This window comes from Arthrobacter sp. zg-Y20 (assembly GCF_030142075.1).
Taxonomy (GTDB): domain Bacteria; phylum Actinomycetota; class Actinomycetes; order Actinomycetales; family Micrococcaceae; genus Arthrobacter_B.
The window spans coordinates 3,462,008-3,519,678 of the sequence record NZ_CP126241.1 but is presented as its reverse complement, the minus strand read 5'-3'; the positions used below and the strand labels follow the sequence as shown (position 1 = coordinate 3,519,678).

Genomic DNA, 57,671 nt, shown 5'->3' with positions numbered 1-57,671 from the left:
CAACATCCGTGGGGGGTCAAGCGTGAATCGGTGCCGGAGCGGGCGGCCGTATTCGTGTACGTTTCAACGTGGCAGGTTGAGAGCACCGGTGTGCGGGCTGGTTCTCCCGGGTTGTTACTTGAGCAATGTGAGGCCTGCCTATTGTTCTGGTGAGTCCAGGCTGCCGGTACGCCACGGAGGGGGGCAGGGGTGTGCAGCCCTGGTGGCAGCGTATCGGCTTGTCTCCTGAGCCATGCCGACAGGGGCTATCGCGACGGGAGTCGATGCTGGGCTGTTCTTTTGTTTCACGTGAAACGTACCGCCGGGCAAGCGTGCTCGGGTTACCCACTCACCGTGATTGTGTCCTAGGCTGCCCCCGAGGCTGGTCGCGGTTACAGTGGATACCCCGGGCTGCCCGGGCGTAGTTCTTCTCCCAGTTGCTGATTACTCGACGCAGCACTGCCTCCCAACGAATGCCGACTTTGCGGGTCCAAAACTTTCAGATGCCGCCCTCAGCGCCGGGACGGATATCTCACCGTTGGTGGCCCGATCAGGTGCACAGGGCCCGCACTCATCCCGGGCGGTATGCCCATCGGGAGCTCTGCCGCTGCCAGCATGGACGGACGCGATTCATAACGCCGGCCGGTGATGTATGGGCCAGAGATATTGCGCCCCCACGCCCCGGCCGCGAGGCAGCAGCCTCAGCCATGCCTGAATCCGACAGACTAGATACCCTGCCGGCGGGCGTGGCCGCGATGCCCAAGACGTTTATCCTACGGTTCTCGCTATTGGTTGACCTGGCATTGTCAGTTCTGGTGAGTATCCAGCCCACTACAGCGCCGGCTACAGCTGTAGCTTTCGAGACGTGACGTTTCACGTGAAACGGCTATCCGAGAGGTGTCGGGGCTGATCCGAAGCATCCCGCGAGCTCGGGTACACCGTCAACAGCCTCGCGTGTTTCACGTGAAACGGTTCCAGTGATACAGGTGAGGGACCAACGATTTCGCACCGACTGGCACGCCGGCTTCTGTCTGCGTGTGGCAGTGACTGCCTGGTGGCGTAGTGGCGGCACCCATGCAACACCGCAGTGGCGCCAACCCTCAACGCGGATGGCATGCTGGGGAGCCAGCACGGCATGAACATGTATCAGGAGCAACTACCTAATAGCCGTATCCGAGGTAGACGCGGACTTCATCGCTGTAGTGGTTGCTCCAGTGCAGATCCTGCTGAATGTCAGGATGTTCCTGGCACCGCAGCGCTCCTCAGCCAGGTCCATGGCATTGATTATTTCAGTGGCCGCTGCCGCCGAATCTACCGGGATAACCATTTCCCGCCAGCACCCGCCGGATCCACACTCCAGCTCTATGCCCTCCACAGCGGTGCCCGGCGGAACATCAGGAAACGCCGAGTCCGGTGGAGTGTCCCCATCGTCGATCTAGTTCACTCCCGCAAACAATGCCTACACAAACAACAGGAGCACCGCCGCGAGTGTGAACAAACGAGCGTTGGCCCTATTCAACCAGGTCCACCCCCGTACCGTTGCGCGCTCCAGCGGAATCGTGTAAAGACTTCGTCGCGTCTATGAAGGGCTGGAGGGGCGGCGTGAACAGCATGGCCCCGGCCAGCCCGCCGGTACGCAGCGTGGCGCCCAAATGCACCGGGGGAACCAGCCCGTGTGCGGTGACGGCGGCGCTGTCCAGCCCCCACGGAATGCCCCTGCCAAGGGAAGGGATCCGAAGGATCGGATGCTCAGTCACCGTCACCGAATACAGAGAGGCAGTCAAGCGCTTCATGGCTTCGACGCTGCCTACCGATACCCGCGTCAGCGAGGGGGCTGCGGCAGCGGCCGCGCCACCCATCCCCAGTGTTTCCATGAGCAGGCTGTCTCCGCCGCCGTAACCGAGGTCCTCGGGAGTCCACGGAGCTTGCAGTACGCCGCGGAACGGCGCGAGGGGAGGCAATGCCGCACGGAACCAGACGCCGGGTGCCCCCGATACTCTCACGCCGAACTCCCTCTCGTTCATCGCCATGGCGGTGACTACAGTGCTGCCTGGCACCCCCTCGGCTGCTGTAGAGATGGCTTTAGCGGCGGCCATGGCGATATGCAGGAAGTGGAACGCTGCGGTTTCCAGATAGGACAGCAGTTCCTCCGGTTGCCGGCCGCCGGCAACCACACGGTCGCGCACCGCGTGGTGGAAGATACGTCCGGCGGACTGCTGCCGCCCGTGCAGATCATCACCGTCGGCCAGGGCACGGGCCATGATGGGAAGCAACGGAATGGGACTATCACGGACCGCTGCACCGAGGGCCGGGGCTACTTTGTCCCTGATCCAGGCCAGGTTGGCATACACCGCGTCCCCGGTGGAACCGAAGGTCAGGGCATGAGCACCAGGGCCCTCATTCATCCGGCACGTGGTGGTGGTACCGGAAGCCGCGTCGCGCACCACAAGGACCGGCATGGAGGCCGTGCAAACGCCGGTGAGGGACCCTACGGAGCCGTGCTCATGGCAAGACCCAAGCCGGATAGCGCCGGACCGCAGCCGGGTGTCGGCCTCTTCGGGTGTCGCGGCGAGTCCTTCAAAGAGCGCCGCCCCGATAATGGCCAGTCGCTGAATCCCGGTATACCGGACCCATGGCAGTAAGGGACCGGCAACCAGTATCGTGCTGGGCTGCATGCCCGGCACGGCCTCGAGGGCCGGCAGTACATCAACGAGGAACGGCTCAGCGCGGGTCATAGCGGCAACGGCACGTTCATTAGGAGAAAGAGTGGCCTTCGCCGTCGCCCCTAGCACTTGGACCCCATGGGTTTCCGGGCTACAAAAACGAGTTCCTTGCCGGGCCTGTCCGGTGCATCCCGAATGCCCTCCACCTCGAAACCGTGGGCCTGCAGACTGAGCCGAACCTCGTCGGCACTCCGGAACCGGAGCGTGGAATCGGAGGTCAGGCGCTGCCCGTCACTGCCGAAGACGTAGGTCCAGCGAAAGCTGACCAGAGATGGGGAGACATCCGTTATCTCGACCCAGCTCTCAATTTCTCCAACCCCGTCAATGGCAGTGATCCGCCGGGTTGAGTCCTCGGTCCATGTTTCCCAGGCACGATGGTCGGGGTCCCTGGTTTCGAAGACAAATCGGCCGCCGGGCATCAGGGCCTGGTGCACGTGATCAAGCAACGTTCCCCAGTGCAGTTCGTCAGTAACCGCCTGGACGGCATTCCCGGTCATCAGCACCATGTCGGCGAATGCCGCCGGAAGCGCAGAGGCGTCACCGTGAATCCAGCGAATCCTTTCGGCGCCGGGTTTACCGCGGGCCACCGTCAAGGACCCGCCCGCCGGGTCCACGGCGGTCACAGCCAGCCCGAGTCCGGCCAGCTCCAGCGCCAGCACACCGGTCCCGCAGCCTAAGTCCACGACCGTCCGTGCGTCGAATTCGCGCACCATGAAGAGGTAGGGGACCAGATCGCTGCGGTCTGGATCCAAGGCGTCGTAGATCGCGGCCAGGCGCGGATTTTCGTAGAGCTGGTCCGGCATGCAGTTCCCCCAACATAGACCCCCATCCGGTCCGGCAGGCCGGCGGCTTACCCAGAACTATAGGCGACGGCGGAATCGGGGTAGGTTGGGCCGATGCGGGATAAGGACATTATCAAGGCGGCCTACGACGTCGTTGCGGGCACATACGCCCAAGTGGTCCAGGTTCCGGGAGGGGCGGGCGGTCCCGAGCGGGATACGGACCTGGCGCTGATCCGGAAATTCACGGCGTTACTGCCCGCGGGCGCGGAGGTCTTGGACGCGGGCTGCGGGACGGGCCGGATGATCACCTACCTGGACACACTGGCACAGGGGAATGAGCAGCCGTTGGTGATCCAGGGATGCGACTTATCGGAGGGGATGGCGGCCATTGCACGGAACGTGCACCCGAACCGCCGAATCCTGGCCGCGGATCTCGCAGCGCTGCCTTATGCGCCGCGGTCCTTTCACGGGTTGCTGGCGTGGTACTCGATAATCCACGCACCCCCGGAGGAGCTGGCAGGTATCTTCGGTGAATTCCGGCGTGTCCTGCGGCCCGGCGGCGTGCTGCTCCTGGGATTCCAGGCAGGTTCGGGACGGCGGAGGATTACCAATGCGTACGGACACAGTGTTGAGATGACCGCATGCCTTCACGCTGTTCCGGAGGTCCTCGCGGCGCTCCAGCGCGTCGGCTTCCAGGAAGTGGCCAGCCTGGACCGCAGTCCGGAGGGTGCAGAAGGAAACCGGCAGGGCTTTGTCCTGGCGGAGCTGGAATCCAGCCCCTGGCCCGGCGGTTCCGCAGCCAGCGCCGGATGATTCCGCGTACTCAACTCAACGGTGTTGGGAAGGCAGGAGCACGGCGCAAAAACGCCCCTAACCGCAACACGGCAGGGGCGTTTCCCGGGGAAACCCGGAGGCGGAAGACAGGGCGCCTATAGACCGGACACGCGCCGGGCTGGCTCTTCCATCGGGTTGAACCTCAGTACGTCGTCCAGAGCGAGGGTGCCCGTGGGCTGATCCTCTTCTTCCATCAAGTACAGCCGCTGGATGCCGATCACGATGGAGTCCGCCACGGTCTGCCGGAAGACCGGATCCGCGAGCCGCTCGGCGTCGTGTGCGTTACTCAGGTAGCCCAGATCCAACCCGACGGACGGTACTCCCGGCAGCTTAAGCGTGTCCCAGGTCCGGGCATGGACTCCCAGATTGTCCATATCCGTGCGGGCACCGAGTTCCTTCATCAGCAGCACGGCAGCCCGATGCCCGATGGGGGAGCGGGCTTCGCCGGTACCGGGCAGGCCCCAGTAGTAGGCGGCAATGCCGGACGCAGCCTGCTGGTCCAGCCAGTCGCAGTGAATGTCCAGGTTCAGGCTCGGACTGGTGGACCGCGATCCGGCACCGGCATCGGCGGCCTGGGGAACCAGCCGGGCACCGAACTCGCGCAGGATCCGTTCCACCCGGCCGGCAATGTCGGTGGTGATGAGCACTTCAGTCAGCGGATCACCTGTGAGGCGTTCCTTCACGTGCGGTGACACTTTCCGGGAACGGCCTATGTTAACGGAAATCAGGCGTCCGCGCAGCGCGGCAGTGGAGCGGTCCAAACGCTCGTAATCCCGCAGCGCAAACGCCTGGCTCGGGGAAATGGCACGGTTCACCCGCGACATGGCGGTCATGGTGTCCCCGTCGCAGACGCCGCTGCCGGGCAACCCGAGGTTCTGCTGCAGTTCGGCCACAGCGTAGCGGGTGCGTACACCGAAACTGCCGTCAATATGTCCGTAGTAGAACCCGAGGTGGGAGAGGTGGCGCTGCAGTTCGGCGACGTCGTCGCCGCGCAGCTGCGCGTCCTCAACATAGCTCAGGGTGCGGTCCCCGAACCGGAACTGTGCCTCCTGCAGGGCCCGCTGGGTGTCGGGGCCGGCTACGCCGTCGACGATCAGGCCGCGGCTCTGCTGAAACGCGCGCACGGCAGCGTCAACGTGGTCGTCGAAGATGGAAGGGTCGTTTACGGAGTCCGGTGCCAGATAGGACAGGCTGACGCCGGCCCGCAGCAACGCTTCACGAAGCGTTACCACGCGCCGGCCGGCATCCAGCCTCCGCAGGCTCTCGCCGTGCACAGTCATGGATATTTACTTCAGGAAGGCCGCAAATTCCTGTTCCAGGACCTGCTTCGGCTTGGCGCCGATCGACGTCGCGGCAACCTCACCGCCCTGGAATACGTAGACGGCGGGAATGGAGGTGATGCCGTACTGTGCGGCAATGGCCGGGTTCTCGTCCACGTTCACCTTCACAACGTCCACCTTGTCGCTGTACTGCGCCGCGATGTCGTCCAGGATCGGGGAAAGCATCCGGCACGGACCGCACCACTCGGCCCAGAAGTCCACGATGACGGGCTTCTCGGACGTCAGGACATCGGTGCCGAAGGAAGCATCGGTTACTGCTTTTGCACTGCTCATTTTTGTATCTCCTTGGGGGATCGAATCTAGAGGGCGGCGTGTTCGGAGACGGCCTCCGACGGCGGGGTGGGAACCTCGGCCGCGGTGGGAACCGAGGGCCCGAGATCGGCAAGGAAGTGTTCGACGTCGACGGCGGCCACACAACCGGAACCCGAGGCGGTGATGGCCTGGCGGTAGGTGGGATCGATGACGTCGCCGGCGGCGAAGACACCCGGCAGGGAGGTCTTGGAAGTGCGTCCCAGGACGGCGATGGTGCCCTCTTCGGTGAGTTCCAGCTGCCCGCGGACCAGGTCCGTGCGGGGGTCATTGCCGATGGCGACGAAGACACCGGTGACCGGCAGCTCCGATTCGGACCCGTCCTTGGTGTTGCGCAGGGTCAGGCCGGTGACCTTGTCAGCGCCGTGGATGGCCGCGACCTCGGAGTCCCAGGCGAAGCGGATCTTCTCGTGGTTCAGGGCCCGTTCCTGCATGATCTTGGAGGCACGCAGCGAGTCGCGGCGGTGGACCAGGGTCACGGAGGCAGCGAACTTGGTGAGGAACAGCGCTTCTTCCAGGGCAGAGTCGCCGCCGCCGATCACGGCGATGTCCTGTCCCTTGAAGAAGAAACCGTCGCAGGTGGCGCACCAGCTGACACCGCGGCCGGAGAGGCGCTTTTCATCTTTCAGGCCGAGCTCGCGGTAGGCGGAGCCGGTGGAGATGATGACGGCGCGGGCAAGGAAGGTTTCACCGGTGCCGATTGTCACGCGCTTGATGTCGCCGGAAAGCTCCACCTCGGTCACGTCTTCGAACAGGATCTCCGCGCCGAAGCGGTCGGCCTGCTTCTCGAAGTTCGCCATCAGGTCCGGGCCCATGATGCCCTCGGGGAAGCCCGGGAAGTTCTCCACCTCGGTGGTGTTCATGAGTTCACCGCCGGCAGTAACCGAGCCGGCGATGACCAACGGCGACAGATTGGCGCGCGCCGTGTAGATGGCGGCGGTGTAGCCGGAGGGGCCGGAGCCGACGATGATGACATCCCGGACGTCGCCGGCAGCGGCGCCGTCGGTGGCAACGGGGTTTTCGGTGCTCACGGGGCGGTGAACCTCTTCCTTGTAGAACTTGATTTGCGGAACGGAGCAGGAGTCCGGTCCGAGTGGATCACCCGGCACAACCAATGCCGGGTCCAGCTTATTCCGACGGCCGTGCCGGGGACACGCCCGCTCCGCGATGCGGCGGCCCGGGCGCCCGGTTCGGAACCGGCACGGCGGAAACGGGTTAGGACACGCCGATTTCGGCGATCCTCAGGCCCCAGGGATATGCAGCCTGGACCCCGCTGAGCCGGGGCAGCTGCGTGAAGTTGACGATGACGTAGCGGGCGGTGGCCGGCGCGCCGTCCGTCTGGGGGACGGGGATGCTGGTGGTGGGCCCGGTGAAGCCGCTCTGGGCCACCGGCACCGCACCGTCCAGGTCCGGGGTGTCACTTAGCATCACCGAGAAGGAGCCGCCGGTGCCGTTGAGCTGGGTGATCTTGACCTCGCTGACAGCCGATTCGGCGCCCAGATCCACTACCAGTGCCAGGCTCGGGGCCAGTCCGCCGAAGGTGTCGCTGGCGTACACATAGCTGGACCAGTAGGACGAGGGGTTGCCGTCAATGATCTGCGGCAGGGCGGCGTCGTTGGCAGAATCCAGCTGCGGGTTGCCCGGTACAAACCGGGTGATGCCGGAGACTTCCGGTGCCGGGGCAGCGGGTGCGGCACTGGCCTGGGGAGCAGCAGGGGCTTCGGTGGTCACCTCGGGGGCTGGCCCGGCTTCGGTGTCGGACCCGAAGAGGTCGCCCATCTTGCCCAGCTGGCTCACGGCGAGCACGACGGCGAGCACCAGCACCAGGCTGAGCACTGCACCGATCAGGACGCGTCCGGGCTTCCGGTTCGGTTTTTCGTCAGTGTCGTAGTCCTCGTCCGTGTCGTCACCGCCGTCGTCATAGCCGGCGGCATGGTACGGATCGTCGTCGTAGTGGCCGGAGGCCAGCATTGACTTGGGAAAGTTGGACGCGGGCCTTGCCGGACGCTCGGGGACGGGGACAGCCTGCGGCTCTTCCTCTGCCCATTTGGTGACCTTCGGGCTGCGCGCGGCCCCGCCGCGCGGGCGGGCGGCGGGCGGCGGGGGAACATTGGCGCCGCCGGTGGCCGCTTCCGCAGGGGCATCGGATGCCGACCCGAATTCCAGGTCCCGGGCCGCCGCGGCGGACTCGGCACCGGCAACGGTGCCGGCAACCGCGCCGGAGCGCCCGAACTTGGGCAGCTTGGGCTTGTGCGCCCCGGAGAGCAGGGGACGGCGGGGAGCGCGGTCCTCTTCTTCTACGTACCGGTCCTCTTCCACCTTCTCCGGCTCCCGGGAACGGGGCATACCGAAGATTTCCGATCCCAGCGTGTCGGTGAAGAACGGCTCAACGTACGGAGCGTCACGCTCGATCACCAGGTCCAGCAGGTCCACGGCATTGGCGGTGTTGGTCACGAGGTAGGTGCGGCCGTCACTGACGCCCAGGTCGAGGACCTGCACACTGCCGTGGCGTTCACCGGTGGCGATTTCACGGGCGCTGGCCGAAACCTGGCTTGCGTTCACGGGCGCAGCTACGAGGATGCTGACCGAACGGTTCAGCACCTGGTCCACACCGTCCAGCACCAGATCCTGTTCCGCTGAGGCGAGCACCTGGGCGGTCACCTTGTAGCGGCCGCCCAGTACTGACCCGACGTCTACCGACTGTGGCACGTGTTCCTCCAATGAAAACGGCAATAAGACTGCGTCAGCCGGGCTGACAGTTGCGTATTCGGATGTTCATTCACGGACAAGGTACGCGGCAGCCCACCGCTGCCCTGAACTGCCTGCTTTGTTCCCATGCTACCTGCGCCGGTGCGCAAAGCCGGAGTCGGGACTTTAGGGAGTCCTGCGGAGTTTGGCAAGGACGGGTTTCAGGAACGCATCGAGCTCGGCAACTTTCAGTACCCGCAGCAGCAGGAAGTAGGTCCCGGCCATCAGCAGGCCGCAGACCACCAGGACCGCGGTGGCCGAGGGCAGCGACTGCCAGGCGAAGCCGTCCACCGCATAACCGCCCAGCAGGCCGAGGGCGACCGAACCGACGCCGGCGGCACCCATGGCAGCCAGCACCAAGCGGATATGCACGTCCACCACCTGTCCGGCGCCGTAGTTCCCCAAACTCCGCTTGAGGTAGATGTGGCTGACGATGACGGCGGCGACATTGCCCAGCGAATAGGCGATAGCCAGGCCGAAGATGATCTGGTCCGCCGGCAGCGCGGCGGCCGCCAACGCCAGCATCAACCCGAAAGCAGAGAGGATGATCTGCATTACCAGCGGGGTTTTGGCGTCTTCGTTGGCGTAGAAGGCGCGGTTCATCAGGAACGTGGCGCTAAGGAACGGCGCGGACGCGGCAAGCAGCACCAGGACTTGGGCCTGCAGGGCGGCGGATACATTCGAACCGCCGCTGAACCAGACACTGATGGGTCCGGCGAGGACAATCAGCACGGCGGAGCAGAACACCGTGGCCACTCCGATGGCCCGCAGCCCCTGTGACAGGGTGGCCCGCACGGCGTCGTAGTCCTTCTCGGTGAACGCGCGGGACATGCTGTTGAACAGGACGGTGGCCAGCGAAAGGGTGATGACCGAATGCGGGATGATGTACAGCATCGCCGCCGTTTCGAGGTTCGCGTAGCCCGCTATTTCCTGTCCCATGGCCCGGAATTCCGGCCGCGCGTCGGTGGCTATGGTTGCCACCTTTGTGTAGGCCAGGTACGTCCCGTTGCCGATCAGCATGGTCAGGATGGTCCACTTGGCCACCCTGCCGGTCTGCCGGAGTCCGACGCCGCGCAGCCCGAAGGAGGGACGAAGGCCAAGGCCCAGGCGGCGCAGCGGGAAAACGAGGACAGCGGCCTGGAGGGCGACGCCCAGCGTGGTGCTGCCGGCCAGGATCATGGTGGCCTGGCTGGTCCACGTATCCGGGGAGAACTCAGTGGTTCCTTCCCGGCCGACCACCGTGATGAACAGCAGCAGGCCGGCAATAGCCACAATGTTGTTCACTACGGGAGCCCACATGTAGGCGCCGAATCTCCCGTTGGCATTGAGGGTCTGCCCGATCACGGCGTAGGCGCCGTAGAAGAAAATCTGCGGGAAAAGCCAGTAGGCGAACGTGATGGCCAGCGGCAGCTGGTCCGCGTTCATGGAGGTGACCATGGGCAGGATCAGCGGCGCGGCGAGGGTGGCGAGTGCGGCAAGGCAGGCCAGCACCAGCAGGCTGAGGGTAAGGATCCGGGATACATACTCCGAGCCGCGGTCCGGCTGCTTGCTGGCCTTAATGATTTGCGGGACCAGGACGGCGTTGAAGATCCCGCCGGCCACCAGCAGATAGATGAAGTTCGGCAGCACGTTGGCCGAAACGAAGATGTCGGAGACCAGCGCGGTGTTGCCGATGGCGACTGCCAGCAGCGCTGTCCGGATGAGTCCAAGGATGCGGGAAACCAGCGTGCCCGCTGCCATCACGGCGCTGGAGCGCGCGGTACTGGGGGCTATAGTCTTTTCGGCCATCGTGACCCTATGTTCTCACTTCCGGTCCCGAATGACTCAACCGGAGCGGCGCAGCACCGCCGTCCGCACCGGTCAGAGGTAGCGGGGAAGGATCTCGCGGGCGAGGTCGGCGATCCGCCGCTCATTGGGGAAGGACAGCCTGCGGCCCAGTTCGGCCAGCGGAACCCAGGCTACGTCCACGGCCTCATGGTCCGGATCATTTTCAATGGTCAGGTTTCCGCCGCAGGCCTGCAGCAGGAAGTGGTGCACCGTTTTGTGGACGCGGTGTCCACTGACCGTGAACCAGTAGTCGATGCTGCCCAGCGCGGTCAGGATCCGGCCGTCAATGCCGGTTTCTTCGGCAATCTCCCGGATGGCCGCCGTCGGGCTGTCCTCGTCGTTCTCGGGGTGGCCCTTGGGCAGGCACCACTCCAGGCGTCCGCCGCGGTTGAGCCGGGCAATGATGGCCACTGGCAGTTGCTCCGCGGAGGTATCCACCACAATTCCGCCGGCCGAAACCTCTTCGACGGTGGGAAGGGGGGCATGTACCGTATGCGCACCGGCGACGCCCATTGACGCTGTCAACGGGGTCCGTTTCGGGGCGCTCGGTACGGGATGGGCCATACTCCCACTGTAACGATCTTTCCCGGGGGATGATGACTGTTCTGCGGGCCGCCGGAGCGTAAGCGGGAACCCTCGGCGTGTCCGCCCTGCCGCAGCGCCCCATTGTCGGTCTTCACCGTTTTATCTGGCAGGCTTAAAGGACTATGGTGCACCTTTTTGATAGTTCTGCCTTGAAGTCCCCGCTGCCCGACGTGATCCCGGCGCTCGGTGCACGTTTTGAGGACGCCGGGTTTGAGCTTTCCCTGGTCGGCGGTCCCGTGCGTGACCTGTTCCTGGGCCGGGTGTCCCCGGACCTGGACTTCACCACCAACGCCCGTCCGGACGAGATCATCAAGGTGATCAAGGGCTGGGCGGATACTTTCTGGGAGATCGGCCGCGAATTCGGCACCATCGGCATGCGCAAGGACGGTTTCCAGGTGGAGGTCACCACCTACCGTGCCGACGCGTATGACCCGTCCTCCCGCAAACCTGAGGTTGCCTTCGGCGACAAGCTCGAGGATGACCTGTTCCGCCGGGACTTCACTATGAACGCCATGGCGCTGCGGCTGCCCTCCATGGAACTGGTGGATCCCTTCGGCGGTGCCCGGGACCTGCACGCCGGCATTGTGCGCACCCCCGGGGCGCCGTCGACGTCGTTCTCCGACGATCCGCTGCGGATGATGCGCGCCGCCCGTTTCGCCTCGCAGCTGCAGGTGGACGTGGCCCCGGAAGTGTTCGAGGCGATGCGGGACATGGCGGGCCGGATCGGGATCATCTCCGCGGAACGGGTGCGGGATGAACTGACGAAGCTGATCAACGGGAAGGCGCCCTGGACCGGGGTGGACCTGCTGGTGGAAAGCGGGCTGGCCGAGCACGTGCTGCCCGAGGTTGCCGCACTGAAACTCGAAATTGACGAACACCACCGGCACAAGGACGTCTACCAGCACTCCCTGACCGTCCTCCGCCAGGCCTGCGAACTTGAAACCGACAGCGAGGGTCCGGTGCCGGGTCCCGATTTTGTGTTGCGCTTCGCGGCGCTGATGCACGACGTCGGCAAGCCCTCCACCCGCCGGTTCGATCCCTCCGGCGCGGTAAGTTTCCTGCATCACGATGCCGTGGGCGCCAAGCTCACTGCCAAGCGGATGAAGGAGCTTCGGTTCGACAATGACACTGTGAAGGCTGTGTCCCGCCTGGTGGAACTGCACATGCGCTTCTACGGCTACGGCGATGCCGGTTGGACCGATTCCGCCGTCCGCCGCTACGTCACCGACGCCGGCCCGCTGCTGCAGCGGCTGCACCGGCTCACCCGCTCCGACGTCACCACCCGGAACCGGCGGAAGGCAGAGCGCCTGGCCTTCGCCTACGACGACTTGGAACAGCGCATTGCCGCCCTCGCCGAGCAGGAAGAGCTCGCGTCCATCCGTCCGGATCTGGACGGCGAAGCCATCATGGCCCTGCTCAACGTGCGGCCGGGGCCGGTGGTGGGGCGCGCCTACCGGTTCCTGCTGGAAGAACGCATGGAAAACGGTCCCCGGAGTGAAGCGGAGGCCGCCGCCCTGCTCCGGGAGTGGTGGGCAGCACAGCCCGAAAGTGCGATTGAGTCCGCGGACGCGGCACCTGATACAACGGAAAAGGAAACCCTGCGGGCGCAGGATGAATCAGGTACAAACGCGAAGGACAAATAGATGAGCAACGGGGATAATTTTGGACCGGCAGTACCGGACCTGACCCCGGCCGGGACCCGGCTGCCCCGGCTCTGGCTGCTGCGGCACGGCGAGACCGAATGGAGCCGCGAGGGAAACTACACGGGCCTGACGGACATCCCGCTGACCGCCGACGGAGAAGCCCAGGCCCGGGCTGCCCGCGACAAGATAGGTGCGGTGACCTTCGACCGGGTGCTCACCTCGCCGTTGGCCCGTGCGCGACGGACCGCAGAACTGGTGGGCTACCCCGACGCCGAAGTGGTCCCGCACGCACATGAATGGGACTACGGCGACAACGAGGGGCGCAACAGCCGGCAGGTCCGGGATGAGAACCCGGGATACCTGATCTGGAAGGACGGGGTTCCCAACGGGGAAACCCTGGCCCAGGTGGCCGCCCGGGCAGACCGGATCATCTCTTCCGTGCAGGCCGGTTCCGGCACAGAGATGGACCTCGATCCTGAGGCAGCACCGGTGGAGAAGGTGCTCCTGGTGGCGCATGGGCACTTCCTGCGCATCCTGGCGGCCCGCTGGCTGGGACTGCCCCCGGAATTCGGCCGGCACTTTGCCCTCAGCACGGCAGCTATCTGCACCCTCGGCTGGGACAAGCGCACCCCCGCCGTGGTCGGCTGGAACCTCTGACGAGCAGACCTCCCGGCCCTGCCAGCATCCGCCCGCAGAATTAATTGCGGGAATTTACGGAAAGTACTTGGCAGGGCCGGGTTTTCTGTTGTACCTTTTCTTTTGCGGGCAACTTTACGGCCCGCCAGCCAGACAGCAAAACACCCGTCAGGCGCAGTAGACCCCAGAAGATAGACCCCAGAAGAGTGCCCCGCGAACAGGAGGTGGAGATTGATGAATACCATGATGAATACCCATTGGGTAGGTGCCGGCATTGACGGCGGCAATCTCCGGCCATGGTTCCGGGCACCGGGTGTATTCCTGTCCCGGACGGCCGTTTCCGCCTAGTCCCGGCACCTGCCCCGGCTACCCAGCCCGGGCCCCCGCCCCGCGCACCGGTCCAGTCCGGCTAATCGCCGCAGCGTCCGGCAGCCCCTCCCGCTCCCTGTGCACCTGCCGCCTTTGCAGGTCCAGGGCAATGCCGGCAAGGGATTTCACGCGGATCGGTAACCACCCCGCATAAACAGCATTCCGCCATGGTCGGATTAATATCCGCAAATCGCCTCGGCGTAATTTCAATGCTGTTTATCGGTGGACTTTTCATTCATCTTCCCTGCCTTATTCCGTCATGCCCTTTACGGGTTTATGCCTTTGGAGACTTCCGTGCCTGAATATCCCCTGCCCTCTTTGACCCTGCCCGATTCAATGCGGCCGGATGCCGGCTTCGAGCGTGCCGCAACACCCCCGCCCCCGCCGCGTCCGCCCGGACTGCCGGCTCCTGCCCTGCAACGCGCATTGAAGGAGGTGTCCTCCATGTTCCAACGCCTGCGCAGCTCCTACCTCCGCTCAAGTGCCGTCCGCTCTTCGCGCCTGGATTACGCACTGTCCGGAGAGCAGGGTTACCTGCTGCTGCACTACTTCCATTCCGTGAAGTGACTTCATCCACGCCATGCGGCGGTATACGGCGGCAGCGCCGCCCGGTTCCCCAGAGGGGCCGGGCGGTGCTGCCGTGCCCGGCACCGTAGACCCGGCAGGGCAGGGGTGCCCAACGTGTTCTGGCCGACAGGAAACAAAGGCAGGGCCCGCGGCGTTATAAAGTCGATAGAGAAGATATCGGTCAGGAAGGGAGCGAAGTGCCCCAGGTCAAGCGTGTGGCCATGCTCTCCCTTCATACCTCCCCGCTTGAACAGCCCGGATCCGGCGACGCCGGCGGCATGAACGTGTACGTCCGTTCCGTAGCCCTGGAACTGGCCCGCTCCGGCACCGAAGTGGAGATTTTTACCCGGGCAACGGACCCGCAGCGTACTGCGGATGTTGAACTGGCCCCGGGGGTCAGGGTCCGCCATGTCCAGGCCGGACCGGTGTGCAAGGTGCCCAAGGAACAATTGCCGTATCTGGACCTTGCCTCCGCGGTTGCGGCAGCGCAGCCGTTCCTGCTGGACGGCGCTTTTGACGTGGTGCATTCGCATTACTGGGTGTCAGGAACGGCCGGACTGGCAGTGGCCCGGCAGTGGGACCTGCCCCTGGTACACACCATGCACACCATGGCGCGGGTCAAGAATATCCAGGCCCAGCCCGGAGAAACCCCTGAACCGCAGATCCGGATCGACGGCGAGCAGCAGGTAGTGCAGGGGGCGACCCGCCTGATTGCCAATACCAGCACCGAAGCCGCCGAGCTGGAAACCCTCTACGGTGCCGATCCGGCTGCCGTGGACGTAGTGGCTCCGGGTGTTGACCTGAACATTTTCTCCCCCCGGGGCAGGCCGGGAGTGCAGCCCGGGCAGGGTTTCTTGCCGGGTGTTTTCCATGTGGTGTTTGCCGGCCGGATCCAGCGGATGAAGGGCCCGCAGGTCCTGGTGGAGGCCGCTGCCCAGTTGCGGCGGCGCAGGCCGGACATCCCGCTGCGCGTGAGCATCCTGGGCGCGGGCAGCGGTTCGTCCGTGCTGGATCTGGCGCCCCTGATCCGCCGTTATGGCCTGCAGGACACGGTTTCGCTGCGGCCCCCGGCCGAACCGAACCAGTTGGCCGACTGGTTCCGTGCAGCCGACGTGGTGGCCGTACCGTCCTTCAGTGAATCCTTCGGACTGGTGGCACTGGAAGCCCAGGCCTGCGGCACCCCCGTGCTGGCCGCCAATGTGGGCGGCCTGCCCAAAGCGGTGCGGGACGGACGCAGCGGTGTCCTGGTGGACGGGCATGCTCCGGGCCGCTGGGCCGCTGAACTGGAAGCACTGTACGACGGCGCGGACCGCCGTCGTACGCTCGGAGAAGGAGCCGCCGCCCACGCCCAGGCATTCGGCTGGCGGCGGACCGCCATGCTCACCGCGGAGAGCTACCGGGAGGCAGCGGAGCACTTCGCCAGCAGCTCCGTGCGCAAGTAGCTTCTCTTTTCCGTTCCTCCTGGTCCCCTCCGCTCCGATCCCGGTCCGGTGGCCCTGCTGCTGGTAGCTTGGCTTCCACCCAACGACACCGGCCGTTAACGTCATCCGTTGGCGGCGCAGCGGAAGGAACACGCACCATGGGCACCAGCGTCCCCTCTGACCTCGAGATATCCCGCACGGCAATCCTGCAGCCCATCACCGGGATCGCCCGTGCCGCCGGCATCCCGGAAGAGGCGCTGGAACCCTACGGACGGTACAAGGCGAAGGTGGACCCTGCCCTGCTGCCTGCCGGTACCGCGCCCGGACGGGTGGTGCTGGTCACCGCAATGAGCCCCACCCCCGCCGGCGAGGGTAAGTCCACCGTCACCGTGGGGCTGGCCGACGCCCTGCACCGCGCCGGAGAGAACGTATGCATCGCCCTGCGTGAACCCTCCATGGGACCGGTGCTGGGCATGAAGGGCGGAGCCACGGGCGGCGGGTATTCCCAGGTGGTCCCGATGGAGGACGTCAACCTGCACTTCACCGGAGACTTCCACGCGATCACTGCCGCCAACAATGCCCTCGCCGCGCTGCTGGACAATTCCATCTTCCAGGGCAATCCGCTGGGCCTGGATCCGCGGCGGATCGTGATTCGGCGCGTCCTGGACCTCAACGACCGTGCGCTGCGCGATATTGTGATTGGACTGGGCGGGCCCGCGCAGGGTGTGCCCCGGCAGGACGGTTTCGACATCACCGTCGCTTCCGAGGTGATGGCGGTCTTCTGCCTGGCCCGGGACCTCGCTGATCTCACGGACCGCCTGTCCCGGATCACCGTGGGTTACACCTACGACCGCCGGCCGGTGACCGTTGCCGACTTGGGTGTCGAGGGCGCCATGACGCTGCTGCTGCGCGAGGCGCTGAAACCCAACCTGGTGCAGACCCTGGCCGGAACCCCGGCACTGGTCCACGGCGGTCCGTTCGCCAACATTGCCCATGGCTGCAACTCGGTCATTGCCACGTCCACCGCCCGAAGGCTGGCGGACATCGTGGTGACCGAGGCCGGCTTTGGTGCGGACCTCGGCGCGGAAAAGTACCTGGACATCAAGTCACGGGCCGCCGACGTCGCCCCCGACGCAGTGGTGGTGGTGGCCACCGTCCGGGCCCTGAAAATGCACGGGGGCGTGCCGAAGGCCGACCTCGCAGCGGAGAACCTTCCGGCGCTGGAGGCGGGTACGGCCAATCTGCGCCGGCACCTGGAAAACATCCGCCGATTCGGCATCAACCCCGTGGTGGCCATTAACCGGTTCGGCACCGACACGGAGGCTGAGCTGCGCCGGCTGGCGGACTGGTGCGCGGAGGAAGGGGTCAGCGCCGCAGTGGCGGATGTGTGGGCCCGCGGCGGCGGCGGAACCGGCGGCGACGAGCTGGCACGGACCGTAAGGGCGGCGCTGGAACAGCCCGCGGACTTCCGGTTCCTGTACCCGGACGCAATGCCGGTGGAGGAGAAGATCCGCACGGTGGCCCGGGAAATCTACGGCGCGGCCGACGTGGAATTCGCTCCGGCCGCCCGCCACCGGCTGCAGGAAATCTCCGCACGCGGCCTAGACCACCTGCCGGTGTGCATGGCCAAGACCCAGTATTCCTTCTCCGACGATCCAGCGGCGCTGGGTGCACCGTCCGGGTTCACCCTGCACGTGCGGGACCTGTCGATCAAGACCGGTGCCGGGTTTGTGGTGGCGCTGACCGGCGCGGTGATGACCATGCCCGGGCTGCCGAAGGAACCGGCGGCACTGCGCATGGGCGTGGCAGCGGACGGTACGCCCGCAGGGCTGATCTGACCGCCGGGTCCGCCGCGGGGCGGACACAGCAACGCCCCCGGGTCCCGGAAACCGGAGCCCAGGGGCGTTTGCGGCAGCAGCGTTGGCCGGGAGCTTTTCCTAGCGCTCAACCTCGCCGCGGATGAACTGCTCCACCTTGGCCTTGGCGATGTCGTCGTTGTACTGTTCCGGCGGCGACTTCATGAAGTAGCTGGAAGCGGAAAGGATCGGTCCGCCGATGCCCCGGTCCAGGGCGATCTTGGCGGCCCGTACCGCATCGATGATGACGCCGGCGGAGTTGGGGGAGTCCCAGACCTCCAGCTTGTACTCCAGGGACACGGGCGCATCGCCGAAGTTGCGGCCTTCGAGCCGGACGAATGCCCACTTGCGGTCATCCAGCCAGGCAACGTAGTCCGAGGGGCCGATGTGCACGTCGTCGGCCTTCAGGTCCGCAGACGTGTTGGACGTGACGGCCTGCGTCTTGGAGATCTTCTTTGACTCCAACCGCTCGCGCTCAAGCATGTTCTTGAAGTCCATGTTGCCGCCGACGTTGAGCTGGTACGTGCGGTCCAGGATCACGCCGCGGTCTTCGAACAGCTTGGCCATCACGCGGTGGGTGATGGTGGCGCCGATCTGGCTCTTGATGTCGTCGCCCACAATCGGAACGCCCGCCTCGGTGAACTTGTCGGCCCATTCCTTGGTGCCGGCAATGAACACGGGGAGCGCGTTGACGAACGCTACGCCGGCGTCGATGGCGCACTGGGCGTAGAACTTCGCCGCCTGCTCCGAACCCACCGGAAGGTAGCAGACCATAACGTCAACAGCGTTGTCCTTCAGGGCCGCAACGATGTCCACCGGCGCGGCGTCGGACTCGACGATGGTTTCCCGGTAGTACTTGCCCAACCCGTCAAGGGTGGGCCCGCGCTGGACCGTGATGCCGGTTTCCGGCACATCGGCGATCTTGATGGTGTTGTTCTCGCTCGCGCCGATAGCATCGGCCAGGTCCAGCCCGACCTTCTTGCTGTCGACGTCGAAAGCGGCAACAAACTGCACGTCATTGACGTGGTAGTCGCCGAACTTCACGTGCATCAGGCCAGGGACAGTTTCGTTGGGGTCGGCGTTGCGGTAGTACTGGACACCCTGCACCAGCGAAGCTGCACAGTTTCCAACACCCACGATTGCCACCCGGATGGGGTTCTCGGACACGGTTCTCCTTCGAAGAATATGTTGAATGCTGCGCCCGCGGGCGCAGACAACCAACACAGTCTACGTGCTGGTACTCACATCTCTTACCGGTTTCGAAACGTATTGGCCGCACGGCCTGCCACCCGGCGGCGGTGCGCCCCTAGACTGGACCCGCGAAGAGTCTCCGCCACTTCGGCCCGGGAGCCGCTGATGACCGCCTTTTCCCAAAGCCCAGCGCCTTCTGCCGGGGGCTCGGTGCATTCTGCACCGGCCTTCCGGCACGCATCGGCGGGCCTGGTGCCGGCCGCGCTTCGTGCCGCAGTCCTGGCCGTTGCGCTCGGGCTGGCCGCGTGCACGCCTGCCCCGCCGCCGCAGCAGGACAGCCAGTCGGCGCCGGCTTCCAGTCCGACCGCCGGACCCTCCTCAACGCCCACCTTCTCCGCCGGTGCCGGCTCGGCAGCGGACTGCCCGCCCCTGCCGGCTACGGTGCCCTCCAATAATCCCGACCGCGGCAACTTCTCCGCTGCCGACGCCGACACCTCCGCGCTCACGCGGTCCGACGGCGGGAGCACGGCCGTGGCTGATGCGGACATCACCAAGAGCGGCAGCTCGTCCAACCCCGAGGCGTCCGCGGCCGCCGGACTCAACGCTGCCGTGCTGGTGTCCGGCGGCAGCCGGCTATCCCTGCTAAATGCCACGGTCAGCTCCACCGGTGCCGGCGCCGGCGGGGTATTCAGCAGCGGCACCGGTTCCCTGGTGGAACTGGGCAGCACCACAGTGCGCACCGACGGTGCCTCGGCCCCCGCTGTCGGTGCAGGGGACGGTGGATCGGTGACGGGAACGGACCTGACGCTGTCAACGGACGAGGGGAACGCCAGCCCTATTGCCGCCGGCGGCGAAGGCCAGATCTCGATTAACCGATCCACCGCCGTCGGGGAGGCGGCGCCGGCCATCTATTCCGCCGGGGACATTTCGGTCTGCGCAGTGGCCGGAACGTCCCGCTCTGCCGAAGCGGCAGTGGTAGAAGGGACCAACACCCTTATCAGTACCCGGTCCGAACTCTCGGGCGGCACCCACGGCGTGCACCTTCTCCAGGGCAGCGACGGGGGACCGGCGGGCGGCAGCCTGACGCTCACCGGCGGCAGCCTGAATGCCGGAGACGGCGACGCCGTGCTCATCGAAGGGGTGCCGGCCACTGTGAGCATCAGCCAGGGGAGCACCGTGAGCGCCGACTCGGGAAACCTGGTCAGCGTCACCGGCGGCGGGTCCGGCACGGTGGAGATGACCGAAACCGAACTTACCGGCAACCTCAGTGCACAGCAGGGCAGCAGCCTGGCCGTTTCCCTGACCGCCAACAGCAGCGTTACGGGGACGCTCGCCAACGTAGGGGTCACCTTGGACGACACCTCGCGGATCAGCCTGCAGGCAGACTCCGCGGCCTCCTCGGTGGCAGGCGCCCTGGTCAGCGGCGGCCAGGTCACCAACATCACCGGCAACGGACACACGCTCACCTACGATCCGTCCGAGCCGGAGAACGCGTACCTGAACGGCGGCACCTACGCCTTGGCACGGGGAGGAACACTTACACCGGGGTAGCCGCGCGGCGGACCTCCTGTCCGGAGCGCCGTCCTGCTGGATACTGATAGGCATGGAGCCCAACCCCCAGCGCCGCCCGCTGCGCATAGTGGTGCCCAGCCGCAACGATCCCTTCCTGCGGAAATTCACGGAGGGCATCGGCGGTCCGCTGGGACGCTTCACCGCGCCAGGTGTTGTAACCCCCGGATTCTTCACAGTGGAACGGGTGCTGATCCTGTTCACCACGGTCTCGGCGCTGCTGGCCGTCCTGGTCAAGATGCCCTGCCGCGCCGGCGGCTGGTCCACCCCGGACCACTTCTACCAGGCGTGCTATTCCGACTGGCCCGAACTGTTCGGGACCAGGGGCCTTGGGGAGGGCGTCTTCCCCTTTTTCACCGAGGGTGCACTGTTTGAATACCCGGTGCTTCTGGGGCTGCTGGCCGGTGCAACCGCACTGGTGGTTCCGGGGGAGGGTGCTTCCGCCGTCCGCGCCCTGCACTACTTCGATGTCAACGCCTTCCTGGCCGCCGGCGCCTGGATGGTCACTGTGGTGGCCACCATGCGTATGTCCGGCCGGCGGCCCTGGGACGCTGCGATGGTGGCGGTGGCCCCGGCGGCCATCCTGGCTGTCTTCATCAATTGGGACATTTGGGCAGTGATGCTCGCCACGGCGGGCATGCTGGCCTTTGCGCGGAACCGGCCGCTGGCGGCCGGCGTGCTGATCGGCCTGGGCACGGCCCTGAAGCTGTACCCCGTCCTGATCCTCGGCGCAGTCCTGGTGCTGGCCCTGCGGACCATGCGGCTGCGTCCGGCACTGCTCACCTTTGCCGCGGCGGGCCTGGCCTGGGCGGCCGTGAACCTGCCCTTTATGCTCCGCGACTTCGAGTCCTGGCGCTTTTTCCTCACGTTCACGTCCGAACGACCGGCGGGGTTTTCCTCCATCTGGTTTGCCTGGAACCTGACCGTGGAGCGCTACGGCGGGGTAGGCGTGGACGCCGGATTCATCAACTTCTGGGCTTACGCCCTGTTTGCCCTCGCATGTGCCGGGATCGCCGTGCTGGCCCTGTGTTCCGGGCGGCGACCGCGGCTGGCGCAGCTGGCTTTCCTGATTGTTGCCGCGTTCATCCTCACCAATAAGGTCTATTCCCCGCAGTTTGTCCTGTGGCTGATTCCGCTGGTGGCCCTGGCCCGGCCACGGTGGCGGGACTTCCTGATCTGGCAGTTCTTCGAAGTGATGCACTGGTGGGCCATCTGGATGTACCTCGCCAAGGACACCTCCGGCGGTGCGGCGCAGAACAACATCGACTCCCCGTACTACGTACTGGCCGTCCTGGGGCATGTGCTGGCCACCGCCTACCTGATGTACCGGGTGGTGGCAGACATCCTGCACCCCGACGGTGATCCGGTGCGCCGCACCGGCGCCGACGATCCCCAGGGAGGCCCGTTCGACGGCGCCCCGGACCGGCTGCTCCTGAAGCGGAGCAACGCCGTATCCTTAGAAGCGCATGCGGCCCCGGCGAAAGAAGCACAGTGACACCCGTTCCATACCGTTCCGAGCAGCTTAACTCCAAGGAATTCGAAGTTCTCGCCGCCGCGCATCCCGACGTTGTGATTCCGCTGGAGCAGACCCCGTACTGGGCTGATTTTGAGGCAAAGCTCGGCCGCAGCCCCTACGGCATTTGGGCCTATTACGACGGCGGCACACTGGTCGCGACTGCCAGTTACCTGCGCTCGGAACGGCGGCTGCGTCCGTCCCTGGTGGTGGTCAACGGACCCACCTGGTTCACCGTCCGCACGCACAACGCCGAAGCACGCCTGGTCCATACGGTGCAGGAACAGTTCCGGGCCGATCCGTCCGTGGATCCCCTGTACATCCGGATGCAGGTGGAACACCCGCAGCCGCCGGTGACGGGTCCCCTGGAACACGGCTGGTACGAACGCGAAATAGTCGTGGACCTGACTCCGGACACGGACGCCATCTTCGCCTCATTCCGGTCCAATGCGCGCAACCTGATCCGCAAGGCGGAAAAGCTGGGTGTGGAGGTGCGGACCATTGAACCGGAACGGTGGGCCGAGGTGTTCCGTACCGAGCTGTTCCCGATCATGCAGGAAACCGCGGCCCGTGACGGCTTCTCGAGTTTCGAATCGACGTTCTATGAGACGCTGCTGACCGAGCTCGGCGAGTACCTGCGGCTGATGGTTGCCTACGTAGAGGGCAAACCGGTTTCCTGGCTGATCACCACCGAGTACCGCGGCTACTCCGTCTACTACTTCGCGGCCAGTTCGCACAGCGCGCGGAAGACCAACGCGCCCTACCTGCTGCTCTGGGAAGCGTTCAAGGTGCTCAAGGCGGCCGGCAACACCGCCTGCGGGCTCACCGGCATTGTCAGCGAGAACTACCCGGGCCTGATCAACGTCACGACGTTCAAGCGGAATTTCTCCAAGACCGTGGTCACCATTCCCACCACATACGACATCCCCCTGCAGCCGGGGCGGTACGCTCTGGTGGCAACGGCTTTGAAGCTCCGGCGGGAGGCGCCCGGCAAACTCCGGGCGCTGCCGGCCGCAACCAAGTCCCTGGCCGCCCGGGTCACCGGGCGCAAGGGGCAGTAAGGCACACCGGATGAGCGATGTCAGCGTAGTCGGTGCCGGCCCCAACGGGCTGGCGGCAGCGGTCATCATGGCCCGAGCGGGACTCTCGGTCCGGGTCTTCGAGGCGGCCGGGACCATCGGCGGCGGGAGCCGGACCAAGGAGCTGATGGAGCCGGGCCACCTGCACGACATCTGCTCGGCCGTGCATCCCATGGCGCTGGCCTCCCCGTTCTTCCGCAGCTTCGGGCTGGACCGGCGAATCGACCTGGTGGTTCCCGAAATCTCCTACGCCGCGCCGCTGGACGGCGGCCGCGCCGGGCTGGCGTACAAGGACCTGGAACGGACCGTGGAAGGGCTGGGCCGGGACGGCGCCGCCTACCGGCAGCTGATGGCACCCCTGGTGGAGCGCAGCGAAGCGGTCACCGAGCTCTTGATGGGTTCGCTGCTGAGCGTCCCCCGCGACCCGGTGGCGCTGGTCCGTTTCGGGCTCGCCGTCCTGGACCAGGGGACCGCCTGGTGGAACCGGCGGTTCATGGAGGACGCCGCCCCCGCACTGCTTTCAGGTGTGGCAGCGCACCCGGTGGGCAGGATGCCCTCGCTGCCGTCGGCCGGGGGCGGGCTGATGCTCGGCACCCTTGCCCACACGGTTGGCTGGCCCATCCCGGTGGGCGGCTCACAGGCCATTGCCGAGGCGCTCGCCGATGACCTGCGGGCGCACGGCGGCAAGATCATCACCGGCCACCGGGTCACCTCGCTGGCCGAAGTGGCGGACTCCCGCGCCGTCATCCTGGACGTTGCTCCTTCGGTGCTGCTGGAACTGGCATCCGACCGGCTGCCCGGACGGTACGCGCGGGCGCTGGAGCGCTTCAAATACGGCAACGCCGCCTGCAAGGTGGACTACATCCTTTCCGGTCCCGTGCCCTGGACGAATCCGGAGGTGGCCCATGCGGGAACGGCCCACTTGGGCGGCACCCGGGCCGAACTCGCCGAGGCCGAGGCCGACGTCGCCGCCGGCAGGCACCCCCGCCGTCCCTACGTCCTGGCCTCCCAGCCCAGCGGATTCGACCCCACACGGGCCCCTGCAGGACGGCATGTCCTGTGGTCCTACTGCCATGTCCCGGCCGGCTCAACCGTAGACATGACCGAGGCAGTCACTGCGCAGATTGAACGGTTCGCCCCCGGGTTCAGGGACCTGATTGTGGACTCCAAGGTGACGACGGCGGCCGGCTTGGAGGCGTACAACGCCAACTATGTAGGCGGAGACTTTGGTGCAGGAGCGGTGACACTGCAGCAAATGCTGATTCGTCCCGTACTCTCACCCAGTCCCTGGCGGACGCCGCTTCCGGGCGTCTATCTCAGTTCGGCCTCCACGCCCCCGGGCCCCGGCGTGCACGGCATGGGCGGGCAGCATGCTGCGCAGCTGGCGCTTAAAGACGTTTTCGGGCTGCCGATGCCCTCCCTGGCACCCGCTGCCGGGTACAACTAGCGGGCGTTCGCCGGGCAGCCTTTCCTGCGGGTGCCGGCAGGTCCGGATCCCGGTGGAATCCGGACTGTGACCTGGAGCATAAAAGCTTGTATGTTATCGGGTACCGGCACGCCTGCCGGTACTTGACTGGGGGAGCAAGGCAATGGGGGACAGGCATATGGAGAACTATGGGTCGGCTGCGGGGACGCAGGGATTCCAGGGGGCTCCGCCGCCTCCACCCGGTGCAGGTACTGCGCCGCAGCCCGGGCAGCAGTGGCCGCAGCTCCCGCCGCCTCCCGGCGGGGAAGGCACCCTGCCGCAGCGGCAGCCGAACCCGAAGCGGCGCAAGCGCCTGATAATCGCAGGCAGCGTGGCAGGCGGCCTGCTGGTGCTCCTGGGCGTAGGAGGCTATTTCGGCTATCAGTACATGGACGACACGGTCTACAGCCCGAGGGTCCAGGCGGAGGAGTACCTCCAGGCACTGGTCGACGGGGAGCTGGAAAAGGCCCTGGACATGGCGCCTGCCGATTCGGACCTGGACAATTCCCTGATGACCGATGAGGTCTACTCGAAGGTGGAGAACCGGATCAGCGGTTTTGAAATCACGGATGTCGCGGTCGACGGCGACAAGGCCGAGGTATCGGTTGACGTGGAGCAGGGCGGGGAGAGCGAGGCCATGAAACTGTCGCTGTCCAAGGCCGGGACCGAGGCAGTGCTCTTCAAGAAATGGAAAGTCGACGCACCACTGGGCACGTGGTCGGTGCGCTACATGATGGACGCGGATGTCACCGGTACCGCCGTAAACGGCGTGGACTTCAAAGCCCCCGAGGACGGCCGGAAGCTCGCGGTAATGCCGGGCGACTACACCTTCAGCGCTCCCAATGGCACGAAATTCGTCAGCTACGGCGAGGACGAAGTCATGAACGTCGGTCTGGACTCGCAGGAATCACTGATGGGAGTGGGGTTCCTCCCGGAGATCACGGACGCGGCACGCGATGAGATCAAGGCCCAGACCAGGGCACACCTGGATGCCTGCATGAAGTCCACCGAACTGCTGCCAAAGGGCTGCCCGAACAAGGCCGACGGCGAAGACCCCAACAACTTCCGCAACATCAAGTGGAGTATGACCAGGGAGCCCACCTACGCCGTGATCGAGGGCGATCCGACCGCCCCGTTCTCAGTCACGGCGGAAAACGGGCAGTTCACGCTGGAAGCCGAAATGAAGCAGGGCGATGACTGGGGAATGCAGAAGGGCACGGTTGAGCTCTATTCCATGCCCGCCAAGGTGAATATCCAGGGCGAGGCAATCACCATGGTGTTCGGAGAGTAGCGCCCGGAGCCGCTGCTCTTCTGCTGCGGGCCTTGTGCCCAGGCGCCGGTCATGGGGACCTGTAAGCAGGAGGTTTCCCATGACCGAGCACCTGAACAACCGTCCCTATTCGACGGTCAGTTCACCCATCCGGGACCACTCTTCGCCCTCGATCACCGTGTTGATGATCTTCGGGGTTTCCACCAGCGCCTGGACCATGTCCTTCATGGCCTGCTGGAAGTGATCGCTCTGCACGTGCGCGGCGGCGGCGTCGTCCTTGAAGGCTTCCACCAGGACAAACTCGTTCGGGTTCTCCAGGCTTCGGGACCAGTCGAACCACAGGTTGCCCGGCTCCGCCCGGGTGGCGGCGGTGAAATCGGCGGTAAGTTCGGGCCAGCGTTCGGTCCATTCGGGCTTGACGAGGAATTTGACGGTAATAAAGATCATTTCTTCATCGTATGCCCGGTTTCCGGAGCATGCCCATGCAGGGCGGCGGAGGAGGGGGACGCGGAATGGGAGGATGAATACGTGGCGCACCTCGACGTATCCAATATTGACTATTTCCTGTCCGACGGCCGGCAGCTGCTCAACGGCGTCAGCTTCAAGGTCGGTGACGGGCACAAGACGGCGCTGATCGGACCCAACGGCACCGGTAAAACCACCCTGCTGCGGATCATTGCCGGTGACCTGGTCCCGGACGAGGGCACCGTGGCCCGTTCGGGCAACATGGGCATCATGCGCCAGTTCGTTGGCCAGGTCAGGGATGAGAGCACCGTCCGGGATCTGCTGGTTTCCGCCGCTCCGCCGGCGCTGGCAGCAGCAGCCCGGGAAGTGGACGCCGCCGAACTGGCCATGATGGAGCACGACGACGAGCCCACCCAGATGCGGTACGCCACCGCGATCACGGACTGGGGCGACGTCGGCGGCTATGAGCAGGAGACCGTCTGGGACGAAGTGACCATGGCCGCACTGGGTCTGCCCTTTGACCGGGCCCAGTACCGCAAGGCCGCCACACTCTCCGGAGGTGAGCAGAAGCGCCTGGTCCTGGAGGCGCTCTTCGCCGGGCCGGACGAGCTGCTGCTGCTCGACGAGCCGGATAACTACCTGGACGTGCCCGGCAAGCGCTGGCTGGAGGACAAGCTCGCGCAGTCCAGGAAGTCTGTGCTGTTCGTCAGCCACGACCGGGAACTGCTGGACAACGCCGCCACCCGGATCGTCACCCTGGAACCCGGGATCAACGGTGCTTCCGCCTGGATCCACGGCGGCGGGTTCGGCAGCTACGTCAAGGCCCGCGAAGACCGCAATGCCCGGTTCGAGGAACTGCGCCGGCGCTGGGACGAGGAGCACCTCAAGCTCAAGGAACTCGTCAACATGTACAAGAACAAGGCGGCGTTCCGCTCCGACATGGCCAACCGCTACCAGGCGGCCCAGACCCGGTTGGCGAAGTTCCTCGAGGCGGGACCGCCCGAAGCCCTGCCGGTGGAGCAGAACGTCAAGATGCGGCTGCGCGGCGGGCGCACCGCCAAACGCGCCGTGGTGGCACAGAAGCTGGAACTGACCGGGCTGATGAAGCCGTTCAGCACCGAAATCTGGTTCGGGGACCGGGTGGGCGTGCTCGGCTCCAACGGCTCCGGGAAGTCCCACTTCCTGCGCCTGCTCGCTTTGGGCGGCACTGATCCGGAAAAGGAACACGAGCCGGTCTCCGAGGTGGAGATTGCGCCGGTGCCGCACGGCGGCAAGGTGAAGCTGGGCGCCCGGATCCGGCCCGGCTTCTTTGCCCAGACCATGATGCGGCCGGACCTGGCCGAGAAGACCCTGCTGGACATCCTGCACCGCGGCGATGAACACCGTTCCGGGCTGGGCCGGGAAGCGGCCGCCGGCGCCCTGGACCGCTACGGCTTGGCAGCGTCCTCGGAACAAAAGTACGAATCACTGTCCGGCGGCCAGCAGGCCCGGCTGCAGATCCTGCTCCTGGAACTGTCCGGCGCCACCTTGCTCCTGCTGGATGAACCCACCGACAACCTGGACCTGCACTCGGCCGAGGCGCTGGAAAAGGCGATCGACGCGTTTGAGGGCACCGTGCTGGCGGTCACGCACGACCGCTGGTTTGCCCGCAGCTTCGACCGGTTCCTCGTGTTCGGCTCCGACGGCAGGGTTTACGAGTCCGATACGCCGGTCTGGGACGAAAAACGGGTGGACCGGGTTCGGTAGGGGACAATGTTGGCGTGACTCAAATGAACCCCTCTGATACTGCCCTGCAAAAGGCGCTTATCGCCGTGTTCGTGTGCTTCGGGTTGAACGGCCTGGTGTTCGCCAGCTGGGCCGCCCGCATCCCCGCCGCTGCCCAGGACCTGGGAGTCGGTGCCGCAGGCGTGGGGCTGCTGCTGCTGTTTTCGGCCATCGGCTCGGTGGCCGCGCTGCCGCTGGCCGGTTCGGTGGCTCAGCGGATCGGCACCGCCGGCACTGTGCGGGTTGGCGGCCTGACGTCGTCGGCGGCGTCCCTGGCCATTGCCGCGGGCCTGTATCTGGGTTCCATTCCGCTGACTGCTGCCGGTCTACTGGTGTTCGGCGTGGGCATTGCCGGCTGGGACGTGGCGATGAACCTGGAAGGCGCCGACGTCGAGCGCAGGCTGGGCCGGAACGTCATGCCCAAGTTCCACGCCGCGTTCAGCGCCGGGTCCTTCACCGGGGCCCTGATCGGTGCCGGACTGTCCGCTGTGGGCGTGTCCCTGTCCCTGCACCTGCTGGCCATCCTCACCGTGGTGGTCCTTGTGGTGCTGATTGTCCCGCGCGATTTCCTTCACCTTCCCCACCCGGCGCATGCCGGGGGCGACGCCGGAGCACCCGCATCCCGGTTCGGTGCCTGGCGCGAGGGGCGCACGCTGCTGATCGGCGTCGTCGTCCTGGGTGCTGCCCTGACCGAAGGAGCGGCCAACGACTGGGTGGCCAAGGCAACGGTGGACGGGCTGGGCACCAGTGAATCCACGGGCGCGCTGATGTTCGCCGTCTTCGTGGCAGCCATGACCCTTACCCGCTGGTTCGGTGCCCGGCTGATTGACCGGATCGGCCGTGTCCCGGCGCTGCGGATATGTATGAGCGCTGCCCTGGCCGGCCTGTTGCTCTTTGTGCTGGCGCCCAATATCGTGCTGGCCGGGATCGGGGCGGTCCTGTGGGGAATAGGCGCCGCGCTGGGCTTCCCCATGGGAATGTCCGCGGCCGGCGAGGACCCGCTGCACGCGGCGGGACGCGTATCCGTGGTGTCCACCATCGGCTACATGGCCTTTTTCGTGGGCCCGCCGGTGCTTGGCTTCCTCGGTGAACACTGGGGCGTGCGCAATGCCCTGCTGACGGTGGGCCTTGCGATAGCGCTGTCCCTCGTTTTCGCTCCTGCCGCAGCCGAGCGGAAAGCCGTTTCCGAAACCGCTTAAAGCTGCGGACCGGTCCTGTCCGCATTGGGCGGGCGCCGGACGGGGTCCCGGTCCTACCCTCGAACGCATGTCCCCTTTCCTGCAACCAGCATCACCCATGCAGTCAGCACCGCTGATCCATGCCGAAGGGCTGACCAAGGTCTACTCCTCCAAGTCCGGTCCCGTCCGCGCCCTGGACGGACTGGACATTTCCGTTCCGCAGGGAACGGTCACCGCCCTGCTCGGTCCCAACGGAGCCGGGAAAACCACGGCGGTCAAGGTCCTGACCACGCTGATCCGGGCGGACTCCGGCACGGCCGTCATTGACGGCCTCGACGTGATCGCTGATCCCAAGGCGGTCCGCCGCGCCATCGGCGTGTCCGGCCAGTACGCCGCGGTGGACGAAAACCTCACCGGCCTGGAGAACCTGGACATGGTGGGCCGGCTCTACCACCTGCCCGCGCGGCAGGCGAAGGAACGCGCAGCGGAACTGATCGACATGTTCGAGCTGACCGAAGCCCGGAACCGTCCCGTGAAGGGCTATTCCGGCGGCATGCGCCGGCGCCTGGACCTGGCCGGAGCCCTGGTCAACCAGCCGCGGGTGCTGTTCCTGGATGAGCCCACCACCGGACTGGACCCCCGCTCCCGCATCGCCCTTTGGGGGGTGATCAAGGACCTGGTGGCGCGCGGCACCACCTTGCTGCTGACCACCCAGTACCTGGAGGAAGCGGACCAGCTCGCGGACCGGGTGGCAGTCATCGACAACGGGAAAGTCATCGCCGAAGGCACTTCCGATGACCTGAAGGCGCAGATCGGCGGGCACCGGGTAGCCGTGGCCCTGGTGGACCAGGCAGATGCCGAGAGTGCGGCGGCCATCCTGGCCCGGCACGGCTCCGGTGAGCCCCACGCCTCGGGGGACGGCCGCACCCTCGAAGTCGCCGTCATCGACGGGCCAGCCGCCCTGCAGCGCGTGCTCGGTGAGCTGGATGCGGCCGGCGTCGAACTCCACGACGCCGGCATCCGCCGCCCCACCCTGGATGACGTCTTCCTGCAGCTCACGGGGCGCCCGGCGGAGGAAGACGCCGAAACGGAAAAAGAGGAGGCTCACCGATGAACGCCGCGGTATCGGCAGCCGGCATCCGGACCGGATCGGCCTCCAGCGCACCCGTGCGCTGGGCCGGCGACGGATGGACCGTCACCAAGCGCAACCTGATCAAGATCAAGCGCTCACCGGACATGATCATTTTCGCCGTGCTGCAGCCGATCATGTTTGTCCTGCTGTTCAGCCAGGTCTACGGCGGATCCATCAATGTTGCCGGCACCGACTACACGCAGTACCTGATGGCCGGCATCTTCGCCCAGACGGTGGTCTTCGGTTCCACCTTCTCGGGCGCGGCCATGGCGCAGGACCTGAAGGAAGGAATCATCGACCGGTTCCGTACCCTGCCCATGAGCCCCTCCGCAGTGCTGATCGGACGGACCAACTCGGACCTCGCGCTGAACGCCATCTCCATGATCATCATGATGGGCACGGGGCTGCTGGTGGGATGGCGGGTCAACACCAACTTCGCCTCGTTCCTGGCTGCTGTCGGGCTGCTACTGCTGTTCTCCTACGCCTTCAGCTGGGTCATGGCACTGCTGGGCATGAGTGTCCGCACTCCGGAGACCATCAACAACGCGTCCTTCATCATCCTGTTCCCCATCACGTTCATCTCCAATGCCTTTGTGCAGAGCTCCACGCTCCCGGAACCGCTGCGCATCTTCGCGGACTGGAATCCGGTCTCCGCCCTGGTGCAGGCGGCGCGGGAGCTGTTCGGCAATGTAGGCACCGCGCCCGTTCCGGACACCTGGCCGATGCAGAACGCCATCCCCACGGTGGTGATCGGGTCACTGGTCCTGCTGGTGGTGTTTGTGCCCCTGGCGGTAAGGAAATTCCAGTCCATCAGTTCGCGCTAGCGCAAAGGACATCCCATGATCGAGGCACAGGACCTGGCCAAGCGGTTCGGCGGAAAAACCGCCGTTGACGGCATTACCTTCACCGTCCAGCCCGGCAAGGTCACCGGGTTCCTCGGCCCCAACGGTGCCGGCAAATCCACCACCATGCGCCTGATCCTGGGCCTGGACCAACCCAGCGCAGGGACGGTGACGGTCAATGGCCTGCCCTACGCCCGGCACCGGGCGCCCCTGCACGAGGTGGGAGCGCTGCTGGAAGCCCGGGCGGTCCATCCGCGCCGCACCGCGTACAACCATCTGCGGGCCCTGGCCGCCACCCACGGCATCGGGGCCCGGCGGATCCGCGCCGTCATTGACCTGACCGGGCTGGGCCCGGTGGCCCGGAAACGGGTAGGCAGCTTTTCCCTGGGCATGGGGCAGCGGCTGGGCATAGCCGTGGCCCTGCTGGGCGATCCGCAAACCCTGATCTTCGACGAACCGGTCAACGGCCTGGATCCCGAGGGCGTGCAGTGGGTCCGGCACCTGGCCCGGGAACTGGCAGCGGAGGGGCGGACGGTGTTCATTTCCTCCCACCTAATGAGCGAGATGGCCGTTACCGCCGACCATCTCATTGTGATTGGCCGCGGCCGGATCCTGGCGGACGCACCCATGGAGGAAGTCATCGCCGGTGCGGGCCGGCAGCGCACGCTGGTACGTGCCGACGACGCCGGGGAGCTGGCGGATGCACTGGCCGCGGCGGTCCCGGGTGCCGAGGTCCGGCGCACTGCCGAGGACCAGCTTGAGGTCTTCGATGTTCCGGTCCGCAGCATTGCCGAGGCAGCGCTGGCCCGCCGCATCCTGGTCACCGAGCTGACCCCGCAGCAGGTATCGCTGGAAGACGCGTACATGGAGCTGACCCGTGGCGAGGTGGAGTACCAGTCCCTGAGCGGACCCCTGAGTCATCCCTAGGGGGGACCCTGAATCTTCCCGGGTCATCCTTAGTGCCGGTCCCTTTGCGCCCTGCGCTCGCCTAGGCTGAAGAAAGCCAAGGCAGTAGTCCGGCGCAGTCAACTCCTAAGGACCATCCATGATCGAGGCAACCGGCCTCTCGAAGCGGTACGGCACCAAGACCGCCGTCGAAAACGTTTCCTTCACTGTCCAGCCAGGCAAGGTCACCGGCTTCCTGGGCCCGAACGGGGCCGGCAAGTCCACCACCATGCGCATGATCGTGGGCCTGGACAACCCCACTTCCGGCTCCGTGCTGGTCAACGGCAAGCCTTACGCCCAGCACAAGGCGCCGCTGCGCGAAGTCGGCGCCCTGCTCGATGCCAAGGCAGTGCACACCAAGCGCACCGCCTACAACCACCTGCGTGCCATGGCAGCAACGCACGGCATTTCCGCCAAGCGCGTCGACCACGTCATTGAACTCACCGGTTTGGCGCCGGTGGCGAAGAAGCGCGTGGGAGGGTTCTCCCTCGGCATGGGCCAGCGGCTGGGCATCGCCGTTGCGCTGCTGGGGGATCCGCACACAGTCATCCTGGATGAGCCGGTGAACGGGCTGGACCCGGAGGGTGTGCTGTGGGTGCGGCATCTGGCCCGCGGCCTTGCCGCGGAAGGACGCACCGTTTTCCTCTCATCACACCTGATGAGCGAAATGGCGCAGACTGCAGACCACCTGATCGTCATTGGACGGGGCCGGATCATCGCTGATGCCCCCATTGCCGACGTCATCGCCAACCAGGGCCGGAGCCGGATCCTGGTGCGTACGGACAGCCCGGATGAACTGCTGCAGGCCTTGGCGGCCGACCCGGAGATCACGGGAGAACGCAAGGAGGCCGGCCTGCTGGAAATCACCGGCGCGGAACCGCGCAGCATTGCGGAGGCTGCACTGGCGCGCCGCATCCTGATCACCGAGTTGACCCCGCAGCAGGTTTCCCTCGAGGACGCCTATATGGAACTGACCCGTGACGACGTTGAATACCGGTCCCAGGACCTGCCGCAGGAACAAGTTCCAGCCGCAGCCTCTGCCGGGAAGGGAAATTAAAGCCGTGAGCACTGCAACCACCGACAAAAACCAGGCCGGTACTGCACCCGGCGGCCCTGCCGGGTCCGGCGTGAACTTCCTGCGGGTGCTGAAGTCCGAATGGATCAAGGTCACCACCGTACCGTCCACCGTAATCCTCCTGGCCGTGACCGTGGTGGTGATGATCGGCCTGGCCAGCCTCGCAGCTTGGGGAACCGCCCAGCTCGCCAGTGAATCCGCTCCCGCCGCCGGGGCCAGCGCTCCCGCAGTCCCGGGCGAAGGAAGCGGAACCACTCCCGCTGTTCCCGAGGGCGCAACCGCTCCGGCAGTCCCGGAGGGTGCAACCGCTCCCGCCGAACAGACCGCCCCGGGCGTGGATACCCAGACCGGACCGCCGGCAGCGGACAGCCTGGTCCGCGACATCCCGGCCAGCGGACTCTTCTTCGGCCAGCTGCTGATCGCCTCGCTGGGCGTAGTGCTGATCGCCTCGGAATGGGGCACCGGAATGATCCGCTCCACCTTCAGCGCCGTGCCTAAGCGCACCCCGGCGCTGCTGGCCAAGAACCTGATCATCGCCGTGGTCTCCTTTGTGGTGGGCGCCGGAGCCGCATTTATCTCCTACCTGATTGCCCGGCCGATCCTGGGCACTGCTGACCTGAGCCTGTCCCTGGGTGACGAAGGGGTGCTCGCCAGCATCTTGAACACCGGCACCTGCCTCGCCCTCATCGCGGTGTTCGCCATGGCCATCGGCACCCTGCTGCGGAACACGGCCGGGGGAGTGGTGACGGCCATCGGCATCATCTTCGTCCTGCCGCTGGTGGTGCAGATTGTGTCAGGGCTCGCGGACTGGATACCCGATGCCGCACGGATCCTGCCCAGCAACGCCGGAGCGCAGCTGGTCTCCGCCGGACCAATCGCTGATGGTGACCTTACCCAGCTCCAGGGCGGGCTGGTCCTTGCCGCCTGGGCTGCGGTCCTGCTTGTTGTATCCCTGGTCGTCACCAAGAGGCGCGACGTCTAGGCCCCTAGAACTTCGGTGAAGGCGGCAGCGGAAGAACGGCCGCCCCGCCTTCACCGGACACCTCCTCCCCAACCCCCGGAAGCGTGCTTCCGGGGGTTGGTTACGTGCGGGGCGGCTGCCGGTTACGCCGCCGCTGTTCGCTCTGGTTGAATCGGAGCATGTCTGACGCATTGGCCCACGTAAATGATCTCGGCGCGTTTGTCAGCGCCTCCCCGTCCAGCTTCCACGCCGCCCGGGAAGGTGCGCGCCGCCTGGCAGCAGCCGGCTTTACCGAAGTAGAAGAGACCGGGGATTTCCCGCACTCACCGGGAAAGTACTACGTCGTCCGTGACGGGGCGTTCATCGCATGGATCACTCCGGATGCCGCCGGGGCGGCAACCGGGTTCTCCATCCTGGGCACCCACACCGACTCGCCCACCTTCAAGCTCAAGCCCCGTCCCACCACCGGACGCCTCGGCTGGCTGCAGGCCGGCGTCGAGGTTTACGGTGGTCCGCTGCTGAACTCCTGGTTGGACCGCGAACTGCAGCTCGCCGGCCGCATGGTCACCCTGGACGGCGTGGAGCACCTGGTGGAGACCGGTCCCCTGCTGCGCTTCCCGCAGCTGGCCATCCACCTGGACCGCGCGGTGAACGAAGGCCTGAAACTGGACAAGCAGCAGCACATGAACCCGGTGTGGGGACTGGGTGACCCGTCCACTGCGGACCTGGTTGAGCTGCTCGCAGCCAAGGCGGGGCTGGCCGCCGAAGAGATTGGCGGCTACGACATTGTGGCGGCGGATACCCAGCCGGCACAGGTCTTCGGTGCCGGTGGGGAGTTCTTCGCCTCCGGCCGGCTGGACAACCTCACCTCGGTCCACGCCGGTGTGGCAGCCCTGATCGCTGCCGATGTTGCGCCTGCCGCCCCCATTGCAGTGCTGGCAGCCTTTGATCATGAAGAAGTGGGCAGCGGCAGCCGTTCCGGCGCAGCAGGTCCGTTCCTGGAGGATGTGCTCCTGAGGATCAGTGACGGGCTGGGTGCCACTGCCGCGGACCGGGCACGCGGTCTGGCCGCATCCTTCTGCATCTCCGCCGATGTGGGCCATGCCGTGCATCCCAACTACGCCGAGCGCCACGATCCGGCGAACCATCCGGTGCTTAACGGCGGGCCGCTCCTGAAGATCAATGCCAACCAGCGGTACACCACCGATGCGCCCGGCACGGCCAAGTGGGCCCGCCTGTGCGCCGGCGCGGGTGTGCCCTTCCAGGAGTTCGTGTCCCACAACTCCGTGCCCTGCGGATCCACCATCGGCCCGCTGACCGCCACCCGGCTGGGAATCCGGACGGTCGACGTCGGCATCCCGGTGCTGTCCATGCACTCGGCAAGGGAAATGGCCGGCGTGGAGGACCCCTTGCGCCTGGCCGCCGTAGCGGAATTGTTCTTCAGCGCCGGAGCACCGTGACCGCGCAGGACGCGGCGTGCCGACGGGCCGTGTTCTTCCGGCCTGCGGAAATCGGATAGGATAGGAAAGTCTGTGCTGTCGGCTTTGGCCGGCAGATTCCCCTTGCCGCGGATCAGCCGCGTGCTCAGGGGAGACAACGCAAAAGAACCTCCTGTTACGGAAATACCGTGACCGTACAGCCCAAAGGAGGTGGGTTCACAAATGCGTGCTTATGAACTGATGGTAATCATCGACCCCGAGGTCGAAGAGCGTACCGTCGAGCCTTCGCTCGACAAGTTCCTCAATGTAATCCGCAACGATGGTGGAACCATCGATAAGGTTGACATCTGGGGCCGTCGTCGCCTGGCCTATGAAATCCAGAAGAAGTCTGAGGGCATCTACGCGGTGGTTAACTTCACCGGTACGCCCGCAGCAGCAGCTGAGCTTGACCGCCAGCTGAACCTGAACGAGACCATCATGCGCACCAAGATCATCCGCCCGGAAGAGCAGAAGATCTCGAAGAAGGATGCCAAGAAGGCCGCTAAGGACGCTGCAAAGGTTTCCGCAGAGTAATTTCGGACAACCCGTACTGATATCAGGAGGCTTTCATGGCAGGCGAGACAACAATCACCGTCGTCGGTAACCTAACCAACGACCCGGAACTGCGGTTCACTCCGTCCGGTTCGGCAGTGGCGAACTTCACCATTGCTTCGACCCCGCGGACCTTCGACCGTCAGTCCAACGAGTGGAAGGACGGCGAAACGCTGTTCCTCCGTGCGTCTGTCTGGCGTGAAGCAGCTGAAAACGTCGCCGAGTCCCTCACCAAGGGAACCCGCGTAGTTTGCCAGGGCCGCCTGAAGTCGCGTTCGTACGAAACCAAAGAGGGCGAAAAGCGCACCGTTATGGAGCTTGAGGTCGACGAAATCGGCCCCTCGCTCCGCTATGCCTCTGCCAAGGTTACCCGCACCCAGCGCTCCGGCGGTGGCGGCGGCGGCTTCGGCGGCAACAGCGGCGGTGGCGGCGGTGGCTTCGGCGGCAACTCCAACTCCGGTTGGGGTGGCGGCCAGCAGCAGCCGCAGTCCGCGCCGGCCGACGATCCCTGGGGCGCCCCTTCGGGCGGCAACTCCGGCGGATGGGGCAACGGCCCGGATTCCAACGATCCGCCCTTCTAACCCCTTCACCCGAAGAGCTGCTTACACCTTCCGGCGCAAGCAGCCCTTCAACCGGCGCCCTTGGGCGCCATCCTCAGACGGCAACCGCCGTCGAGCCCATCCCGTGGAATATGTATCCACGGGCTCCACTAGACATAAGGAGCTCCACGATGGCTAAGGCTGAACTTCGCAAGCCCAAACCAAAGTCCAATCCCTTGAAGGCCGCTGACATCACTGTCATCGACTACAAGGACGTAGCATTGCTGCGCAAGTTCATTTCCGACCGCGGAAAGATCCGCGCCCGTCGCGTAACTGGCGTAACCGTGCAGGAACAGCGCAAGATCGCCCAGGCAATCAAGAATGCCCGCGAAGTTGCTCTCCTGCCGTACTCCGGCGCTGGCCGCGGCTAAGGAAAGGAACCACACTAATGGCAAAGCTCATTCTGACCCACGAAGTAACCGGTCTCGGCGCTGCCGGCGACGTCATCGAGGTTAAGGACGGTTACGCACGTAACTACCTCCTGCCCCGCGGCTTCGCTCTGACCTGGACCAAGGGTGGCGAGAAGCAGGTTGAGTCCATCAAGGCTGCCCGCGCTGCCCGTGAGCACGCTTCCCTGGAAGATGCTCAGAAGCAGGCTGCCGCTCTCTCCGCCAAGCCGGTCAAGCTGACCGTCAAGGCCGGGGAATCCGGACGCCTCTTCGGCACCGTCAAGCCCGCAGATGTTGCTGCTGCTGTTGAGGCCGCCGGTCTCGGCGCCATCGACAAGCGCAAGGTTGAACTGCCGACGCACATCAAGTCGGTTGGTTCCTTCCAGGCCAACGTCCGCCTGCACGACGACGTTGCTGCCGTCATCGACCTTGAGGTCGTTGCCAGCTAGCGTCCAACGCAGTTGCACAGGACACCCTCCGGCTTCCTAGCCGGGGGGTGTTCTGCGTTCACGGGTTGATTGTCCCTATTTCCACAGCAGGCTTGGTTCTTGTGGATATCGTCACCACGGGTTGGGGAAAATCCTGCTCAATATGCCCGTTTAGCGGCGCTGTCAACACGGACCCGACACCCGGGCGCGGCGGAAAATAGTTGGTTTGCACAGGTGTGGACAAGCGTTTGCCCTAGTCAGAGCGGTATTTGTGGAAAAACTGAATATTTATCCACATGCTTATACCCAGCCTGTGCACAAGACACGCCGTGTTATGCACAACCTATCCACAACACCTGTGGATAACCCGTTTGTCGGGAGGGCCGCAGAGGCATACGGTTGCGGTGAATCCCTTCATCGCCACGCATGCCCGCCGGTCCGGATCAGTCAGCACCGCCGCCGGTTTCCTGCCGGATGGTCGGAGCCGGCTGATACTAATGGTCCGGTGCCCTGCAGGGCAGGGATTGCACCATTCTTTTATCCTGGAAAGGGTCACAGTGTCGCTCACGCATACGGACTCCAAGGCATCATCATCAAGTCCGGACTTCGCGAGGACACCTCCTCAGGACCTGGTCGCCGAGCAGTCGGTGCTGGGCGGCATGATGCTGTCCAAGGACGCCATTGCCGACTGCGTCGAGGTGCTCCGCGGCATTGACTTCTACCGTCCCGCGCACGAGTCCATCTACGAAGCCATCATTGACCTGTACGGCCGCGGCGAACCGGCTGACGCCGTCACCGTTTCCGATGAGCTGACCAAACGCGGCGAAATCACCCGCATCGGCGGACCCGCCTATCTGCACACCCTCATCCAGTCGGTGCCCACCGCCGCCAACGCCGGTTTCTACGCTGAAATCGTCCGGGAACGGGCCGTCCTGCGCCGCCTGGTCGGCGCCGGCACCAAGATTGTCCAGCTCGGCTACTCCAATGACGGCATGGAAGTGGATGACATCGTCAACGCTGCCCAGGCCGAGATCTACGCCGTCGCTGAACGCCGCACAGCGGAAGACTACGTCCCGCTGAAGGACATCATCGAAGGCACCGTGGACGAGATCGAGTCCGCCGGGCACCGGGGCGAGGGCATGACCGGTGTGCCCACCGGCTTCTACGAACTCGACGAACTCACCCAGGGACTGCACCCCGGGCAGATGATCGTCATTGCCGCCCGCCCCGCGGTCGGCAAGTCCACCTTCGCACTGGACTTCGCCCGCTCGGCAGCCATCAAGCACAACATGACCACAGTCTTCTTCAGCCTGGAAATGGGCCGAAACGAGATTGCCATGCGCCTGCTCTCAGCGGAGGCGACCATCGGCCTGCAGGACCTGCGCAAGGGCACCATCAAGGACGAACAGTGGGGCAAGATCGCCACCACCATGGGCCGGATGAACGACGCTCCGCTGTTCATCGATGACAGCCCCAACATGTCCCTGATGGAAATCCGCGCCAAGTGCCGCCGCCTGAAGCAGCGCCACGACCTCAAGCTCGTGGTGCTGGACTACCTGCAGCTGATGTCCTCCGGCAAGCGCGTGGAATCCCGCCAGCAGGAAGTCTCCGAGTTCTCCCGTGCCCTGAAGCTGCTCGCCAAGGAACTCGAAGTTCCGGTGATCGCCCTGTCCCAGCTGAACCGTGGTTCCGAGCAGCGAACGGACAAGAAGCCCATGGTCTCCGACCTGCGTGAATCCGGCTCCATTGAGCAGGATGCCGACATGGTCATCCTGCTGCACCGCGAGGACATCTACGACAAGGAATCGCCGCGTGCCGGTGAGGCAGACGTGATCGTGGCCAAGCACCGTAACGGTCCCACCAAAACCATTGTGGTGGGCTTCCAAGGCCATTACTCGCGCTTCTCCAACATGGCGGTCGAAGGCGGCAGCGGCTTCTAGCTGCCGCCGGTCCCAGCGCCCCGCCTCGTCCCCCCACCGCTTCGTTCCACCCACCACAGCAGGAGATCCGCCGTGCCCAAGTCCAAGCCCCGCAAGAAGGCCGTCAACAAGAAAAAGCAGGCCCGCCGGGCCGAGCATGAGATCAACGCCATGCTGAGCGGGGAGACCGCTTACTTCAGCGACGACGCCGAGGAGCTGCTGACCTCGCGCGGCTGGATCAGCGAGCGGAACCAGCCCGGCGGCGCGGACCAGGGTGATGCGTGGTACTGGATGCCCTCGCAGCTGCCCGCCTACCTCGAAGAAGGCGAGCCGGTGCCCACGTCCGTCTATCCCTCCTCCGATACAACATTCGTGGGGCAGCTGGCCACACCGGACGGCTCGGTCCCGCCGGAGGCACAGGCCGAATACGGTTCCCTGGCGGAGCTGGAAGCGGACCTCGACCGCCTGGAGGCCTACCGGGTTCCCGACGGCGCCTGGACGGCCCTGCCCGGGTCCGCCGACGAAACCCCGGCGGACCTCATTGACTCCATTACCGAGGAGTGGGAGCTGATCGCCGAGCTGATCCACTTCCCCTACAGCGCCGATGACGGTCCCCGTTCCTTCGCAGCCGTACAGCAGGCGGTGCAGGACGGCCGGCTCACCGAGTACGCGTACAACTCGATCCTGGCCGGACGCGGCGCTGCCCGCCCCGGGGATTCCGGCTAGCATCGGGGGCATGTTCCTGTCCTAGCGCTCCGCGCCCGCGTCCGCGGCTGCCGCCGACTCCCTCTGCGGGGCCGGCGGCGTCAATGCCCGGCGGGCAGACCTACGGACCGTCAGGACTGTATCCTTGGCTGCTTTTCACCCTCCGTTTCCCGGCACGGCTTCCGCCGGATCATCCCTGCACCTCAAACTGGATTCCGTCGGGATCGGCTATCCCGGCCGCCCGTTGTTCCGTGACATATCGTTCAGTGTCAGCGCCGGCGGCCGCACCGGTCTCATAGGTGCCAACGGGGCCGGCAAATCAACCCTGCTGCGCATAGCCGCCGGTCAGCTGGACCCGCACACCGGTACGGTCCTGCGGCCGGCTTCCACCGGGATGCTGCCGCAGGAACAGAACCAGGTTGCCGGCGCCAGCATCAGCGATGCGGTGGAGGCCGCCGTCCGGCCGGTCCGCCTGCTGGAGCCGGCCCTCGCAACGCTCGCCGAAGAACTCGCGCACGGCAGCGGCGATCCGCGGACCGAACATGCCTACGACCTGGTCCTGCGCGAGGCCGAGAGGGTCGGACTGTGGTCCCTGGACGCCCGGATCAGTGCCGTGCTGAACGGTTTGGGCCTGGGCTCGCTGGCCGGGTCCCACCCCGTGGCGGCACTGTCCGGCGGCCAGCGCCGCCGCCTCTCACTGGCGGCCCTGTTGCTGGAACGTCCCGTTGCGCTGCTGCTCGACGAGCCCACCAACCACCTCGACGACGACGCCGTGGCCTTCCTGGTCGCCGAACTCCCCGCCTGGGAAGGCCCGGTACTGATGGCCAGCCACGACCGGTGGTTCCTGGACGCTGTTGCAACTGACCTCGTTGACCTGGACCCTTCCCCGGACCCGGAAGGCCGGGGCGGGCCCGCCGTGCAGGGGCGGCGCTACGGAGGCGGTTACTCTGCCTACCTGGCGGACCGGGCTGCCGAACGGCGCCGGTGGGCGGAAGACTGGCAGGCGCAGGAAAAGGAACGCCGCCGTCTTTCCCAGGCGGCTGGTGTCGACTCGGCCGCCGTATTTCATACCACCGTTCCCCGTACCGAGGCCCACGGAGCGAAGAAGTTCTACAGTGACCGGGCCGCGAAGACGGTGGGCGGCAGGGTCCGCGCCGCGCGCCGGGCGTTGGAGGAACTGGAGCGCCGCGCCGTGAGCCCGCCGCCGGTACCGTTGCATTTCGCCGGCCCCCCTGCCGGCACGGAGCTGCGCGCGCCCCGGGCGGAGGGTGACTTGCTCCGGCTCAGCGGCGCCGGAGTGCCGAGGCGCCTGCCGCCGGTGGACCTGGTGCTCGCGGAGGGAGAGCGCCTGCTCGTGGAAGGAGTCAACGGGCGCGGCAAATCCACCCTGCTGGCTTTGCTGGCCGGATTACTGCCGGCGGGGGAGGGGCGCCTGGAGCGCCGTCCCGGACTGCGGATCGGCCTGCTCGCGCAGGAGGAGGAGTGGCCGGACCTGGACCTGCCCGCGCGGGACGCGTACCGAAAGATGCTCGCCGCGCCGGATACCGCGCCTGCGCTGGAGCAGCTGGGCCTGCTGGACCCGGAGGCCGCGGCCCGGCCCCTGCGCGCACTGTCGCCGGGGCAGCGCCGCCGGGTGGCCCTGGCCGGGCTGATGGCGGAGCCGCCGGAGCTGCTCCTGCTCGACGAACCCACCAACCACCTGTCCCTGGCGCTGGCGGAAGAGCTTGAGGAAGCGTTGCTGCGGTATCCCGGAACGGTGGTGCTGGCCAGCCACGACCGCTGGCTCCGGCGCCGCTGGAAGGGCCGGCGCCTGCTGCTGTAGCTCAGCCCCGGCTGTGTGCGCCCGGTCCGCCGGCGGGTTCCCCGTGCGCATCGTGGCTGGAGGCGAGCTGCCACGGCACGCTGGCAACCATGATGGCCGGTTCGAAGTGCAGCCGCGCCTTGATCCGCAGTGCCGTCTGGTTGTGCACCAGCTGCTCCCACCAGCGGCCCACCACGTATTCGGGGATGTACACCACGAACAGTTCCCGCGGGGCGTTGCGGCGGGCTTCGCGCAGATACGCCAGGACGGGCGAGATGGTCTCGCGGTAGGGAGAGGACAGGACCGTCAGCGGGACGGGGATCTGCAGGCGCTCCCATTCGGCCAGGGTACGCCGGGTCTCTTCCGGATCAATGTCCACAATGATGGCGTTCAGGCTCGACGGGCGGGAGGCCCGGGCGTAGGCGATGGCCCGCAGTGCGGGCTTGTGGACCTGCGAGATCAGGATCACCGCGTTGACCCGGGAAGGCAGGGCCAGCCCGTGTTCGTCCTCCTTCAGCGCCAGCTCGCGTGCGACTGTGTCATAGTGCACCCGGATGCTGTACATGATCACGTAGAGCACGGCCATGGCAAGCAGGGCAATCCAGGCGCCGTGTGTGAACTTGGTGATAATGACAATGAGCAGCACCAGGGCAGTCATGCCGAAGCCGCCCGCGTTGATCACCCGCGACCGCTGCATCCGGCGTCGTGCGTCTTTGTCCCGTTCGGTGCGCAGCTTGGCCGTCCAGTGCCGGATCATGCCCAGCTGGCTGGCGGTGAAGGATACAAAGACCCCAACGATGTAGAGCTGGATCAACCGCGTGACGTCGGCGTCGAAGGCCACGATCAACACCAGCGCGCCCAGGCCCAGGGAGATAATCCCGTTGCTGAAGGCCAGCCGGTCACCGCGGGTGCGCATCTGGCGCGGCAGGTACCCGTCCTTGGCCAGAATCGAACCCAGGACCGGGAAACCGTTGAACGCGGTGTTGGAGGCGAAGACCAGGATCAGGCCGGTGGAGGCCACCACTACGTAGAACGGCAGGCTGCCGCCGCCGAAAATGGTTTCGGCCAGCTGGCTGATCACCGGATGCTGTACATAGTCCTCACCCACCGGTGCGCCGTTGACGGTCAGCTGGGTGGCAGGGTCCTGGGCCACATGCACCTTGGTCAGGTTGGCCATGGCGAGGATACCGCCAATCATGGCCGTGGCAATCACGCCCAGGAGCAGCAGCGTGGTGGCGGCATTGGTGCTTTTGGGCTTGCGGAAGGTGGGCACCCCGTTGCTGATGGCCTCGACGCCGGTCAGCGCGGCAGCCCCGGAGGAGAACGCCCGCAGGAGCAGGAACGCCCCGGCCAGACCCACCAGGCCGCCGTCCAGGCCGGCCTCGGGCACCAGCCCGAAGGAGGCGGACGGAGCTTCCCGCAGGTTGCCGGAAAGGAACTGGATCAGGCCGGTGAGGCACATGCCCACCACCGAAGCCATAAAAATGTAGGTGGGCACGGCGAACACTGCGCCCGCCTCACGGATACCCCGCAGGTTCACCAGGACCAGCACCGCCACGCCGATCACGGCAATGGTGGCCTGGGTGCCGTGCAGCGCCGGAACGGCAGTCACCAGATAGGACGCCGCCGAGGACATGGACACAGCCACCGTCAGCACATAGTCCACCAACAGTGCCGAGGCGACGGTCAGCCCGGCGGGCTTGCCGAGGTTGGTGCTTGCAATCTCGTAGTCACCGCCGCCGGAGGGGTAGGCGTGCACGTTCTGCCGGTAGGAGGCCACCACGGTGAGCAGCACCACGATAACGGCCAAACCCACCCACGGGGATACGGTGACGGCAGCGACCCCGGCCAGCGCCAGGGTCAGCAGGATTTCATCCGGCGCGTAGGCAGCCGAGGACAATGCGTCAGAGGCAAAAACCGGAAGCGCGATCCGCTTGGGAAGCAGGGTGTGCGCAAGGCGTTCATTACCGTAAGGACGCCCGACCAGAATGCGTTTGAGCGCATTGAAGAATGTGAGCACGAGGTCCTACGTTAGACCGGTCTGTTGGCACTGTCCAGAAGCCCGGGCACGGCACTGCTGGCCCCGCAGGCCGGGACACCGGACAGCGACGGCGGCGGGTGCCGGGGCGGTGCTGGTGCAGTACCGTTTACGACTATGGTCTCTGTGGATGGTGCTGGCTCCGATCGGCCGCGGCGTGCCGCGAATATCAGGGATGTGGCGGCAGCGGCGGGGGTCTCCCACCAGACGGTCTCCCGCGTGATCAACGGCCACGCGAACCTGCGCGAATCAACCCGCCGCCGGGTGTTGGACGCCATGGAGGAGCTGCAGTTCCGACCCAACCGGGCGGCCCGTGCGCTGGTCACCAAGGAATCCCGGATTATTGGCGCGCTGGTGGCCTCGGGTGCCGAATACGGACCTACGGCCAGCCTGCAGGCCGTGCAGACGGCGGCCAACGAAGCCGGTTACGTAGTGGATGCCGCGCACATCGACACCGCGGACCGGGCCTCCATCGAAGCGGCACTGGACCGCCTGATGAGCCACGCCGTCGAAGGCCTGGTCCTGCTGGCCCCGCAGTCCCGGACCTTGGAGGTCATTGAGCAGCTCTCCATCCGGATTCCCTTTGTCACCGTGCACTCCCTGCACAGCGAGGACCACCGCATGTCCGTGGACCAGCTGGCCGGCGCCCGGTTGGCTACCCGCTGCCTGCTGGAACTGGGGCACCGTGACGTGGTGCATGTGCCCGGACCGCAGGAATGGGTGGAGACCCAGGCGCGCCGCCAGGGCTACCTGGAGGAAATGGCCGCCTGGGACCTGCCCCCCGCTGTTGTGCCGGCGGGGGAGTGGACGGCGGAGTCCGGCTACCGGGTGGGCGTGGCCCTGCGCGCGCAGGAGAGGTTCAGTGCGGCAGTATGCGGGAATGACCACATAGCCCTTGGCCTGGTCCATGCCTATGCCGAAGCCGGGCTGCGCGTCCCTGCGGATTTCAGTGTGGTGGGCTTCGACGACGTTCCTGAGGCTGGACACTTCCTGCCGCCGTTGACCACGGTGCGGCAGGACTTTCCGGAACTGGGACGCCGGTGCATCGCCGTGCTTCTGGCGGAGCTGCGCGGTGAGGCACCGCCCACGGCCGGAGATGTGGCGCCGCGCCTTATCCGCCGGGCGTCCACCGCACCGCCGCCGCCGGCCGTTATCAAAAAGTAATCTATGAGTGTGGCGCACGCCACATTCGCAAGAGTAGTCTGGCTCGAAATACCAATGTGACCGTTCACAATCCGCAGCGAATTCTTATTCCGCGGATCCGCGGTCCCGCTGACAATGAGGTCACCGTGAGCCAGACCAGTACAGCCCCCGTACATGTAGTGGGGATCGACTACGGCACCCTGTCCGGACGTGCTGTCGTGGTCCGGGTGCACGACGGCGCCGAGCTGGGTTCGGCGGTCTCCACCTATCGGCACGGGGTCATGGACTCCGTGCTGGCGGCTACCGGCTCGCCGCTTCCCTCCGACTGGGCCCTGCAGGTCCCGTCCGACTACATCGAAGTGCTGCGGGAAGCCGTGCCCGCCGCCATCCGGGCCGCCGGCATCGATCCGGCGTCGGTGATCGGGGTGGGCACGGACTTCACTGCCTGCACCATGGTCCCCGTGACCGCCGACGGCACGCCGCTGAACGAACTTCCCGGCCTCGCCGACCGCCCGCACGCCTACGTGAAACTGTGGCGGCACCACGCGGCACAGGGCCAGGCGGACCGCATCAACAAGCTCGCGGCGGACCGCGGGGAAGCATGGCTGGCGCGGTACGGCGGACTGATTTCCAGCGAATGGGAGTTCGCCAAGGGCCTGCAGCTCCTCGAGGAAGACCCGCAGCTGTACGAGCGGATGGACCACTGGGTGGAGGCGGCGGACTGGATTGTCTGGCAACTGACCGGCACCTACGTGCGCAACGCCTGCTCGGCCGGCTACAAGGGCATTTTGCAGGACGGCGCCTACCCGGACCCGGACTTCCTGGCGGCGCTGAACCCGGACTTCGCAGGTTTTGTGGCGGAGAAACTGGAACATCCCATTGGACGGCTCGGCTCGTCAGCCGGCACCCTCAGTGACCAGGCGGCTGCCTGGACCGGCCTCCCCGCGGGGATCGCCGTCGCTGTGGGCAACGTGGATGCGCACGTGTGCGCGCCGGCCGCCGGGGCCGTGGCCCCCGGCCAGATGGCCGCCATTATGGGCACATCCACCTGCCATGTGATGAGTGCCGAGCACCTGCGCGAGGTTCCCGGAATGTGCGGCGTGGTGGACGGCGGGATTGTGGACGGTTTATACGGCTACGAGGCCGGACAGTCCGGCGTGGGCGATATTTTCGGCTGGTTCACCAAGCACTTCGTGTCCGCTGAACTCTCGGAGGAAGCGGCGGCGCGCGGCCTGAGTGTCCACGAACTGCTGACCGAACAGGCAGCCCGGGAGGAAGTGGGTGCCCACGGGCTCCTGGCCCTGGACTGGCAGTCCGGCAACCGTTCCGTGCTGGTGGACCACGAACTTTCGGGGCTGCTGGTGGGCCTGACCCTCGCCACGCGGCCGCACGAGGTCTACCGATCCCTGCTGGAGGCAACCGCATTCGGCACGCGCACCATTGTGGAGGCCTTCGGCGCCTCGGGGGTGCCCGTCACGGAATTCATCGCCGCCGGCGGACTGATTAAGAACCGCTTCCTCATGCAGGTCTACGCCGATGTGCTGGGTATGCCGATCTCCGTGATCGGCAGCGACCAGGGCCCGGCGCTCGGCTCAGCCATCCACGCCGCCGTCGCCGCCGGTGCGTATCCCCACGTCCGCGACGCCGCCGCCGCCATGGGCCGGATCAAACGCAACGAATACCTGCCTGATCCGGTCCGCGCCGAGGCGTATTCCGTGCTCTACGCCGAATACACGGCCCTGCACGACTACTTTGGCCGGGGCGGCAACAACGTGATGCGCCGGCTCAAGGCGCTTAAACGTTCGGCACACCAGGTCCGGGAGGTGCCGGCGTGAACGAGCTGACACCGGACCTCGAGGAGGCCGCGGTCCGGGTCCGGCAGGAGGTCTGGGCCCTGCACGCTGAGCTGGTGCGGTACGGCCTGGTGGCCTGGACCGCCGGAAACATCTCCGGCCGGGTGCCCGGCACCGACTTTTTCGTGATCAAGCCCAGCGGCGTGGCCTACGGGGAGCTGACACCGGCGAACCTCATCCTCTGCGACGGCGACGGGCAGCCGGTCCCCGGTGCTTCCGCAGCCGGCCTGGCACCGTCGAGCGACACCGCCGCGCATGCCTACGTGTACCGGCATCTGCCCGCCGTCGGCGGAGTGGTGCACACGCACTCCCCGTACGCCACTGCATGGGCCGCCCGGGGAGAGCCGGTGCCCTGCGTCCTGACCGCCATGGCAGATGAATTCGGCGGCGAAATACCGGTGGGCCCGTTTGCCGTGATCGGGGACGACTCGATCGGACGCGGCATTGTGGCCACTCTGGACGGGCACCGTTCCCGTGCGGTCCTGATGCGCAACCACGGGCCGTTCACCGTGGGCCGCGATGCCCGGGACGCCGTGAAAGCCGCCGTCATGCTGGAGGACGTTGCCCGCACGGTGCACCTCTCCCGGCAACTGGGCGAACCGGTGCCCATTGACCCCGAGCATATTGACGCTCTGTTCCACCGGTACCAGAACGTCTACGGGCAGGGCACGCCGGACGTCCCCTCGCCAACACCTGCAACCCCTTCGACTTCAGGAGCGCACTGACTTGAGCCCGCTTACCACCACCCTGGACCCGTACGAGGTCTGGTTCCTGACCGGCAGCCAGGGCCTCTACGGCGAGGACACCCTGCGCCAGGTCGCTGAACAGTCCCAGGCCATTGTCGGCATGCTCGAGGCCGCCGGCCTGCCCGTGCGGGTGGTCTGGAAACCCACCCTGACCGACGCCGGGTCCATCCGCCGGGCAGCGTTGGAGGCCAATACGCAGGACACAGTGATTGGCGTGATCGCCTGGATGCATACCTTCAGCCCGGCCAAGATGTGGATCAGCGGCCTGGACGCCCTGCGCAAACCGCTGCTGCACCTGCACACGCAGATCAACGTGGAGCTGCCCTGGGCCGAGATCGACTTCGACTTCATGAACCTGAACCAGGCCGCGCACGGCGACCGCGAATTCGGCTATATCGCCACCCGGCTCGAGGTTCCCCGCAAAACCGTCGTCGGCCACGTTTCCACCTCCGCCGTCACCGGGCAGATAGCATCCTGGCAGCGCGCCTGCGCCGGCCGGGCCGCCATGCAGGACCTGCGCATAGCCCGCTTCGGGGACAACATGCGCAACGTGGCGGTCACCGAAGGGGATAAGACGGAGGCCGAGCTGCGTTTCGGGGTCTCCATCAACACCTGGGGAGTCAACGACCTCGTTGAGGCGGTGGAGGCCCAGTCCGAGGCCGGCGTCGACAAGCTCGTGGCCGAGTACGAGGAACTATACGATCTGGCACCGGAGCTGCGCCCCGGCGGCGGCCGCCACGAGTCGCTGCGCTACGGCGCACGCCAGGAGCTGGGACTGCTGCAGTTCATGGAAAAGGGCGGCTTCGGCGCGTTCACCACCAACTTCGAGGACCTGGGCGGGCTGCGGCAGCTGCCCGGCCTGGCCGTGCAGCGGTTGATGTTCCACGGCTACGGCTTCGGTGCCGAAGGCGACTGGAAAACCGCCATGCTGGTCCGGGCCGCGAAGGTCATGGGTGCCGGACTGCCGGGCGGGGCGTCGCTGATGGAGGACTACACCTACCACCTGGTCCCGGGCGAAGAAAAAATCCTCGGCGCGCACATGCTCGAAATATGCCCTAGCCTCACCACGCAGCGGCCCTCCCTGGAGATCCACCCGCTGGGCATCGGCGGCCGGGAAGACCCCGTGCGGCTGGTGTTCGACACCGACCCGGGCCCCGGCGTCGTCGTCGCCCTGTCCGATATGCGCGACAGGTTCCGGCTCACCGCCAACACCGTGGATGTGGTGCCGCCCGACGCACCGCTGCCGCACCTGCCGGTAGCCCGCGCCGTCTGGCAGCCCCACCCGGATCTCGCCACCTCTGCGGCCGCCTGGCTCACCGCCGGCGCAGCCCACCACACGGTGCTCAGCACGGCGGTCGGTGCTGACGTAGTCACGGACTTCGCCGACATGGCCGGTGTTGAATTGCTGCTTATCGACCGCTCCACCGAACTGCGCGCCTTCCAGCGGGAAGTGCGCTGGAATGCTGCCTACTACCGGCTCGCCCAAAAGCTATGACCCCGATCACCCCGGCACTACGACACCCCGGCACAACGAAAGGCACACCAATGAGCACGAAACCAACACTGAAGCAGGCCCTCGTCGGCGGGGTTTCGCTGGCGCTCGCCCTGAGCCTCGGCGCCTGCAGCGGCAACCGCGGCGGCGGTGACGAGGCCGGCGATTCGAATGAAGGCGCACGGATTGGCGTGGCCATGCCCACCCAGCAGTCCGAACGCTGGATCGCCGACGGCGAGAACGTGAAGTCCCAGCTCGAAGCGCTCGGCTACGAGGTGGACCTGCAGTACGCCAACGACGACATCCCCACCCAGGTCTCCCAGATCGAGAACATGATCAACGCCGGCGCCGAGGCACTGGTGATCGCCTCCATTGACGGCACCACGCTCACCGGCGTGCTGGAAACCGCCGAATCCCAGGACATCCCCGTCATTGCCTACGACCGGCTGATCAACGAATCCGACACGGTGGACTACTACACCACCTTCGACAACTACGAGGTGGGCGTGCAGCAGGGCACCTCGCTGCTCACCGGACTGGGCATCCTGGACGAAAGCGGTACGGACACCGGCCAGACCGGACCGTTCAACGTGGAACTGTTCGCCGGCAGCCCGGATGACAACAACTCCACCTTCTTCTGGGAGGGCGCCATGGACACCCTGCAGCCCTACCTGGACAAGGGCATCCTGAAGGTCCCCAGCGGGCAGACCGACTTCCAGCAGGCGGCGATCCTGCGCTGGCTGCCCGACACCGCCCAGGACCGGATGGAGGACCTCCTGACCGTGGGCAACGGCCAGCAGATCGACGGCGTGCTCTCCCCGTACGACGGGTTGTCCATCGGCATCATTTCGGCCCTGCGCTCCGGCGGTTACACCGAGGAGAACCTCCCGGTCATCACCGGACAGGATGCCGAGGTGGGGTCGGTGCAGTCCATCGTCAATGACGAGCAGTACTCCACCATCTTCAAGGACGTGCGTGAACTGGGGAAGCGTGCGGTGGTGATGGTGGACGACCTCATGAAGGGCGAGGAACCGGAGGTCAACGACGAGGAAACCTACGACAACGGCGTGAAGGTTGTCCCCTCTTACCTGCTGGAATCGCAGATTGTGACGAAGGACAACTACAAGGAAGTCCTGCTCGAGAGCGGATACTACGAGCAGTCCGACCTCGACTAGCGGCAGCAGGCGGGCGGCACCGAGCCGCCCGCCTGCCCGCCCGGGCACCATCCATTCCACCAAGGCAAGGCCAGAGAGGTCCGCGTGAGCGACTACATCCTCCAAATGAACGGGATCACTAAAACGTTCCCAGGCGTAAAGGCGCTGCAGGACGTGTTTCTCGCCGTCACCCGCGGAGAAGTCCATGCGGTGTGCGGGGAAAACGGCGCCGGGAAGTCAACCCTGATGAAGGTCCTGTCCGCGGTTTATCCGCACGGCAGCTACGAGGGGGAGATCCTCCTGGACGGGACTGCGGTATCGTTCCGCGACATCAAGGACAGCGAACGCAGTGGCGTGGTGATCATCCACCAGGAACTGGCCCTGTCACCGTTCCTTTCGGTGGCGGAGAACATTTTCCTGGGCAACGAGCGGTCTGCCCGGGGATGGATCAACTGGAACGAAACCAACGTGCGCGCCGCCGAACTGCTCCGCCGGGTGGGACTGGACATCAACCCGGTTACACGCGCCGGGGAGATCGGCGTCGGCAAGCAGCAGTTGGTGGAAATAGCCAAGGCACTGTCCAAGGACGTCAAGCTGCTGATCCTGGATGAGCCCACCGCCGCCCTGAACGACGAGGATTCCGAGCACCTGCTCGGGCTCGTCCGCGGCCTGCGCGACGACGGCATCACCTGCATCATCATCAGCCACAAGCTCAATGAAATCCGGGCCATCGCAGACTCCGTGACCATCCTGCGGGACGGGCAGACCATCGAAACGCTGAGCCTGCACGACGGCTCCGTCACGGAGGAGCGGATCATCAGGGGCATGGTTGGCCGGGAACTGACCAACCGCTACCCGGACCGCGTCCCGGACATCGGCGACGAAGTGCTGCGGGTGGAGGACTGGACGGTGTACCACCCCGCGGAGCACACCCGCACCGTGATCGACCGGGCGCATCTGTTTGTGCGGGCGGGAGAGATCGTGGGGATTGCCGGGCTGATGGGGGCGGGACGGACCGAGCTGGCCATGAGCATCTTCGGGCGCAGCTACGGCACGAACATCAGCGGCAAACTCTACAAAAACGGCCGGGAAATCACCGTCCGCACCGTGCAGGACGCCATCGGCCACGGCATTGCCTACGCCACCGAGGACCGCAAGCGCTACGGGCTGAACCTCATCGAAGACATCAAGCGGAACATCTCCGCATCTGCCCTGACCAAACTGGCCTCCAGGGGCTGGGTCGACGGCGGCAAGGAAACAGTAGTGGCGCAGGGCTACAAACAGAGCATGAACATCAAGGCACCGTCAGTCACGGCGGTTGCCGGGAAACTGTCCGGCGGCAACCAGCAGAAGGTTGTCCTGTCCAAATGGATGTTCGCGGATCCGGACGTGCTGATCCTCGATGAACCCACGCGCGGAATCGATGTGGGGGCGAAATACGAGATTTACACGATCATCAACGAGCTGGCCGCGCAGGGCAAAGCGGTGGTGGTCATCTCTTCGGAACTGCCGGAGCTCCTGGGCATCTGCGACCGCATTTACACCCTGGCCCAGGGCCGAATCACCGCTGAGGTCCCCATTGATGAAGCCACCCCCGAACGACTGATGCAGTACATGACCCAGGAAAAGGACTGACCATGGTTTCCACACTCGCCGGCGAGGGGCCGGCCCTCGGTACCAAGAGCCCCAAGAAGCCTTCCAGGCTTGCCGAAGCGGGACGTTTCCTCACCAGCCGGCTGCGCCAGATCGGTATCTTCCTGGCATTGCTGGTTATCGTGACACTGTTCCAGGTGCTGACCGGCGGTTCACTGCTGCAGCCGGACAACGTGGCCAACATCATTGTGCAGAACAGCTACATCCTGATCCTGGCGATCGGCATGGTCATGATCATTGTGGCCGGCCATATTGACCTTTCCGTGGGATCCGTTGCCGCGTTCGTCGGGGCCATGTCCGGCATTATGATCCGGGACTGGGGCATGCCCTGGTGGCTGGCGCTGGTGGCCTCCCTCGTGGTGGGTGCCCTGGTGGGCGCCTGGCAGGGTTACTGGGTGGCGTACATAGGCATCCCGGCCTTTATCGTTACCCTCGCCGGCATGCTGGTCTTCCGCGGGCTGACCCAGATCATCCTGGGCAACCAGCGGATCACCGGTTTCCCCGAGGAGTACCGCCAGCTCGGCGGCGGCTCCCTGTTCCCCGGCCTCTTCCCTGCCGAGACCAACATCCTTGACTGGACCACCGTTGGCCTGGGGGTACTGGCGGCAGCCCTGCTGGTTGTCAGCCAGCTGCGCGGACGTGCGGCACGGATGAAGCTCAACCTCGACGACGAGCCCCGGGCCTGGTTCCTGACGCGGCTGGTCTTCGGTGTGGTCGTAATCCTGGGACTGACCTACCTGCTCGCCAGTTCCCGCGGCGGAACACCCATTGTGCTGGTGGTCCTGGGCATCCTGGTGGTCGCCTACAGCGCCGTGATGAACCGGTCCGTCTTCGGCCGGCACGTCTATGCCCGCGGCGGCAACCTCCAGGCCGCCCACCTGTCCGGCGTGAACACCAAACGGGTGGACTTCCTGCTGTTCGTCAACATGGGGGTGCTGGCCGCCCTGGCCGGGCTGATCTTCACCGGACGCCTGAACTCCGCCGGACCGGGCGCCGGCAACCTCTTCGAACTGGACGCCATCGCAGCAGCCTTCATCGGCGGCGCCGCGGTTACGGGCGGGGTGGGCACCATTGTGGGCGCCATCACCGGCGGCCTCATCATGGGTGTGCTGAACAACGGCATGTCCCTGCTGGGTGTAGGCATTGACTACCAGCAGTTCATTAAGGGGCTGGTCCTGCTGCTGGCCGTGGGCTTCGACGTCTTCAACAAGCGCAAGGTGTCCAACGCCCTGAAATAGTCACTGGCCAGGCGGCACGCCGGCGGACTCCCTGCGCGGGGTCCGCCGCCGTCGTCGTTAAGCCCTGCCATATCCGGTTCCTGTATACCGGGGCACTCCCGAACGTGCGACGAGACACAATACGACCGGTTTGGGGATGTGTCGAGGGTTATCCGAAATCAACAGTGACGAATTCTACAAAACCCGCTTCGATCCGCTTGTTTACGCGGATCTTAGTCAATAACAATTGCATTTCGATTAGATACCGATTTGGTCTCGACAAAATGATGTTTTAGGTTGTTAACGAGCCCGGAGATCGAGGGCTGGACCGCTGGCCGTTCTGAGGCCGGCGGCGGTCGGCACCCAAAGCTGGTGCGGCCGATGCATGAATCGCACAATGCCGAGTGCCACGCGTCCACTGTACGTCGCCGCTGCGTGGTACCGAAAAGACCTCTATATGTCTGGGGTAGGCGACGGCGTGGAGAAGCCCGGGGACGGGCTGAGCGCAGGTGGAACCCTTGGGAGCTAATAAACCGATGAAGAACCAGAAGATCCGTCGTGTCGTACGCCGAAGCCTCGCTGCCGCCGTTATCACCGGAGCCGGTGCCGCCGGTATGGCAGGTCTGGCCGCTCCGGCCAACGCCAGCACCATGGACTGGGACACGCTTGCACAGTGCGAAAGCGGTGGAAACTGGGCTACCAACACCGGTAACGGTTTCTCCGGCGGGCTGCAGTTCACCCCCAGCACTTGGGCCGCTTTCGGCGGTACCGGCGACCCGGCCAACGCCAGCCGCGAGCAGCAGATTGCCGTAGCCGAGCGCGTTCTGGCTGAACAGGGCCCCGGCGCATGGCCTGCTTGCACCGCCAAGCTGGGCCTGACCGGTGCCACCGCCAATCCGCAGGCTGCCACCCCGGCCCCCGCCCAGACCCAGGTCACCGAGCAGGCCCCGGTTGCTGAAGCTCCGGCCCAGACCTACGTCGAGCCGCAGGCTGCCGCTCCGGTTGCCGAAGCTCCGGCTCAGACCTATGTCCAGCCGCAGGCCGCCGCTCCGGTTGAAGCCCCTGTTGAGACCTATGTCCAGCCGCAGGCTCCTGCCGAGACCTACGTCCAGCCGCAGGCCCCGGTCGAGACCTACGTCCAGCCGCAGGCCGAGCAGCTTCCGGCACCGACCACCGCGGAGAACATCCAGGTGGAGGCAGCGGCTCCGATCCAGACCGAGGCTCCGGCCCTGTCCGGTGACACCTACGTCATCCAGTCCGGTGACACGCTGTCCGCCATCGCCGAGAAGCTCGGCATCGAGGGCGGCTGGCAGGCGCTGTACAACGCCAACGCCGATACCATCATCCACCCCGACCTCATCTTCACCGGTCACACCCTGCAGCTGCCGGCCTAATAGGCCGCCACACAGCTGGCACCGGTTCCTTCCAGCTCAGCTGGAGGGACTAACCGGAGAAACAACGGGTGCTTCCGCCTTGCGCGGAAGCACCCGTTTCTGCTGTTTAACGCGAACCTAGCCCCCGGCGATTGACTGCAGTACCAGCAGCTGGGCACCGGAAGCCAGCACCGTGGACTGCCCGGCCAAGTCCCGGATGTCCTCGCCGTCCAGATAGAGGTTCACGTAGCGGCGCACGGCGCCTGTCTCGTCGCAGATCCGGCTGTACACCCCTGGCTGCTGCTCCCGCAGCCGGTCCAAGGCCACCGCAACCGTGATGCTGCCTGCCGCGTCGGCCTCCGGATTGGCGCCGATATCAGCCCCCGAAACGGGCCGCTGCGGCAGCACCAGCAGGCGCTGTCCGCCGACGGCTTCGGCCAACGCTGCGGGCAGCAGAAGTCCGACGGCGCCGGCGGAGCGGGTGTCAGGTCCGGACGGCGCGGACACAGAGCACATCCGGAAGGTTGGCGGCCACCAGATTAAAGGTTTCGCCTTCGTCGGCGCTGGCATAAACCTCGCCGCCCCTGGTGCCGAAGTAGATGCCGGCGGGGTCGGCGGTGTCCACATCCGCGGCGTCGCGCAGTACCGCGTTGAAGTCGTAGGCGGGCAGGCCGGTGTCGAACCGCTCCCAGTCTTCACCCGCGCTGGTGCTGCGGTAAACCGCAGGCCGTCCCTGCGGAGGGTTGCGCTCGCCGGCGGAGCCCAGGGGTATGGTCCAGATGGTGTCCGGGCGGGAGGGGTGTGCCAGCATCACAAACCCGAAGTCCGCGGGCAGGCCGTCGGCAATGGAAATCCACCGATCTCCGGCGTCGTCGCTGCGGTACACCCCGCCGTGGTTCTGGGCGTAGAGCCGCTGCGGGTTTCCGGCGTCGCGTGCAACCTTGTGCACGCACTGGCCGAACTCGGGATACTCCTGCGGCATAAAGTTCGCGATGATGCCGCTGTTGAACGCGTCCCAGCTGTCCCCGCGGTCATCTGAGCGGTACACGCCGCCGCTGCTGATGGCTACGTGCACGCTGTCATCGACGGGGCTGGGCAGGACGGTGTGCGCCGCGGGACCGCCGTAACCGGCGCCCCACTGCGGGCGGTGCGGATGGTCCCACAAGCCCCGGACCAGCTCGAAGTGGCGGCCGCCGTCCTCGGACCGGAACACCGAAATGGGCTCGCAGCCGGCCCAGACCACGCCCGGGCGGTCCGCGGTATCCGGACGCAGCTGCCAGATCCTCTCCAGCGTGGCCCCGGTGTCTTCCGGAAAAGCGATTGCCTGTTCCTGCGGTTCCTGCCAGGTGTGCCCGAGGTCCTCCGAGACGGCAACGTTGGGTCCCCACCATTCGGAGCGGACCCCGGCCAGCAGCCGCGGCGTGCCGCTGCGGGCATCGAATGCCAGCGAGGGCACTTCAGTCATGGCGAATTCCGGTCCGCGCAGTTCCCAGGTAACGCGGTCGCTGCTGGTCGCCAGCCACAGCCCCTTGCGGGTGCCGATGGCCAGGACGGTGGAGGACAGCCAGGGGGAAGACCCCGAAGCCCCCGAAGGCCCGGGTGAAGACTCGGCGGAGCCGGCATTGAACGGCAGATTGGAGGGCACGTCATCCATGCGGTTATTCCAGCATTGGGGGTCCGTTGGGACAAGGGTTTTCCGTAAAGACCGTACGCGGCCGGCAAACCCGGGCGGCAGCACCGCATGGCAATTGCGGGCGCCGGTGCGATAGACATACAGGATGCTCTTCACCCGTCCGGAGGCCCGGCACCCATGATCTACATCGATCCGCCGATGTGGCCGGCGCACAACACCCTGTTCTCCCATTTGGTCTCCGACACCAGTGTGGAGGAGCTGCACGCATTCGCCCAAGGCGCCGGTATCTCGCCCAGGGCGTTCGACGGCGACCACTACGACGTGCCGCAGCACCTGCACCGCAAACTGGTCCGCCGCGGCGCCGTCGCCGTAACCGGCGGGGAACTGGTCCGTATCCTCATTGGCAGCGGCCTGCGGATCCCTGCCCGGGAGCGCCCGTCCGCCCTGGCCGGGCCGCTGCTGGAACGCTGGAACCGGCTTCTTCCCGGGCGGCCGGAACTCGGCGGGCAGCTGCTGGACCGCTGGAATGAACCGCACCGCCGGTACCACGACCGCCGGCACCTGCTCCAGGTCCTGGAAGCCCTGGATCTGCTCACCGGCAGCAGCGTTCCGCGCCCCGTGGCGCTGGCTGCCTGGTTCCATGACGCGGTGTATGCCTGCCGGCCGGGCGAGGACGAGGAAGCCTCCGCCTGCCTGGCGGAGGACCTGCTGGCCGCCGCCGGAGAAGATCCCGCTGCCGTGGCCGAATGCGCCCGCCTGGTCCGGCTCACCGCCGCCCACGCTCCGGACCCGGGGGACCACCACGGAGCGCTGCTCGTTGACGCAGACCTGTCGGTGCTGGCCCGTGATCCCGCGCGGTATCGTTCCTACCGGCAGGCGGTTCGTGCGGAGTACGCGCACCTTTCCGCCGAGGATTTCCGGGCCGGACGACGGCGGGTGGTGGCACACTTGGCCGCTGCGGAACCGCTGTTTTGCACGGAGGCCGGGCGCCGGCACTGGGAAGCCCGGGCCCGGCACAACCTGGGCGGCGAACTGTCGGAACTGGGATCAGAATTGTCCGGGCATCCCGGTCCGGCTGGGCCCGGCAGCGGAGACCGGCCGTGACCGGCACCGGAAAAGGTGCCGGTACCACCGGCTCTCCGAACGGAACCTTTACCGGACACCGGCGCGGCAGCCCGGGCTACCGCGGTGTCCTGGTGGGGCTGGCCGCCGCCGGCGTGGCGACGTTCGCCCAGCTGTATTCGCTGCAGGGCGTCCTGCCCGAACTGGCCGCCGGAATGGACATCTCTGCGTCGTCCGCCGCCCTGACCGTTTCCGCGGCAACCCTCGGCCTGGCTGCCGCGGTTATTCCGTGGTCCGCCGCGGCCGACCGCTTCGGCCGGCTGCCGGTCATGCGGGCGGCCATCCTGGCCGCGGTGGTGCTCGGACTG

At 66.2% G+C, this 57,671-nt stretch carries 49 protein-coding genes (1 of these 49 cut by a window edge); 36 read left to right on the top strand and 13 right to left on the bottom strand.

Annotated features, from left to right (window positions below; translation table 11 throughout):
* Nucleotides 1-1,490: 1,490 nt before the first annotated feature.
* Nucleotides 1,491-2,714, bottom strand: a complete 1,224-nt coding sequence (locus QNO06_RS16920; RefSeq protein WP_227912326.1) for an oxamate carbamoyltransferase subunit AllG family protein — start codon at nt 2,712-2,714, stop codon at nt 1,491-1,493.
* Between the two features lie 50 nt (nt 2,715-2,764).
* Nucleotides 2,765-3,505 carry a class I SAM-dependent methyltransferase gene (locus tag QNO06_RS16915; protein WP_227912324.1) on the bottom strand — a complete coding sequence of 247 codons (741 nt, stop codon included), beginning with the start codon at nt 3,503-3,505 and terminating at the stop codon, nt 2,765-2,767.
* Nucleotides 3,506-3,598: 93 nt separating this feature from the next.
* On the opposite strand from QNO06_RS16915, the gene QNO06_RS16910 reads away from it, so the two are divergent.
* Nucleotides 3,599-4,297 carry a class I SAM-dependent DNA methyltransferase gene (locus QNO06_RS16910; RefSeq protein WP_227912320.1) on the top strand — a complete coding sequence of 233 codons (699 nt, stop codon included), beginning with the start codon at nt 3,599-3,601 and terminating at the stop codon, nt 4,295-4,297.
* A gap of 116 nt (nt 4,298-4,413) precedes the next feature.
* Here the strand turns inward: QNO06_RS16910 and QNO06_RS16905 are convergent, their stop codons facing one another.
* From QNO06_RS16905 to QNO06_RS16880, 6 genes are all read right to left on the bottom strand, one after another.
* Nucleotides 4,414-5,598, bottom strand: coding sequence for a peptidoglycan-binding protein (locus tag QNO06_RS16905; protein WP_227912319.1), 1,185 nt, complete (start codon nt 5,596-5,598; stop codon nt 4,414-4,416).
* A 6-nt stretch (nt 5,599-5,604) separates the two neighbouring features.
* A complete protein-coding gene (gene trxA / locus QNO06_RS16900) occupies nt 5,605-5,931 on the bottom strand; it encodes a thioredoxin (RefSeq protein ID WP_227912318.1) in 327 nt (108 codons plus the stop codon).
* Between the two features lie 26 nt (nt 5,932-5,957).
* Nucleotides 5,958-6,998, bottom strand: a complete 1,041-nt coding sequence (gene trxB / locus QNO06_RS16895; RefSeq protein WP_227912317.1) for a thioredoxin-disulfide reductase — start codon at nt 6,996-6,998, stop codon at nt 5,958-5,960.
* 184 nt (nt 6,999-7,182) lie between these two features.
* Complete coding sequence (locus tag QNO06_RS16890; protein WP_227912315.1) at nt 7,183-8,676, bottom strand: discoidin domain-containing protein; 1,494 nt, start codon at nt 8,674-8,676, stop codon at nt 7,183-7,185.
* Between the two features lie 165 nt (nt 8,677-8,841).
* Nucleotides 8,842-10,503 (bottom strand): murein biosynthesis integral membrane protein MurJ, encoded by a 1,662-nt coding sequence (gene murJ, locus QNO06_RS16885; protein ID WP_227912313.1) that lies wholly within the window; start codon nt 10,501-10,503, stop codon nt 8,842-8,844.
* 72 nt (nt 10,504-10,575) lie between these two features.
* Nucleotides 10,576-11,106 (bottom strand): NUDIX hydrolase, encoded by a 531-nt coding sequence (locus QNO06_RS16880; protein WP_227912310.1) that lies wholly within the window; start codon nt 11,104-11,106, stop codon nt 10,576-10,578.
* A gap of 143 nt (nt 11,107-11,249) precedes the next feature.
* Here QNO06_RS16880 and QNO06_RS16875 point away from each other — a divergent pair, with 143 nt between their 5' ends.
* The 5 genes from QNO06_RS16875 (at nt 11,250) to QNO06_RS16855 (ending at nt 17,601) form a co-directional block, all read left to right on the top strand.
* Nucleotides 11,250-12,770, top strand: coding sequence for a CCA tRNA nucleotidyltransferase (locus QNO06_RS16875; RefSeq protein ID WP_227912308.1), 1,521 nt, complete (start codon nt 11,250-11,252; stop codon nt 12,768-12,770).
* Entirely contained in the window at nt 12,771-13,427 is a 657-nt protein-coding gene (locus tag QNO06_RS16870; protein ID WP_227912306.1) for a histidine phosphatase family protein, read from the top strand. It abuts the gene before it with no gap.
* A gap of 642 nt (nt 13,428-14,069) precedes the next feature.
* Nucleotides 14,070-14,342: a hypothetical protein gene (locus QNO06_RS16865; RefSeq protein ID WP_227912304.1), complete on the top strand. Its 273-nt coding sequence runs from the start codon at nt 14,070-14,072 to the stop codon at nt 14,340-14,342.
* Between the two features lie 197 nt (nt 14,343-14,539).
* Nucleotides 14,540-15,784: a D-inositol-3-phosphate glycosyltransferase gene (gene mshA, locus QNO06_RS16860; protein WP_227912302.1), complete on the top strand. Its 1,245-nt coding sequence runs from the start codon at nt 14,540-14,542 to the stop codon at nt 15,782-15,784.
* 137 nt (nt 15,785-15,921) lie between these two features.
* Nucleotides 15,922-17,601 carry a formate--tetrahydrofolate ligase gene (locus QNO06_RS16855; protein WP_227912301.1) on the top strand — a complete coding sequence of 560 codons (1,680 nt, stop codon included), beginning with the start codon at nt 15,922-15,924 and terminating at the stop codon, nt 17,599-17,601.
* A gap of 99 nt (nt 17,602-17,700) precedes the next feature.
* Here QNO06_RS16855 and QNO06_RS16850 read toward each other — a convergent pair whose 3' ends face one another.
* Entirely contained in the window at nt 17,701-18,786 is a 1,086-nt protein-coding gene (locus QNO06_RS16850) for an inositol-3-phosphate synthase (RefSeq protein ID WP_227912300.1), read from the bottom strand.
* Nucleotides 18,787-18,975: 189 nt separating this feature from the next.
* Between QNO06_RS16850 and QNO06_RS16845 the strand changes: the two genes are divergently transcribed.
* From QNO06_RS16845 to QNO06_RS16825, 5 genes are all read left to right on the top strand, one after another.
* On the top strand, nt 18,976-20,361 hold the full coding sequence (locus QNO06_RS16845) for a hypothetical protein (protein WP_284162474.1): 1,386 nt from the start codon (nt 18,976-18,978) through the stop codon (nt 20,359-20,361).
* A 52-nt stretch (nt 20,362-20,413) separates the two neighbouring features.
* Nucleotides 20,414-21,874 (top strand): glycosyltransferase family 87 protein, encoded by a 1,461-nt coding sequence (locus QNO06_RS16840; RefSeq protein ID WP_227912297.1) that lies wholly within the window; start codon nt 20,414-20,416, stop codon nt 21,872-21,874.
* Entirely contained in the window at nt 21,871-22,953 is a 1,083-nt protein-coding gene (locus QNO06_RS16835) for a lipid II:glycine glycyltransferase FemX (RefSeq protein ID WP_227912294.1), read from the top strand. The genes QNO06_RS16840 and QNO06_RS16835 overlap by 4 nt, the downstream gene beginning before the upstream one ends.
* Before the next feature lie 10 nt (nt 22,954-22,963).
* Nucleotides 22,964-24,418 (top strand): phytoene desaturase family protein, encoded by a 1,455-nt coding sequence (locus QNO06_RS16830; RefSeq protein ID WP_227912292.1) that lies wholly within the window; start codon nt 22,964-22,966, stop codon nt 24,416-24,418.
* A 157-nt stretch (nt 24,419-24,575) separates the two neighbouring features.
* On the top strand, nt 24,576-25,727 hold the full coding sequence (locus QNO06_RS16825; RefSeq protein ID WP_227912290.1) for a zinc ribbon domain-containing protein: 1,152 nt from the start codon (nt 24,576-24,578) through the stop codon (nt 25,725-25,727).
* A gap of 105 nt (nt 25,728-25,832) precedes the next feature.
* Here the strand turns inward: QNO06_RS16825 and QNO06_RS16820 are convergent, their stop codons facing one another.
* Nucleotides 25,833-26,153 (bottom strand): putative quinol monooxygenase, encoded by a 321-nt coding sequence (locus QNO06_RS16820; protein WP_227912289.1) that lies wholly within the window; start codon nt 26,151-26,153, stop codon nt 25,833-25,835.
* Nucleotides 26,154-26,234: 81 nt separating this feature from the next.
* Here QNO06_RS16820 and QNO06_RS16815 point away from each other — a divergent pair, with 81 nt between their 5' ends.
* From QNO06_RS16815 to QNO06_RS16745, 15 genes are all read left to right on the top strand, one after another.
* Nucleotides 26,235-27,917: an ABC-F family ATP-binding cassette domain-containing protein gene (locus tag QNO06_RS16815; protein WP_227912287.1), complete on the top strand. Its 1,683-nt coding sequence runs from the start codon at nt 26,235-26,237 to the stop codon at nt 27,915-27,917.
* A gap of 23 nt (nt 27,918-27,940) precedes the next feature.
* Nucleotides 27,941-29,134, top strand: a complete 1,194-nt coding sequence (locus tag QNO06_RS16810) for an MFS transporter (protein WP_227912421.1) — start codon at nt 27,941-27,943, stop codon at nt 29,132-29,134.
* A 67-nt stretch (nt 29,135-29,201) separates the two neighbouring features.
* Nucleotides 29,202-30,227 carry an ATP-binding cassette domain-containing protein gene (locus tag QNO06_RS16805; protein WP_227912284.1) on the top strand — a complete coding sequence of 342 codons (1,026 nt, stop codon included), beginning with the start codon at nt 29,202-29,204 and terminating at the stop codon, nt 30,225-30,227.
* A complete protein-coding gene (locus tag QNO06_RS16800; RefSeq protein WP_227912282.1) occupies nt 30,224-31,069 on the top strand; it encodes an ABC transporter permease in 846 nt (281 codons plus the stop codon). The genes QNO06_RS16805 and QNO06_RS16800 overlap by 4 nt, the downstream gene beginning before the upstream one ends.
* Nucleotides 31,070-31,084: 15 nt before the next feature.
* A complete protein-coding gene (locus QNO06_RS16795) occupies nt 31,085-32,014 on the top strand; it encodes an ABC transporter ATP-binding protein (protein WP_227912280.1) in 930 nt (309 codons plus the stop codon).
* Nucleotides 32,015-32,132: 118 nt separating this feature from the next.
* On the top strand, nt 32,133-33,089 hold the full coding sequence (locus QNO06_RS16790) for an ABC transporter ATP-binding protein (protein WP_227912279.1): 957 nt from the start codon (nt 32,133-32,135) through the stop codon (nt 33,087-33,089).
* Between the two features lie 4 nt (nt 33,090-33,093).
* Nucleotides 33,094-34,089, top strand: coding sequence for an ABC transporter permease (locus tag QNO06_RS16785; RefSeq protein WP_227912277.1), 996 nt, complete (start codon nt 33,094-33,096; stop codon nt 34,087-34,089).
* Nucleotides 34,090-34,247: 158 nt separating this feature from the next.
* On the top strand, nt 34,248-35,528 hold the full coding sequence (locus QNO06_RS16780; RefSeq protein WP_227912275.1) for a M18 family aminopeptidase: 1,281 nt from the start codon (nt 34,248-34,250) through the stop codon (nt 35,526-35,528).
* A gap of 201 nt (nt 35,529-35,729) precedes the next feature.
* The gene (gene rpsF / locus QNO06_RS16775) at nt 35,730-36,080 is read left to right on the top strand and encodes a 30S ribosomal protein S6 (protein ID WP_227912274.1); all 351 of its coding nucleotides are present in this window, start codon (nt 35,730-35,732) and stop codon (nt 36,078-36,080) included.
* Nucleotides 36,081-36,115: 35 nt separating this feature from the next.
* Entirely contained in the window at nt 36,116-36,679 is a 564-nt protein-coding gene (locus tag QNO06_RS16770) for a single-stranded DNA-binding protein (protein WP_227912272.1), read from the top strand.
* Nucleotides 36,680-36,828: 149 nt separating this feature from the next.
* Entirely contained in the window at nt 36,829-37,068 is a 240-nt protein-coding gene (gene rpsR / locus QNO06_RS16765; protein ID WP_003800144.1) for a 30S ribosomal protein S18, read from the top strand.
* 17 nt (nt 37,069-37,085) lie between these two features.
* Nucleotides 37,086-37,535, top strand: coding sequence for a 50S ribosomal protein L9 (rplI, locus tag QNO06_RS16760; protein ID WP_227912270.1), 450 nt, complete (start codon nt 37,086-37,088; stop codon nt 37,533-37,535).
* Nucleotides 37,536-38,071: 536 nt separating this feature from the next.
* The gene (dnaB, locus tag QNO06_RS16755; RefSeq protein WP_227912268.1) at nt 38,072-39,454 is read left to right on the top strand and encodes a replicative DNA helicase; all 1,383 of its coding nucleotides are present in this window, start codon (nt 38,072-38,074) and stop codon (nt 39,452-39,454) included.
* A 72-nt stretch (nt 39,455-39,526) separates the two neighbouring features.
* On the top strand, nt 39,527-40,159 hold the full coding sequence (locus QNO06_RS16750; RefSeq protein ID WP_227912267.1) for a cell division protein CrgA: 633 nt from the start codon (nt 39,527-39,529) through the stop codon (nt 40,157-40,159).
* Nucleotides 40,160-40,283: 124 nt separating this feature from the next.
* Nucleotides 40,284-41,960, top strand: coding sequence for an ABC-F family ATP-binding cassette domain-containing protein (locus QNO06_RS16745; protein ID WP_227912266.1), 1,677 nt, complete (start codon nt 40,284-40,286; stop codon nt 41,958-41,960).
* Nucleotide 41,961: 1 nt separating this feature from the next.
* On the opposite strand, the gene QNO06_RS16740 is transcribed toward QNO06_RS16745, so the two are convergent.
* Nucleotides 41,962-43,959, bottom strand: a complete 1,998-nt coding sequence (locus tag QNO06_RS16740) for an APC family permease (RefSeq protein ID WP_227912264.1) — start codon at nt 43,957-43,959, stop codon at nt 41,962-41,964.
* A gap of 24 nt (nt 43,960-43,983) precedes the next feature.
* Here QNO06_RS16740 and QNO06_RS16735 point away from each other — a divergent pair, with 24 nt between their 5' ends.
* The 8 genes from QNO06_RS16735 to QNO06_RS16700 all read left to right on the top strand — a co-directional run bounded on the left by QNO06_RS16735 (nt 43,984) and on the right by QNO06_RS16700 (nt 54,629).
* On the top strand, nt 43,984-45,141 hold the full coding sequence (locus tag QNO06_RS16735) for a LacI family DNA-binding transcriptional regulator (RefSeq protein ID WP_331461471.1): 1,158 nt from the start codon (nt 43,984-43,986) through the stop codon (nt 45,139-45,141).
* Nucleotides 45,142-45,266: 125 nt separating this feature from the next.
* Nucleotides 45,267-46,955, top strand: a complete 1,689-nt coding sequence (gene araB / locus QNO06_RS16730; RefSeq protein ID WP_227912262.1) for a ribulokinase — start codon at nt 45,267-45,269, stop codon at nt 46,953-46,955.
* Nucleotides 46,952-47,698: an L-ribulose-5-phosphate 4-epimerase gene (locus QNO06_RS16725; RefSeq protein WP_227912260.1), complete on the top strand. Its 747-nt coding sequence runs from the start codon at nt 46,952-46,954 to the stop codon at nt 47,696-47,698. The genes araB and QNO06_RS16725 overlap by 4 nt, the downstream gene beginning before the upstream one ends.
* A gap of 1 nt (nt 47,699) precedes the next feature.
* The gene (araA, locus tag QNO06_RS16720) at nt 47,700-49,214 is read left to right on the top strand and encodes an L-arabinose isomerase (RefSeq protein WP_227912258.1); all 1,515 of its coding nucleotides are present in this window, start codon (nt 47,700-47,702) and stop codon (nt 49,212-49,214) included.
* Nucleotides 49,215-49,264: 50 nt separating this feature from the next.
* Complete coding sequence (gene chvE, locus QNO06_RS16715; RefSeq protein WP_227912256.1) at nt 49,265-50,386, top strand: multiple monosaccharide ABC transporter substrate-binding protein; 1,122 nt, start codon at nt 49,265-49,267, stop codon at nt 50,384-50,386.
* 105 nt (nt 50,387-50,491) lie between these two features.
* The gene (gene mmsA / locus QNO06_RS16710; RefSeq protein ID WP_231700512.1) at nt 50,492-52,000 is read left to right on the top strand and encodes a multiple monosaccharide ABC transporter ATP-binding protein; all 1,509 of its coding nucleotides are present in this window, start codon (nt 50,492-50,494) and stop codon (nt 51,998-52,000) included.
* A gap of 2 nt (nt 52,001-52,002) precedes the next feature.
* Nucleotides 52,003-53,256: a multiple monosaccharide ABC transporter permease gene (mmsB, locus tag QNO06_RS16705; RefSeq protein WP_227912252.1), complete on the top strand. Its 1,254-nt coding sequence runs from the start codon at nt 52,003-52,005 to the stop codon at nt 53,254-53,256.
* A gap of 515 nt (nt 53,257-53,771) precedes the next feature.
* Nucleotides 53,772-54,629 carry a transglycosylase family protein gene (locus QNO06_RS16700; protein ID WP_269437369.1) on the top strand — a complete coding sequence of 286 codons (858 nt, stop codon included), beginning with the start codon at nt 53,772-53,774 and terminating at the stop codon, nt 54,627-54,629.
* A gap of 117 nt (nt 54,630-54,746) precedes the next feature.
* On the opposite strand, the gene QNO06_RS16695 is transcribed toward QNO06_RS16700, so the two are convergent.
* Nucleotides 54,747-55,115, bottom strand: a complete 369-nt coding sequence (locus QNO06_RS16695; RefSeq protein WP_227912251.1) for a MoaD/ThiS family protein — start codon at nt 55,113-55,115, stop codon at nt 54,747-54,749.
* Complete coding sequence (locus tag QNO06_RS16690) at nt 55,093-56,262, bottom strand: WD40/YVTN/BNR-like repeat-containing protein (protein ID WP_227912249.1); 1,170 nt, start codon at nt 56,260-56,262, stop codon at nt 55,093-55,095. Before QNO06_RS16690 ends, QNO06_RS16695 begins: the two co-directional genes overlap by 23 nt.
* Before the next feature lie 156 nt (nt 56,263-56,418).
* Here QNO06_RS16690 and QNO06_RS16685 point away from each other — a divergent pair, with 156 nt between their 5' ends.
* Together QNO06_RS16685 and QNO06_RS16680 are read left to right on the top strand one after the other, a co-directional pair.
* Nucleotides 56,419-57,345: a DUF4031 domain-containing protein gene (locus tag QNO06_RS16685; RefSeq protein WP_227912248.1), complete on the top strand. Its 927-nt coding sequence runs from the start codon at nt 56,419-56,421 to the stop codon at nt 57,343-57,345.
* A protein-coding gene (locus QNO06_RS16680; protein WP_227912246.1) for an MFS transporter crosses the window boundary here: on the top strand, nt 57,342-57,671 show its 5' portion. It continues 1,017 nt past the right edge of the window; 330 of the gene's 1,347 nt are visible here — the first part of the coding sequence; the start codon lies at nt 57,342-57,344; its stop codon lies beyond the right edge, outside the window. The genes QNO06_RS16685 and QNO06_RS16680 overlap by 4 nt, the downstream gene beginning before the upstream one ends.

Excerpts from the sequence above, each read along its gene's own strand:
- QNO06_RS16920 (WP_227912326.1), bottom strand. The coding sequence starts at position 2,714 with ATGACCCGCGCTGAGCCGTTCCTCGTTGATGTACTGCCGGCCCTCGAG.
- QNO06_RS16915 (WP_227912324.1), bottom strand. The coding sequence starts at position 3,505 with ATGCCGGACCAGCTCTACGAAAATCCGCGCCTGGCCGCGATCTACGAC.
- QNO06_RS16910 (WP_227912320.1), top strand. The coding sequence starts at position 3,599 with ATGCGGGATAAGGACATTATCAAGGCGGCCTACGACGTCGTTGCGGGC.
- QNO06_RS16905 (WP_227912319.1), bottom strand. The coding sequence starts at position 5,598 with ATGACTGTGCACGGCGAGAGCCTGCGGAGGCTGGATGCCGGCCGGCGC.
- trxA (WP_227912318.1), bottom strand. The coding sequence starts at position 5,931 with ATGAGCAGTGCAAAAGCAGTAACCGATGCTTCCTTCGGCACCGATGTC.
- murJ (WP_227912313.1), bottom strand. The coding sequence starts at position 10,503 with ATGGCCGAAAAGACTATAGCCCCCAGTACCGCGCGCTCCAGCGCCGTG.
- QNO06_RS16880 (WP_227912310.1), bottom strand. The coding sequence starts at position 11,106 with ATGGCCCATCCCGTACCGAGCGCCCCGAAACGGACCCCGTTGACAGCG.
- QNO06_RS16875 (WP_227912308.1), top strand. The coding sequence starts at position 11,250 with ATGGTGCACCTTTTTGATAGTTCTGCCTTGAAGTCCCCGCTGCCCGAC.
- QNO06_RS16870 (WP_227912306.1), top strand. The coding sequence starts at position 12,771 with ATGAGCAACGGGGATAATTTTGGACCGGCAGTACCGGACCTGACCCCG.
- QNO06_RS16855 (WP_227912301.1), top strand. The coding sequence starts at position 15,922 with ATGGGCACCAGCGTCCCCTCTGACCTCGAGATATCCCGCACGGCAATC.
- QNO06_RS16845 (WP_284162474.1), top strand. The coding sequence starts at position 18,976 with ATGACCGCCTTTTCCCAAAGCCCAGCGCCTTCTGCCGGGGGCTCGGTG.
- QNO06_RS16840 (WP_227912297.1), top strand. The coding sequence starts at position 20,414 with ATGGAGCCCAACCCCCAGCGCCGCCCGCTGCGCATAGTGGTGCCCAGC.
- QNO06_RS16830 (WP_227912292.1), top strand. The coding sequence starts at position 22,964 with ATGAGCGATGTCAGCGTAGTCGGTGCCGGCCCCAACGGGCTGGCGGCA.
- QNO06_RS16825 (WP_227912290.1), top strand. The coding sequence starts at position 24,576 with ATGGAGAACTATGGGTCGGCTGCGGGGACGCAGGGATTCCAGGGGGCT.
- QNO06_RS16820 (WP_227912289.1), bottom strand. The coding sequence starts at position 26,153 with ATGATCTTTATTACCGTCAAATTCCTCGTCAAGCCCGAATGGACCGAA.
- QNO06_RS16810 (WP_227912421.1), top strand. The coding sequence starts at position 27,941 with ATGAACCCCTCTGATACTGCCCTGCAAAAGGCGCTTATCGCCGTGTTC.
- QNO06_RS16805 (WP_227912284.1), top strand. The coding sequence starts at position 29,202 with ATGTCCCCTTTCCTGCAACCAGCATCACCCATGCAGTCAGCACCGCTG.
- QNO06_RS16800 (WP_227912282.1), top strand. The coding sequence starts at position 30,224 with ATGAACGCCGCGGTATCGGCAGCCGGCATCCGGACCGGATCGGCCTCC.
- QNO06_RS16795 (WP_227912280.1), top strand. The coding sequence starts at position 31,085 with ATGATCGAGGCACAGGACCTGGCCAAGCGGTTCGGCGGAAAAACCGCC.
- QNO06_RS16790 (WP_227912279.1), top strand. The coding sequence starts at position 32,133 with ATGATCGAGGCAACCGGCCTCTCGAAGCGGTACGGCACCAAGACCGCC.
- QNO06_RS16780 (WP_227912275.1), top strand. The coding sequence starts at position 34,248 with ATGTCTGACGCATTGGCCCACGTAAATGATCTCGGCGCGTTTGTCAGC.
- rpsF (WP_227912274.1), top strand. The coding sequence starts at position 35,730 with ATGCGTGCTTATGAACTGATGGTAATCATCGACCCCGAGGTCGAAGAG.
- QNO06_RS16770 (WP_227912272.1), top strand. The coding sequence starts at position 36,116 with ATGGCAGGCGAGACAACAATCACCGTCGTCGGTAACCTAACCAACGAC.
- rpsR (WP_003800144.1), top strand. The coding sequence starts at position 36,829 with ATGGCTAAGGCTGAACTTCGCAAGCCCAAACCAAAGTCCAATCCCTTG.
- rplI (WP_227912270.1), top strand. The coding sequence starts at position 37,086 with ATGGCAAAGCTCATTCTGACCCACGAAGTAACCGGTCTCGGCGCTGCC.
- chvE (WP_227912256.1), top strand. The coding sequence starts at position 49,265 with ATGAGCACGAAACCAACACTGAAGCAGGCCCTCGTCGGCGGGGTTTCG.
- mmsA (WP_231700512.1), top strand. The coding sequence starts at position 50,492 with ATGAACGGGATCACTAAAACGTTCCCAGGCGTAAAGGCGCTGCAGGAC.
- mmsB (WP_227912252.1), top strand. The coding sequence starts at position 52,003 with ATGGTTTCCACACTCGCCGGCGAGGGGCCGGCCCTCGGTACCAAGAGC.
- QNO06_RS16700 (WP_269437369.1), top strand. The coding sequence starts at position 53,772 with ATGAAGAACCAGAAGATCCGTCGTGTCGTACGCCGAAGCCTCGCTGCC.
- QNO06_RS16690 (WP_227912249.1), bottom strand. The coding sequence starts at position 56,262 with ATGGATGACGTGCCCTCCAATCTGCCGTTCAATGCCGGCTCCGCCGAG.
- QNO06_RS16685 (WP_227912248.1), top strand. The coding sequence starts at position 56,419 with ATGATCTACATCGATCCGCCGATGTGGCCGGCGCACAACACCCTGTTC.